At 71.4% G+C, this 55,547-nt stretch carries 57 protein-coding genes, 1 tRNA gene and 1 pseudogene (1 of these 59 running past the window's edge); 19 read left to right on the plus strand and 40 right to left on the minus strand.

All coding sequences use genetic code 11. The features are described 5' to 3' along the window. The 5 genes and pseudogenes from QQA02_RS08435 to QQA02_RS08455 form a co-directional block, all read right to left on the minus strand. The coding region (locus QQA02_RS08435) for a hypothetical protein (RefSeq protein WP_284864102.1) at positions 1 to 320 on the minus strand (320 nt) is incomplete at its 3' end. A gap of 731 nt (positions 321 to 1,051) precedes the next feature. Then, positions 1,052 to 2,080: pseudogene (locus tag QQA02_RS08440) on the minus strand (DNA glycosylase AlkZ-like family protein); the annotation flags it as partial. Positions 2,081 to 2,331: 251 nt separating this feature from the next. After that, positions 2,332 to 2,493, minus strand: a complete 162-nt coding sequence (locus tag QQA02_RS08445) for a hypothetical protein (RefSeq protein WP_284774595.1) — start codon at positions 2,491 to 2,493, stop codon at positions 2,332 to 2,334. Beyond that, on the minus strand, positions 2,493 to 3,185 hold the full coding sequence (locus tag QQA02_RS08450; protein ID WP_284864104.1) for a YceI family protein: 693 nt from the start codon (positions 3,183 to 3,185) through the stop codon (positions 2,493 to 2,495). The genes QQA02_RS08445 and QQA02_RS08450 overlap by 1 nt, the downstream gene beginning before the upstream one ends. Before the next feature lie 3 nt (positions 3,186 to 3,188). Then, positions 3,189 to 3,542 (minus strand): hypothetical protein, encoded by a 354-nt coding sequence (locus QQA02_RS08455; protein ID WP_075663840.1) that lies wholly within the window; start codon positions 3,540 to 3,542, stop codon positions 3,189 to 3,191. 95 nt (positions 3,543 to 3,637) lie between these two features. Between QQA02_RS08455 and QQA02_RS08460 the strand changes: the two genes are divergently transcribed. Continuing rightward, complete coding sequence (locus tag QQA02_RS08460) at positions 3,638 to 4,015, plus strand: RNA polymerase-binding protein RbpA (RefSeq protein WP_284774597.1); 378 nt, start codon at positions 3,638 to 3,640, stop codon at positions 4,013 to 4,015. 109 nt (positions 4,016 to 4,124) lie between these two features. Here QQA02_RS08460 and QQA02_RS08465 read toward each other — a convergent pair whose 3' ends face one another. The 16 genes from QQA02_RS08465 to QQA02_RS08540 form a co-directional block, all read right to left on the minus strand. Continuing rightward, positions 4,125 to 4,937, minus strand: a complete 813-nt coding sequence (locus QQA02_RS08465; protein ID WP_284774599.1) for a polyprenol monophosphomannose synthase — start codon at positions 4,935 to 4,937, stop codon at positions 4,125 to 4,127. Beyond that, positions 4,924 to 6,438 (minus strand): apolipoprotein N-acyltransferase, encoded by a 1,515-nt coding sequence (gene lnt, locus QQA02_RS08470; protein WP_284864107.1) that lies wholly within the window; start codon positions 6,436 to 6,438, stop codon positions 4,924 to 4,926. Before lnt ends, QQA02_RS08465 begins: the two co-directional genes overlap by 14 nt. Further along, positions 6,435 to 6,965, minus strand: a complete 531-nt coding sequence (locus QQA02_RS08475) for an FxsA family protein (RefSeq protein WP_284864109.1) — start codon at positions 6,963 to 6,965, stop codon at positions 6,435 to 6,437. The genes lnt and QQA02_RS08475 overlap by 4 nt, the downstream gene beginning before the upstream one ends. Positions 6,966 to 6,987: 22 nt before the next feature. Continuing rightward, positions 6,988 to 7,710 carry a precorrin-6A/cobalt-precorrin-6A reductase gene (locus tag QQA02_RS08480; protein WP_284864111.1) on the minus strand — a complete coding sequence of 241 codons (723 nt, stop codon included), beginning with the start codon at positions 7,708 to 7,710 and terminating at the stop codon, positions 6,988 to 6,990. Positions 7,711 to 7,718: 8 nt separating this feature from the next. Continuing rightward, positions 7,719 to 8,843 carry a M24 family metallopeptidase gene (locus QQA02_RS08485; protein WP_284864113.1) on the minus strand — a complete coding sequence of 375 codons (1,125 nt, stop codon included), beginning with the start codon at positions 8,841 to 8,843 and terminating at the stop codon, positions 7,719 to 7,721. 20 nt (positions 8,844 to 8,863) lie between these two features. After that, on the minus strand, positions 8,864 to 11,638 hold the full coding sequence (locus QQA02_RS08490) for a DEAD/DEAH box helicase (protein WP_284864115.1): 2,775 nt from the start codon (positions 11,636 to 11,638) through the stop codon (positions 8,864 to 8,866). 24 nt (positions 11,639 to 11,662) lie between these two features. Beyond that, positions 11,663 to 12,622: a twin-arginine translocase subunit TatC gene (gene tatC, locus QQA02_RS08495; protein WP_284774611.1), complete on the minus strand. Its 960-nt coding sequence runs from the start codon at positions 12,620 to 12,622 to the stop codon at positions 11,663 to 11,665. A 3-nt stretch (positions 12,623 to 12,625) separates the two neighbouring features. Continuing rightward, positions 12,626 to 12,913: a Sec-independent protein translocase subunit TatA gene (gene tatA / locus QQA02_RS08500; RefSeq protein ID WP_284774613.1), complete on the minus strand. Its 288-nt coding sequence runs from the start codon at positions 12,911 to 12,913 to the stop codon at positions 12,626 to 12,628. An 82-nt stretch (positions 12,914 to 12,995) separates the two neighbouring features. Beyond that, positions 12,996 to 13,946 (minus strand): helix-turn-helix transcriptional regulator, encoded by a 951-nt coding sequence (locus tag QQA02_RS08505; protein WP_284774615.1) that lies wholly within the window; start codon positions 13,944 to 13,946, stop codon positions 12,996 to 12,998. Continuing rightward, positions 13,943 to 14,941 (minus strand): helix-turn-helix transcriptional regulator, encoded by a 999-nt coding sequence (locus QQA02_RS08510; protein ID WP_284864118.1) that lies wholly within the window; start codon positions 14,939 to 14,941, stop codon positions 13,943 to 13,945. The genes QQA02_RS08505 and QQA02_RS08510 overlap by 4 nt, the downstream gene beginning before the upstream one ends. Then, on the minus strand, positions 14,938 to 16,344 hold the full coding sequence (gene pafA, locus QQA02_RS08515; protein ID WP_284864119.1) for a Pup--protein ligase: 1,407 nt from the start codon (positions 16,342 to 16,344) through the stop codon (positions 14,938 to 14,940). Before pafA ends, QQA02_RS08510 begins: the two co-directional genes overlap by 4 nt. A 4-nt stretch (positions 16,345 to 16,348) precedes the next feature. Then, positions 16,349 to 16,543, minus strand: a complete 195-nt coding sequence (locus tag QQA02_RS08520) for a ubiquitin-like protein Pup (RefSeq protein WP_075663831.1) — start codon at positions 16,541 to 16,543, stop codon at positions 16,349 to 16,351. Between the two features lie 73 nt (positions 16,544 to 16,616). After that, complete coding sequence (gene dop, locus QQA02_RS08525) at positions 16,617 to 18,143, minus strand: depupylase/deamidase Dop (protein WP_284864120.1); 1,527 nt, start codon at positions 18,141 to 18,143, stop codon at positions 16,617 to 16,619. Positions 18,144 to 18,158: 15 nt separating this feature from the next. Further along, on the minus strand, positions 18,159 to 19,784 hold the full coding sequence (gene arc / locus QQA02_RS08530; protein ID WP_284864121.1) for a proteasome ATPase: 1,626 nt from the start codon (positions 19,782 to 19,784) through the stop codon (positions 18,159 to 18,161). A 21-nt stretch (positions 19,785 to 19,805) separates the two neighbouring features. Beyond that, positions 19,806 to 20,642, minus strand: coding sequence for a tRNA (adenine-N1)-methyltransferase (locus QQA02_RS08535; protein WP_284774628.1), 837 nt, complete (start codon positions 20,640 to 20,642; stop codon positions 19,806 to 19,808). Positions 20,643 to 20,651: 9 nt separating this feature from the next. Next, a complete protein-coding gene (locus QQA02_RS08540; RefSeq protein WP_284864122.1) occupies positions 20,652 to 21,899 on the minus strand; it encodes a M18 family aminopeptidase in 1,248 nt (415 codons plus the stop codon). Positions 21,900 to 21,953: 54 nt separating this feature from the next. On the opposite strand from QQA02_RS08540, the gene QQA02_RS08545 reads away from it, so the two are divergent. From QQA02_RS08545 to QQA02_RS08555, 3 genes are all read left to right on the plus strand, one after another. Continuing rightward, positions 21,954 to 22,814, plus strand: coding sequence for a RecB family exonuclease (locus tag QQA02_RS08545; RefSeq protein WP_284774633.1), 861 nt, complete (start codon positions 21,954 to 21,956; stop codon positions 22,812 to 22,814). A gap of 136 nt (positions 22,815 to 22,950) precedes the next feature. Next, positions 22,951 to 24,021 (plus strand): DUF6114 domain-containing protein, encoded by a 1,071-nt coding sequence (locus QQA02_RS08550; RefSeq protein ID WP_284864123.1) that lies wholly within the window; start codon positions 22,951 to 22,953, stop codon positions 24,019 to 24,021. Positions 24,022 to 24,029: 8 nt separating this feature from the next. Next, the gene (locus tag QQA02_RS08555) at positions 24,030 to 24,215 is read left to right on the plus strand and encodes a hypothetical protein (RefSeq protein ID WP_284774639.1); all 186 of its coding nucleotides are present in this window, start codon (positions 24,030 to 24,032) and stop codon (positions 24,213 to 24,215) included. 3 nt (positions 24,216 to 24,218) lie between these two features. On the opposite strand, the gene QQA02_RS08560 is transcribed toward QQA02_RS08555, so the two are convergent. Continuing rightward, the gene (locus QQA02_RS08560; RefSeq protein ID WP_284774642.1) at positions 24,219 to 25,877 is read right to left on the minus strand and encodes a formate--tetrahydrofolate ligase; all 1,659 of its coding nucleotides are present in this window, start codon (positions 25,875 to 25,877) and stop codon (positions 24,219 to 24,221) included. Here QQA02_RS08560 and QQA02_RS08565 point away from each other — a divergent pair. After that, positions 25,876 to 26,313 (plus strand): YidH family protein, encoded by a 438-nt coding sequence (locus QQA02_RS08565; protein ID WP_502870987.1) that lies wholly within the window; start codon positions 25,876 to 25,878, stop codon positions 26,311 to 26,313. The genes QQA02_RS08560 and QQA02_RS08565 overlap by 2 nt on opposite strands. Next, the gene (locus QQA02_RS08570; protein ID WP_284774644.1) at positions 26,310 to 26,642 is read left to right on the plus strand and encodes a DUF202 domain-containing protein; all 333 of its coding nucleotides are present in this window, start codon (positions 26,310 to 26,312) and stop codon (positions 26,640 to 26,642) included. Before QQA02_RS08565 ends, QQA02_RS08570 begins: the two co-directional genes overlap by 4 nt. Positions 26,643 to 26,718: 76 nt before the next feature. On the opposite strand, the gene QQA02_RS08575 is transcribed toward QQA02_RS08570, so the two are convergent. The 8 genes from QQA02_RS08575 to QQA02_RS08610 form a co-directional block, all read right to left on the minus strand. Next, positions 26,719 to 28,026 carry an anaerobic C4-dicarboxylate transporter gene (locus QQA02_RS08575; RefSeq protein WP_284864124.1) on the minus strand — a complete coding sequence of 436 codons (1,308 nt, stop codon included), beginning with the start codon at positions 28,024 to 28,026 and terminating at the stop codon, positions 26,719 to 26,721. Between the two features lie 158 nt (positions 28,027 to 28,184). Further along, on the minus strand, positions 28,185 to 29,636 hold the full coding sequence (gene aspA, locus QQA02_RS08580; protein WP_284864125.1) for an aspartate ammonia-lyase: 1,452 nt from the start codon (positions 29,634 to 29,636) through the stop codon (positions 28,185 to 28,187). A 299-nt stretch (positions 29,637 to 29,935) separates the two neighbouring features. Then, positions 29,936 to 30,781, minus strand: a complete 846-nt coding sequence (gene hisG, locus QQA02_RS08585; RefSeq protein ID WP_284774651.1) for an ATP phosphoribosyltransferase — start codon at positions 30,779 to 30,781, stop codon at positions 29,936 to 29,938. 54 nt (positions 30,782 to 30,835) lie between these two features. After that, positions 30,836 to 31,099: a phosphoribosyl-ATP diphosphatase gene (locus tag QQA02_RS08590; RefSeq protein ID WP_284774653.1), complete on the minus strand. Its 264-nt coding sequence runs from the start codon at positions 31,097 to 31,099 to the stop codon at positions 30,836 to 30,838. A gap of 24 nt (positions 31,100 to 31,123) precedes the next feature. Continuing rightward, a complete protein-coding gene (locus tag QQA02_RS08595; protein ID WP_284864126.1) occupies positions 31,124 to 31,831 on the minus strand; it encodes an HAD family hydrolase in 708 nt (235 codons plus the stop codon). A gap of 60 nt (positions 31,832 to 31,891) precedes the next feature. Then, positions 31,892 to 32,272, minus strand: a complete 381-nt coding sequence (locus tag QQA02_RS08600; protein ID WP_284774655.1) for a hypothetical protein — start codon at positions 32,270 to 32,272, stop codon at positions 31,892 to 31,894. A 17-nt stretch (positions 32,273 to 32,289) separates the two neighbouring features. Next, a complete protein-coding gene (gene mshC / locus QQA02_RS08605; RefSeq protein ID WP_284864127.1) occupies positions 32,290 to 33,546 on the minus strand; it encodes a cysteine--1-D-myo-inosityl 2-amino-2-deoxy-alpha-D-glucopyranoside ligase in 1,257 nt (418 codons plus the stop codon). Positions 33,547 to 33,636: 90 nt separating this feature from the next. Beyond that, positions 33,637 to 34,464, minus strand: a complete 828-nt coding sequence (locus QQA02_RS08610; RefSeq protein WP_284774736.1) for an undecaprenyl-diphosphate phosphatase — start codon at positions 34,462 to 34,464, stop codon at positions 33,637 to 33,639. Between the two features lie 73 nt (positions 34,465 to 34,537). Between QQA02_RS08610 and QQA02_RS08615 the strand changes: the two genes are divergently transcribed. From QQA02_RS08615 to QQA02_RS08625, 3 genes are all read left to right on the plus strand, one after another. Continuing rightward, entirely contained in the window at positions 34,538 to 35,437 is a 900-nt protein-coding gene (locus QQA02_RS08615; RefSeq protein ID WP_284774658.1) for an aldo/keto reductase, read from the plus strand. 72 nt (positions 35,438 to 35,509) lie between these two features. Further along, entirely contained in the window at positions 35,510 to 36,544 is a 1,035-nt protein-coding gene (locus tag QQA02_RS08620; RefSeq protein ID WP_284864128.1) for a YncE family protein, read from the plus strand. A gap of 76 nt (positions 36,545 to 36,620) precedes the next feature. After that, on the plus strand, positions 36,621 to 37,727 hold the full coding sequence (locus tag QQA02_RS08625; RefSeq protein WP_284774661.1) for a quinone-dependent dihydroorotate dehydrogenase: 1,107 nt from the start codon (positions 36,621 to 36,623) through the stop codon (positions 37,725 to 37,727). Positions 37,728 to 37,749: 22 nt separating this feature from the next. Here the strand turns inward: QQA02_RS08625 and QQA02_RS08630 are convergent, their stop codons facing one another. Next, on the minus strand, positions 37,750 to 38,103 hold the full coding sequence (locus QQA02_RS08630) for a hypothetical protein (RefSeq protein WP_284774663.1): 354 nt from the start codon (positions 38,101 to 38,103) through the stop codon (positions 37,750 to 37,752). A gap of 59 nt (positions 38,104 to 38,162) precedes the next feature. Then, positions 38,163 to 38,708, minus strand: a complete 546-nt coding sequence (locus QQA02_RS08635; protein WP_284864129.1) for a YbhB/YbcL family Raf kinase inhibitor-like protein — start codon at positions 38,706 to 38,708, stop codon at positions 38,163 to 38,165. A gap of 160 nt (positions 38,709 to 38,868) precedes the next feature. Here QQA02_RS08635 and QQA02_RS08640 point away from each other — a divergent pair. The 4 genes from QQA02_RS08640 to QQA02_RS08655 all read left to right on the plus strand — a co-directional run bounded on the left by QQA02_RS08640 (position 38,869) and on the right by QQA02_RS08655 (position 41,072). Beyond that, a tRNA-Leu gene (locus tag QQA02_RS08640) sits at positions 38,869 to 38,954 on the plus strand. Positions 38,955 to 39,030: 76 nt separating this feature from the next. Continuing rightward, the gene (locus tag QQA02_RS08645) at positions 39,031 to 39,687 is read left to right on the plus strand and encodes a GNAT family N-acetyltransferase (protein ID WP_284864130.1); all 657 of its coding nucleotides are present in this window, start codon (positions 39,031 to 39,033) and stop codon (positions 39,685 to 39,687) included. Positions 39,688 to 39,691: 4 nt separating this feature from the next. Then, positions 39,692 to 40,432 carry a TVP38/TMEM64 family protein gene (locus QQA02_RS08650; RefSeq protein WP_284864131.1) on the plus strand — a complete coding sequence of 247 codons (741 nt, stop codon included), beginning with the start codon at positions 39,692 to 39,694 and terminating at the stop codon, positions 40,430 to 40,432. Positions 40,433 to 40,496: 64 nt separating this feature from the next. After that, positions 40,497 to 41,072 (plus strand): MarR family transcriptional regulator, encoded by a 576-nt coding sequence (locus QQA02_RS08655; RefSeq protein ID WP_284864132.1) that lies wholly within the window; start codon positions 40,497 to 40,499, stop codon positions 41,070 to 41,072. A gap of 78 nt (positions 41,073 to 41,150) precedes the next feature. Here the strand turns inward: QQA02_RS08655 and QQA02_RS08660 are convergent, their stop codons facing one another. From QQA02_RS08660 to QQA02_RS08670, 3 genes are read right to left on the minus strand one after another with little or no spacing between them, the layout of a single operon-like run. Beyond that, positions 41,151 to 42,485 carry an SPFH domain-containing protein gene (locus QQA02_RS08660; protein WP_284864133.1) on the minus strand — a complete coding sequence of 445 codons (1,335 nt, stop codon included), beginning with the start codon at positions 42,483 to 42,485 and terminating at the stop codon, positions 41,151 to 41,153. Positions 42,486 to 42,488: 3 nt separating this feature from the next. Beyond that, entirely contained in the window at positions 42,489 to 42,917 is a 429-nt protein-coding gene (locus QQA02_RS08665) for an NfeD family protein (RefSeq protein WP_284864134.1), read from the minus strand. Between the two features lie 54 nt (positions 42,918 to 42,971). Continuing rightward, complete coding sequence (locus QQA02_RS08670; protein WP_284864135.1) at positions 42,972 to 43,823, minus strand: DUF3097 domain-containing protein; 852 nt, start codon at positions 43,821 to 43,823, stop codon at positions 42,972 to 42,974. Between the two features lie 47 nt (positions 43,824 to 43,870). On the opposite strand from QQA02_RS08670, the gene QQA02_RS08675 reads away from it, so the two are divergent. After that, positions 43,871 to 44,635: an Rv1486c family protein gene (locus QQA02_RS08675; protein ID WP_284864136.1), complete on the plus strand. Its 765-nt coding sequence runs from the start codon at positions 43,871 to 43,873 to the stop codon at positions 44,633 to 44,635. Here QQA02_RS08675 and QQA02_RS08680 read toward each other — a convergent pair. From QQA02_RS08680 to QQA02_RS08690, 3 genes are all read right to left on the minus strand, one after another. Further along, a complete protein-coding gene (locus tag QQA02_RS08680) occupies positions 44,605 to 45,663 on the minus strand; it encodes a ferrochelatase (protein WP_284864137.1) in 1,059 nt (352 codons plus the stop codon). The genes QQA02_RS08675 and QQA02_RS08680 overlap by 31 nt on opposite strands. Positions 45,664 to 45,754: 91 nt before the next feature. After that, positions 45,755 to 47,572, minus strand: a complete 1,818-nt coding sequence (locus tag QQA02_RS08685; RefSeq protein ID WP_284864138.1) for a DIP1281 family NlpC/P60 protein — start codon at positions 47,570 to 47,572, stop codon at positions 45,755 to 45,757. A gap of 533 nt (positions 47,573 to 48,105) precedes the next feature. After that, on the minus strand, positions 48,106 to 48,621 hold the full coding sequence (locus QQA02_RS08690; RefSeq protein WP_284774675.1) for an Rv1476 family membrane protein: 516 nt from the start codon (positions 48,619 to 48,621) through the stop codon (positions 48,106 to 48,108). Between the two features lie 297 nt (positions 48,622 to 48,918). On the opposite strand from QQA02_RS08690, the gene can reads away from it, so the two are divergent. The 3 genes from can to QQA02_RS08705 all read left to right on the plus strand — a co-directional run bounded on the left by can (position 48,919) and on the right by QQA02_RS08705 (position 53,353). Further along, the gene (gene can / locus QQA02_RS08695) at positions 48,919 to 51,735 is read left to right on the plus strand and encodes an aconitate hydratase (protein ID WP_284774677.1); all 2,817 of its coding nucleotides are present in this window, start codon (positions 48,919 to 48,921) and stop codon (positions 51,733 to 51,735) included. Positions 51,736 to 51,924: 189 nt separating this feature from the next. Continuing rightward, positions 51,925 to 52,488, plus strand: a complete 564-nt coding sequence (locus QQA02_RS08700) for a TetR/AcrR family transcriptional regulator (RefSeq protein ID WP_284774678.1) — start codon at positions 51,925 to 51,927, stop codon at positions 52,486 to 52,488. Positions 52,489 to 52,579: 91 nt separating this feature from the next. Then, positions 52,580 to 53,353 carry a glutamine amidotransferase gene (locus QQA02_RS08705; protein WP_284774679.1) on the plus strand — a complete coding sequence of 258 codons (774 nt, stop codon included), beginning with the start codon at positions 52,580 to 52,582 and terminating at the stop codon, positions 53,351 to 53,353. A gap of 28 nt (positions 53,354 to 53,381) precedes the next feature. On the opposite strand, the gene QQA02_RS08710 is transcribed toward QQA02_RS08705, so the two are convergent. Further along, the gene (locus tag QQA02_RS08710; RefSeq protein WP_284774680.1) at positions 53,382 to 54,074 is read right to left on the minus strand and encodes an NAD(P)-dependent oxidoreductase; all 693 of its coding nucleotides are present in this window, start codon (positions 54,072 to 54,074) and stop codon (positions 53,382 to 53,384) included. A 160-nt stretch (positions 54,075 to 54,234) separates the two neighbouring features. Continuing rightward, entirely contained in the window at positions 54,235 to 54,882 is a 648-nt protein-coding gene (locus QQA02_RS08715; RefSeq protein WP_284774682.1) for a hypothetical protein, read from the minus strand. Between the two features lie 99 nt (positions 54,883 to 54,981). Here QQA02_RS08715 and QQA02_RS08720 point away from each other — a divergent pair, with 99 nt between their 5' ends. Further along, positions 54,982 to 55,251 carry an ACT domain-containing protein gene (locus QQA02_RS08720; RefSeq protein WP_284774683.1) on the plus strand — a complete coding sequence of 90 codons (270 nt, stop codon included), beginning with the start codon at positions 54,982 to 54,984 and terminating at the stop codon, positions 55,249 to 55,251. 13 nt (positions 55,252 to 55,264) lie between these two features. Next, on the plus strand, positions 55,265 to 55,547 hold the beginning of the coding sequence (locus tag QQA02_RS08725; RefSeq protein ID WP_284864139.1) for a PFL family protein. The gene runs 1,082 nt beyond the window's last position; the window shows 283 of its 1,365 coding nt (coding positions 1–283); its start codon is at positions 55,265 to 55,267; its stop codon lies off the right edge, out of view.

A 55,547-nucleotide genomic window follows, 5' to 3' on the forward strand; every position in this document is an offset into this window, starting at 1 on the left:
TTCACGGCCACGGGGTCGGTCTGGTCGGTGTTCGAGAAGTAGTTGGGTGGGTTGGTGCCGTCGGCAGGTGGGATGTGTCCGCCGGGGACCTGGTTGTTGCGCCAACGGTTTGCCCGCGTCAGGCGTAGGTCGGCTTCGCGTTGGTCGCGGGCTTCCTGGCGGACCCGTAGTGCGGTCTTGATCTTCTTGGCGGTGACACGTTGGCGCCTGGTGGTCGCCTGGCGGATGATCCTGCGGCGGGCCTGGCGCCGGCCGAGCTTCTTGGCGAAAGTGTTCGATGGTGTGTGGTGGCCTTTGGGTCGTCCCCGGTGGTGTCGCATGGTCCTTTCTACCCCCTGGTCATGTGGTGTGTGCTGGCACTTTGTGGTGCCTTGTGTGTTCGGGTTTCAGTGTAGCGCAGGGGTGGGACATGGGTCGCCTGTGTGTTCGAACGTGGGCGGTGAGTTTTGGGTAATCTGCTCGTGGGTGGGGCTGGCAGTGGATCACTGCGACCCGGGATCGGGTCGGCCGGCCCCTCGGGACTACCGGGGTTTGCAGTGAGTTACTGCATCGCCGTCTCAAGGTCGCCATCGGAGGGACCGGATGGGGGTCGCAGTAAGTCACTGCATCGCTTCATCACGCCCCTCTGAGACTGGCTTATCCGGCCCTGCAGTAGGTCACTGCACCGTCACCTAGCAGGCCACGACTGAGCGAGCTTGCAGTTGGTCACTGCATGTCCATATCCGAGACCGTCCGGAGAGCTGCATTAGGTTACTGCGACGCTGAGGGGGACCGGTCGCCGAGCGGCCGGCCTGGTTCCCCGCGGCTAGAAGGGCCGGCAGTAGATCACTGCACCCCTCCCTCTGACTCCCCCGCCACCGCATGACCGATGGGTCGCTCCCCTGCAAGCCAGGATCGACCACAAATGGAGGCCACCCACCGTGGTGCGTCGACCAGGAAGTAGCGCCAACCCTCGCCTGGGGCTCGTTGAGCGCCGTAGCCGACCAAGGCCACACCAGGCCAAAAGCCGAGCGCAGTAGATCACTGCGCCTCGAAGACGACCCCGGACAGATCAACACCCCCGCGCCCCGGCAATCAGATTTGCCTCGCGCTCACAGGCTTCCTCCAACACTTTAAGCGAGACCTGACCCGCGTCCTGCCCCACAGCCTTCCCCGCGGAGCTTCCAGGACTCCCAGGGCTCCCGGCACTCCCGGACCGCCCGCAACCATCCGAACCGAACCAGAACACCCTCACCATGAGCCGTCCCGACCTGGTCCGCGGCCGCCAGACACCGACCACCCGGCCGGCGACGACCACCGCGCCCGGGGCACCGACCGGACGCCAGATCGCCTTGTGGTGCTCCTCCCCCGCGATCGTCGCCCGGTCCCGTGCCTGCAGATAGGGGTCCGAGGGCGGCAGCAGGCGCAGCGTCGCCCCAAGCTCAGCAGCCTCGGCCTCCGCCGGATCCGGCGCCGACACGAGAGCGGAGAGATCCGACTCGAGCGCGTAGACCCGCCGGCCGCCGTAGCGCACTGAAACGAGCTCGTCGGTGAGTGCCGACCACCCCTCCGCGTCCTTCGAACCCACCCCGAGCCACGCCGCGAAGTCGCCGCGGTTGGCGGGCGCGTAGACGTGCAGGAAACGCCGCGCCAACTCGGCGCGGGCGGCCGCACCACCGGCGGCAGCGCCGCCGTCCCCGCCACCCGCACCATTGACGCCGAGGCCGACGAACGGGACGTCGTCAATCAACTCGTTGAGCAGCGCAAACGGTGCCTTATCCACCTCGCGGGGCGCGAAGGCGAGCTCGCCGCGCAGGCAGCACAGGCGCAGCAGGAAGTGGATGACGGCCTCGCCGACGGGCCAGCCGGCCGCGTGCGGGCCCTCCGCGCGCCACACGCGCAGCGCCTCAGAGCTGAGCGACGGTTCGACGGCGGTGGCGAGCTGACGGCCGAGCTCGTCGATGGCGAGGCGCCGCCCGGAGAGCACCCCCGGCAGCTGCGCGGAGACGAGCTCGCGGGCCTCGTCGACCGAGAGCCCGAGCGCGGAGAGATGCGGCCGACGCCGCGGATCAGGCGCAGCCGGCCCTCGGGCGTGGGCGGCAGCGCGCCGAGGGTGTAGACGGGCAGGTCAGCGGCGTCGAAGACGAACGGCGCGCCCCGCATCGCCCAGGAGCGCACGGGCCGGGCATTGACCACACCGCGCACCGCCGCCGCCTGCGCGGCGGACGAGGGTGGGCTGTCCTGGAACGCGCCGACGCCGCAATCAGCGGACCGAGGCAGCAGCCCCTGCGCACGCAGGCGATGGCCCAGCACCTGGGCCCGCTCCACGCGCACGGACACCTCGCCGAGCCCCTACCGTGCCCGGTACGCCGTGTAGAGCTGCCAGCCGGTCAGCGCGGCGAGGAGCACGCAGAGCAGAGAGAGCCAGGCGACCTCGGTGGTGGTCAGCCAGATGCCGAAGGCGATCACGATGGCCAGGCGAACCCACAGCCAGGGGATCATGCGCGGCAGCATCAGGGCTGCCTCAGGGTCAGGCGGATGTTGATCTCGCCCTGCTCGTCGATGGTGGCGGCGACGAAGTCGGGGGTCTCGACCTCGTAGTCGAGGCGGTTGACCGGGATCGTCGAGGAGACGACCACGCGGTCGCGGTCGCGCAGCACCTTGAACGGCGCGGTGACCTCGCGGGTCACCCCGTGGATGGTCAGCTCGCCGGTGAGCTCGACCTCGCCGGCGGTGCCGTCGTCGGGCACGCCCGAGAGGTCCACGGGCTCGGTGACCCGGAACTCGGAGGTCGGGAACTTGTCCGTCTCGAAGATCTTGTTGCGGACGTTGATGTCGCGGCGCTCGTTGTCGGACTCGATGGTGTTCATGTCGACGGTGACGGTGCCGTCGACGAGCTTCTGGTCCTCGACGCGCACCCCGCCGGTGATCTGCTGGGTGGACCCGGAGGTCACGCGGCGGTCGCCGGGCAGGAGCTCCGGGAAGGTGAAGCCGACGGAGGTGGCGTTGTCGCCGCGGTTGCGCACGACCTCCCAGTCGCCGTCGAGGCTGACCTCGGCGGGCTTGGCGTACTCGTCGGTCAGGCCCTCGGTCTTGACCCCGGGGCCGGTGAAGGCGGATATGACCGCGGGCGCCACGCCGGCGACGGCGATCAGCACGATCGCCACGACGAAGGCGGTGATCACGAACTTCCGGTTCTTCAGCATCGACTACCTCAGCTTCTCGACTCTCCTGGCCAGAGCCACCAGCTCCGAGCACAACCCCTCGAGCTCCGCGGCCCCGGCACCCTCGCCGGCGGCCGTGGCGACGTCCTCCGCGGCGCAGCGGACCTCGAACAGGCCGTCGCGCAGCTGCTCCGCCCGCTCCGGGGTGATCACCACGGCGTCGGCCGGGATGGGTCGTCCGGAGAGGTTGTGCCGCTGCTCGTAGGCGCGCTGGCGGCAGGTGGCGCTGCAGTACTTGCGGGGCCGCCCCCGGCCGCTGCTCTCGATCGCCTTACCGCACCACTGGCACGTCGTGGGACGACGGCGCCGGTTGTCCGGTGTGGCGGGGGTGTCTGGCACGCACACAGTCTAGCCCACCCGGGAACAAACCAGACCCGTGGGGCGTTATACTTGAGCGTCTGGAATAAGGGATCGAGTAAAGGACTGATGCGAATATGGCCGACCGCGTGCTCCGTGGCAGCCGCATGGGTGCCGTCTCCTACGAGACTGACCGCGACCACGACCTGGCTCCGCGCCAGATGGTGAAGTACCGCACCGACTCCGGTGAGATCTTCGAGGTCCCCTTCGCCGAAGACGCGGAGATCCCCGAGTCCTGGCTGTGCAAGAACGGCCAGATGGGCACCCTCGTCGAGGGCGAGGGCGTCGAGTCCAAGCCCGCCAAGCCGCCGCGCACCCACTGGGACATGCTGCGCGAGCGTCGTTCCATCGAGGAGCTCGACGAGCTGCTCGAGGAGCGCATCGAGCACCTGCGCAAGCGCCGCCGCTCCGCCGCGCGACTCAAGGCGCAGAAGGACAAGGAGGAGGGCAAGTAGCCCTCGATTACTCCTCAACCCGGAAAGACCCCGTGGAACTCCCACGGGGTCTTTCTTAATTGCCGACGCCGCGCTGCGCGGCGTCGGCAATTGACGGTGCGCGTGCGCGCTAGAAGTTGCGCAGGTTGCGCGCCTTGCGGCGGCGTTCGCTGATGGCGTGGCCGCCGAGCTTGGCCATCTCGGAGACCAGGTCGCGCAGCTGCTGGCCGCGGTGCTTGAGGCCCCACTTGGTCACGACGGCGAGGCTGTCGCCGACGAAGCTGCCCGAGAGCTTGGACTCGCCGATCTCGCGCTCGGTGAAGGTGATCGGCACCTCGCGGACGTCGAAGCCGGCCTCGACGGCCAGCCAGGCGAGGTGGACCTGGAAGATGTAGCCGGCCGCGGAGAGCTGGTCGAGGTCTAGCTGCTCGAGGACCTCGCGGCGGAAGGCGCGGTAGCCGGCGGTGGTGTCCGTCAGGCCGGTGCCCAGCGCCAGCGAGATGTACATGTTGCCGCCGCGGGAGAGGATCCAGCGCTTCTTGGGCCAGTTGACCACCTTGCCGCCCTCGACGTAGCGGGAGCCGATGACGAGGTCGGCGCCCTCGGCGATCTGCTCGAGGAGCAGGTGCAGCTGCTCCGGGGCGTGCGAGCCGTCGGCGTCCATCTCGCAGAGGACCTGGTAGTCGCGCTCCAGGCCCCACTCGAAGCCGGCGAGGTAGGCGCCGAGCAGGCCGCCCTTGCCCTCCCGGTGCAGGACGTGGATGTGGTCGTCGGCCGCGGCCAGCTCGTCGGCCTTCTCGCCGGTGCCGTCGGGGCTGTTGTCGTCGACGACGAGCACGTGCACCTCGGGCTCGGCGGTGCGCAGCCGCGAGGTGATGAGGGGCAGGTTGCCCAGCTCGTTGTAGGTCGGGATGATGACCAGGGTGCTGTCACTTGGTGCCACGACGGTGGGTTCTCCTTCTGACGGTGAACAGTGCGAGGGCCGCGAGGGCACCGCCCATCATAACCGCCGTCCACTCGAAGGCCCTCCCCCACCTGGCCGCCGGGGTCAGCCCGCGCTTGAGCGGCAGGTCGGCGACGAGGTGGTCGTGGTCGAAGATGGCGGTCTGCCCGGTGACGGTGCCGTCGGGGGTCACGATGGCAGAGACCCCCGAGGTCGCGGCCACGACGACGCCCCGGTCGAGCTCGATGGCGCGCATCCGCGACATGGCCAGCTGCTGGTAGGTCATGTCCGTGAAGCCGAAGGTGGCGTTGTTCGTCGGTGTGACGAGGATCTCGGCGCCGGCGTGCACGGCGTCGCGGTAGGCGGCGTCGACGATGACCTCGTAGCAGGTGGCCACGCCGACGTTGACGCCGCGCATGTGGACGGTTCCGTCGCCGTCGCCGGGCTTGAAGTCGCCGGCCTGGTCGACGTAGTCGGAGAAGAGCCGGAAGAAGTCGCGCATCGGCATCGTCTCACCGAAGGGCTGCAGGTACTTCTTGTCGTGGCGGTCGCCGACGCCGTGCGGGTCGAAGACGACCATCGTGTTGCGGGCGCCGACCTCGTCGCGGGTGAGCGTGCCCACCAGGACCGGGGCGTCGACGGCGGCGACGGCGGACTCGGTCATGGCCCGCGCGCCCGAGTCGAGGAAGGGGTTGACGTCGGAGGCGTTCTCGGGCCAGATGACGATGTCCGGGTCGACGTCCTCGGCGGCGAGGCGCTCGGTCTCGCGGACGTGGTTGGCCAGCACGGCGCGGCGCTGGGCGTTGAAGTCGAGCCCCATGCGCGGCACGTTGCCCTGGATCGCCGCCATGCGGGTCTGGCCGATGCGGGTGTCCTCCGGGTCGAGCCGGGTGCCGGCGCCCAGGCCGGCCGCGAGCACCACGACGACGCAGACCGCGCCGGCGAGGCTGAGGCGGCGCCGGAAGGCGGAGAGGACGAGGGCCGTCAGCGCGGCGCCGGCGGCGCAGACGGCGAGGGTGACCAGGGCGGGACCGCCGTAGCGGGCCAGGGCGGCCAGGGGCCCGGCGATCTGGCCCCAGGCCAGGCGCACCCAGGCGAAGCCGCCGAAGGGGAAGGTCGACTGGCAGAACTCGATGACCAAGTAGACCAGCGGCGCGGCGGCCAGGCCGAAGCGCCACCGGAGCACCGCGGTGAGCGCGACGGAGCCGAGCGCGATGTAGCAGGCCAGCACAATGGCGAGGGCGACGTACGGCAGTGCGCCGACGAACTCCCCGATCCACGGCAGAAGGCCGAGGTAGTTCCCGAGTCCGAAGGCCAGGCCGATGAGCGCGCCGAAGCCGAGGCCCGGGCGGTCCGCGCCCCACGGCGAGAGCGCGAGGAAGAAGAGGCCTACGCCGAGAATTGCCGCCCACCACCAGCCGGTGGGCTCATAGGAGGCGTAGACGGCGACGCCGCCGACGATCGCGATGAGCAGCCGCAGGCCGCGCAGGTACCGGTTCACCGGCCGTCCGTGCCCTTGTTGTCGTCCCCGTTGTCGCCGCCGTCGCTGCCGTCGAAGTCGTCGAGCTCCTGGCGGAACTGGGCGATCTCGTCCTCGTCGATGACCTCGTGGTCGTTGAAGGAGCCGTAGCTGGTGCGCGGGCCAAAGTGTGCGGTGGCCTCGAAGGTGCGCGCGCCCATGTCCTCGAGGAAGGTGCGCAGGCGCCGGGCCAGCCCGCGGCGGATGAGCTCGCGGGTGGGCCCGAAGATGAGCAGCAGGCCGAGGAAGGTGGTCACGAAGCCGGGGGCGGCGACGAGCACCGCCCCGGCGGCGGTCAGCCCGATCCCGCCGGCGGCCTTGCCGGGGCGTTCCTGGTTGCCGGCCGCACGGGTGGCGATGGTGCGCATCTCGAGGCCCGCCAGGCCGAGGCCCAGGAAGAAGAAGGCGAAGAGCAGCAGCAGCGCCCAGCCCCCGCCGAGCCAGGAGGCCACGGCCCAGAAGGCCAGGCCCTCGATCACGAGGTACGGGATGACGATCAGATAAGGCACGTCGCCCACCCTACCGGCGGGTTCACAGTGCCCGCACCACGTCCTCGGGTGAGTCGAAGACGGTCACGGCGGGCAGCACGTCGGGCCGGGCGACGGCGACGACGGGCACGCCGAGCGACTCCGCGGCGGCCAGGGTGACCTGGTGGGCGGCCTCGCCGGTGTCGGGCAGGACGACGGCATCGACCTGGTTGTCGCGCAGCACGGCGCGCTCTTCCCCCTTCTGGCCCTGGTCCCGGACGGAGCCTGCGACGTCCGGGACATCCGGGACGTCCCGGTGGCGCGGGGGCCAGGCCTCGGCCTGGGCGGGCGCGCGGCGCAGGACGTAGAGGTTGTCGGAGTCGTCGGCGAAGGCGGTCGGGTCGAGCACCCCGTCGGCGCAGTCGAGGAGCACGTGGTGCGCGTTGCGGGCGACCCAGGCCGCCGCGGCCTGGGCGTCGGGGAGATTGACCGCGCCGGCCAGTGCGGGCGGGGCGTAGGCGACCATCGGCACCCCGGTGGCGCGGGCCGCCTCCGCGGTGTCTGCGTGCAGCTCCGCGTCGAAGGGCGCGGCGGCGTCCACGACCACCTCGATGCGGCCCTCGGTGATGGTGCGTGCCAGCCCGGCGGCGCCGCCGTGGTAGCCGGTGAGCACCCGGCCGTAGGCGACGGTCACGGAGGCCGGCACCACGGTGGTCACCTCCCAGCCGCCGCGGAAGAGGCCGGCGGCCAGGCGGCCGACCCCCTCGGCGCCGCCGACGACGAGCACGCGGGTCCTCACCGCAGCTCCCGGGGACCCTCGTTCAGGCGCTCGCAGCCGTCCTCGGTGACGACCACGATGTCCTCGATGCGGGCGCCGAAGCGGCCGCGCAGGTAGATGCCGGGCTCGACGGAGAACGCCATGCCAGGCTCGAGGACGAGGTCGTTGCCGGCCATGATGAACGGCTCCTCGTGGGTGGACAGCCCGATGCCGTGGCCGGTGCGGTGGAAGTACGCCTCGCCGTAACCGGCCTCGGTGATGCGGGAGCGCGCGACGTCGTCAATCGACGCGGCGGTCACGCCGGGTCGCACGGCCGCGACGGCGGCCTCCTGCGCCTCGGCGAGCACGGCGTACATGGATCGGGCCTCCTCCGGCAGCGTGGCCGGGTCACCGCCGACGACGTAGGTGCGCGTGCAGTCCGAGTGGTAGCCGACACCGTAGGTGCCTCCGATGTCGACGACGACCATGTCCCCGTCCTCGAGGACGCGGTCGGAGAAGTCGTGGTGCGGGTTGGCGCCGTTGGGGCCGGAGCCGACGATGACGAAGTCGACGACGCCGTGGCGCTCGAGGATCAGCTTGTCGATGTCCGCGGCGACCTCGGCCTCGGTGCGGCCCGCGCGCAGCAGCTCCGGGACCTTCGCGTGCACGGCGTCGATGGCCCGGCCGGCGGCGCGCAGCTGCTCGATCTCGGCGGCGTCCTTGCGGGTGAACAGCTCGGCCAGCGCCAGGGCGGCGACCTTGGTCTCGCGCGGGGCGAAGAGCTCCTGCAGCGCCAGCACGTGGCGGGTGGTCAGGCTGTCGCCGAGTCCGACGGCGCCGTCGGCGTCGCCCTCGAGAACGGGCGCGGCGGCCAGGGCGTGGGCGTCCTCGCCGTCGGCCCAGCCGAGCACCTCGACGTCCAGCTCGGAGACCGCGGAGTCGGCCAGCGAGTGCAGGTCGGTCTCGGGGGCGATCAGTCGGCTCTTCGTCGGGGTGACCGTCAGCGCGGTCAGGCGCTCGTGCGAGGAGGTCCAGGAGCCGGTGAGGTAGGCCAGCTCCGGGCCGGGGCCGATGACGATGCCGGCCAGGCCGCGCTCGCGCAGGAGCCCCTGCGCGCACCCGAGCCGGTCGGCGTAGACGGAGGCGTCGAAAAGTTCAGACATGCTCCCTATGGTAGGTCCGCTCAGTTGCCGAGGGCGACCACGCCCCGCCGGATCGCGTCGACCGCACGGCGGGCGTTGCGGCGGACCTCGCCGGTGTAGCCGGTGGCCGCGACCTGCTCGAGCAGGTCGACCACGCGGCGGGCCCAGCGCACGAAGTCGCCCGGGGTCAGCTCGGCGCCGCACTCGGCGGCGGCCTGGATGGCGTAGCCGAGCGGCGCGCCTGCGGTCCACTGGTGCATGGCCAGGGCGAAGCCGGGCTCGGGCTCGCGGGTCACGGGCAGGCGGTGGCGGCGCTCGTCGGAGGCGAGCTCGGCGTAGATGCGCTCGGTGGCGTTCATCGCGTCGGCCATGTCGTCGGTGGGCGCGGCGGCCTCCCCGGAGGTCTCGCGGCGGTTCTCGAAGACACAGGTCGAGACCGTGCCGGCCAGCTCGGCGGGGTCGAGCCCGTCCCAGATGCCGCGACGCAGGCACTGGGCGACCAGCAGGTCGGCCTCGTTGTGGATGCGGGCCAGCCGCTCCCCCTCGTCGGTGACGTGCGGGGTGCCGGACTCGTCGAACTCGACGTAGGAGTACTCGGCGAGCAGGTCGAGGATGCGGGTGAAGGCCCGGGCCAGGGTGTCGGTCGCGCCGTCGACGGCGGCGGCCAGCGACCGGGCCTCGCGGCGGCGCCGGATGAGCTTCTCGCCGGTGCGCGCCAGGGACTCGCGGTCGGAGCCGGGCCAGTCGTGCACGGGGTGGTTGTGCACCGCCTCTCGCAGGGCGGTGACCTTCGCGGTGGGGCGCACGCGCGGGCGGGTGCGCATGTGCTTGGGCCGGCCGAAGCTGTGGCGGTGGAACTGGTCGCGCACGTACTTGGCGTGGCGGCGCGGGTTGTGCTGCACACCCTTGGGCAGCTTCATGCGGCCGAGGACGACGGGCGGGTTGGCGAAGGCGCCGGCCTCGATGCGGCCGGCCCAGCCCGTCTCGGAGATGACCTGCGGGCGCGGGTCGAGGGTCTGGTTGGCGGGGTTGACCACCACGGCGAGCACCGGGCGGCGCTTGGCGGGCATGGCGATGACCTCGCCGCGCTGCAGGCGGGCCAGCAGGGTCAGCGTCTCCTTCTCGCGCTCGGCGTAGGCGTTGCGGTGCGCGGCCTTCTCCTCGTCGCTCAGTTCGCGCCGCAGCTCGAGGTAGTCCAGGAGGTCCTCGAGCGGGTCGTCGCTCGGCGGGGCGAGGGCCGCGACCTCGGCGGCGAGCTGCTCCTCGAGCTCGGTGACCCGGGCGCGGGCCCGGTCGAGCTTGCGGGCGTCGCCGACGACGGCGCGGTCGGCCTGGAACTGGGCGAAGGAGCTCTCGAGCACGTCGAGCGAGGTGGCGTAGCCGAGGGTGCCCAGCAGGTTGACGGCCATGTTGAAACCGGGGGCGAAGGTGGAGACCAGCGGGTAGGTGCGCGTGGAGGCCAGGCCCGCCACCGCGTGCGGGTCGACGGCCGGGGCCCACTCGACGACGGCGTTGCCCACGGTGTCGATGCCGCGGCGGCCGGCGCGGCCGGTCAGCTGCGTGTACTCGGCCGGGGTGAGCTCGGCGTGGGTCTCGCCGTTGTACTTGACCAGCTTCTCGAGCACGACGGTGCGCGCGGGCATGTTGATGCCGAGCGCGAGGGTCTCGGTGGCGAAGACGGCGCGCACCAGGCCGCGCTGGAAGAGGTCCTCGACGATGAGCCGGAAGGCCGGCAGCATCCCTGCGTGGTGGGCGGCGAAGCCGCGGGTGAGCGCGGCGCGCCACTGGCGGAAGCCGAGGACCTTCAGGTCCTCCTCGGGGATGCCGGCCACCCCGGCGTCGACGATCTCGCCGATCCGGTCGGCCTCGTCCTGGTCGGTGAGCACGAGCCGGGAGCGCAGGCACTGGTGCAGGGCGCCGTCGCAGCCGGCGCGCGAGAAGATGAACGTGATCGCGGGCAGCATGCCCTGGTCGCGCAGCGCGGCGATGACGTCGGGGCGGGTCGGCGGGCGCCAGGAGCGCTCGCGGGTGGGCCGCTCGCGGCCGGGGCGGCGCCCCGTGGAACGGGAACGGAAACCGCCACGGCGTTCATGCGGGGCGTCGTCAGTCGAACGGCGCTCGGCGCGGTCGATGGCGCGCTGCAGGGCCCTGGAGACCCCTCCCCCGGTGCCCTCGGCGGCGACGGGGCCGGGCTCGAAGAGCGGCAGGACGGCGCGGCCGACGAGCATCCACTGGTCCAGCGGGACCGGGCGGTGGTCGGTGACCACGACCTCGGTGTCGCCGCGGACGGTGGCCAGCCACTCGCCGAACTCCTCGGAGTTGGAGACGGTGGCGGACAGCCCGATGATGTGGACGTCCTCGTCGAGGTTGAGGATGACCTCCTCCCACACGGCGCCGCGGGAGGCGTCGGCCAGGTAGTGGATCTCGTCCATGACCACGTGGCTGAGGCGGTCGAGCTGCGGGGAGTGCGCGTAGATCATGTTGCGCAGCACCTCGGTGGTCATCACGACCACGTCGGCGGTGCCGTTGATCGAGCGGTCGCCGGTCAAAAGCCCCACGCGGTCCTCGCCGTAGGTGGCGCACAGGTCGTTGAACTTCTGGTTGCTCAGCGCCTTGATCGGCGTGGTGTAGAAGCACTTGGTGCCCTGGGCGAGGGCGAGGTCGACGGCGAACTCACCGACGACGGTCTTGCCCGCGCCGGTGGGCGCGCAGACGAGGACGCCGTGGCCGGCCTCCACCGCGCGGCAGCCGCGCAGCTGGAAGTCGTCGAGGTCGAAGTCGAGGCCGGCGGTGAAACGGTCGAGATGGGAGCCCATGGTCCCCCAGGCTAGTGGGCGGGCCTAGAGGACGTCCGAGTAGTCCGTCCCGTCGAGGCGGCGGGAGGCGTGGACGGGGGCCGCGGGGGCGACCGGGGCGGGCGCGGCGACGGCCCCGGAGGACTCGTCGTCGTCGAGGTCCATCCACTCCGGGCGCTCACGGCCGCGGCGCTTGTCGTTGATGCGGCAGAACTGCAGCGAGAGCTCGACCAGGACGTTCAGCGCGATCGCCATGGCGACCATGGAGAACGGGTCCTGGCCCGGGGTCATGAAGGCCGCGAAGATGAACAGGCCGACGGCGATGTAGCGGCGCTTGTCCTTCAGCGCGTCGTAGGAGAGCAGGCCGACGATGTTCAGCGCGGCGATGAGCAGCGGGACCTCGAAGCTGACGCCGAAGACGATGAGCAGGGCCAGCAGGAAGTTGAAGTAGTCCTGGCCGGTCAGCGCGGCGAACTGCGCCTCGTCGCCCATGCCCATGAGGAACTCGAGCCCGTAGGAGAGCACGAAGTAGGCCAGCACGGCGCCGGCGCAGAAGAGCAGCACGGCGATGGTCACGAAGGTGAAGGTGGTGCGCTTCTCCGTCTTGTGCAGGCCCGGGGTGATGAAGGCCCAGACCTGGTAGAGCCAGACCGGGCTGGCGAGCACGAGGCCCACGATCGCGCCGACCTTCAGGCGCAGCAGGAACATCTCGAAGGGCCGGGTGGCCAGCAGGCGGCACTCCTCGTCGGGCCCGAAGGTGATGCGCATGTGCACGGGCAGCTCACAGTAGGGCCCGCGCATGAGCTCGCCCAGGGTGGGCAGCCCGAAGGCGGAGTTCTGGTACCAGACGAAGCCGACGACCGTGGTCGCGGCGACGGCCAGCAGGCAGATGATCAGGCGGCGGCGCAGCTCCTTGAGGTGCTCGATGATCGTCATCGTGCCGTCGGGGTTGGCCCGACGCTTCGCCCCCGGCAGGTGCAGCCGGCGCTTGCGCTCCGCGGTCATGGACTAGGCGCGCTCCTCGCCCTGGGTGCGGCGCTCGGCGGCACCGGGGGCGTAGTCGTTCGCGTCGACCTCGGCGCGCCCGGAGCCCGAGGTGATCTCGCCCTGGGCGGGTTTGGCGTCCTTGCCCTTGGCGGCGGGGTCGTCGTCGTTGCCCATCTCCTTCATCTCGGACTTGAAGATGCGCATGGAACGGCCGACCGACCGTGCGGCGTCGGGCAGCTTCTTCGCCCCGAAGAGGATCACGATGACCAGCAGGATGATCAGGATTTCCGGCCAACCCAGGTTCGGCATCAGGGACTACTCCTTGCTTCGCGCTGCCGGCGCCCTCTTTCGGGCGCCTCGGGATACTCGCCCCAGGCTATCAGTCGGGGCGTCACTGACGGTCATCATACGCCGCGAGCGCGGCGGCCCGGCGTGCCACGAGGAAGTCGACGAGCTCCGGCGGGCCGGTCACGCGCAGGCGGTCGCCGTGCGAGAGCACGAAGCGTGCGAGCCACTCCCGCGAGCCAGCGTTGAGGCGCCCGGGGATCCACCCGTCGGCCGGTTCGCCGAGCTCGAGGGGAACGGTATCGGCGAGCCAGGCCATCGACTCGCGTAGCTCGAGCTCGGCGGTGCAGCCGGGCCCGAAGTCGAAGGGCGCGTCGGCGTCGAGGGCGGCGGCGCCCGATTCGGCGGCCTCGTCGGTGACCTCGAGGTCGTCCATGCGGTCCAGCCGGAAGGTGCGCTCCTCTCCCCCGTCGAGCGCACGCAGGTAGGTGTGGCCCTCGTGGCTGAAGAGGTGGGCGGGGCTGACGGTGCGCCGCCGGGAGGTGTCCGAGGACAGCGAGGCGTAGGTGAAGGCGACCTTGCGGCGGGCGGCGACGGCCTCGCGCAGGTCGCGCAGCAGCCCGTCGGCGTCGGCGCCGGTGCCCTGCGGGGTGGCGTCGGCGACCCCGCGCGCGCTGCGGCCGGTGTGGGCACGTAGCTTCGCGGCCGCCGAGCGCACGGCCTTTGAGTCGGCGATGCCGGGCACGTTCTCGAGGGACTCCAGCGACATCAGCAGCGCCACGGCCTCCGAGGGGGTCAGGCGCAGGGCCTTGTCCAGGCCCTGGTCGTTGAGGATCTCGACGCGCCGGTAGTCCTTGCGCATGTCCACCAGGTCGTCCGGGAACATGCCGGGGCGCCCGCAGCAGAAGAGCCGGTCGAGGTCGGCCATGAGCTCCTTGGGCTCGCGGCCGAGGTCGCGCGCGGCCTCGAAGATGCTGCGGCCGGGGTGCGCGGAGAAGTACGGCAGCAGGTTCAGCGCGCGCACCAGGTCGGTGCGGCGGTCTCCGGTGGTGCTCATCGGTGCTCCTCTCCCCCGTTACGCAAGAGATTGACGACGTCGCGCCGGGCGTCCGTGGGCGCGAGCAGCACGGCGTCGGCGCCGAAGCCGGCGACGGTGCGCACGAGCCAGTCGCGGTCCACGCCGGCGAAGTGGGCGGTGCCGTCGGCGTCGACCTGCGCCGCGGTGCGGCGCAGCTCCTGGCAGCGGCCCTCGGCCAGGCGCACGGTGGCGTCGACGGTGGTGCGCCCGCGGGCGAGCGCCTCGGCGACGAGCTGCTGCAGGTCGCGGCCCTCGTCGGGGTGGGCGATCGGCGCGCCGGTCAGCTCGACCGCGCTGACGCGCAGCAGGCGGAAGGTGCGCGGTTCGTCGCGGTCGAGGTCGTGGCCGGCGAGGTAGATCCGGTCGGCGTGGTTGACCAGGCCCCAGGGGTCCATACGGCGCCGCTGGGCGGCGGTGGCGCGGTCGCGCCGGTAGTCGAACGTGACCGAGGTGCCCGTGCCGACGGCCTTGAGCACGGCGGCCACGGTGCTGTTGGGCACCCGGGCCAGGTCGCTGGCGGCGGTGAAGACGGTGCCGGCGGCGTCGGAGAGGTCGCGGTCGAGCCCGGCGGCGGCGAGCTTGGTCCACCCGGAGCGGGCGAAGACACCGAGCTCGGAGGTGCCGCCGAGGTCGCCGGCCAGGCCGAGGACGGCGGCCTCGTCGGGGGTGAAGCTGATGGGCGGCAGCTCGTAGCGCTCGCGCACGAGCCGGTAGCCCTCGCCGTCGCCGTCGCGGCTGACCTCGACGGGCACGCCGACGCGGCGCAGCTCGTCGATGTCGCGGGCCAGGCGCTTGCGCCCGGTGTTGGCCTCGCGGGGCGACTCGTTAGCGGGGTCGCCGTAGCCGGCGACGTGGGCGCGCAGCCACCCGGAGTCCAGATAGGCGCCGCCGTGGTTGTCGGCGTCGATCAGCGCGAAGACGAGGTTGAGGCGGCGCTCTAGGCCGACGTCGCGCTTCGGTGCCCGGGTGCTCACCGCGGGCCCCCGGCCAGCTCCACCATGTGATCCAGTCCCTCCGGGTGGGGCTCGAAGGGGTCGGAGAGCTCCAGGGTCTCCGGCTCGGGGCGGGTGACCTTGAGGCGCTGCCAGTCGCAGGTGACCTGGGTGCCGGCCGCACGGGCGGCGGCGAGGAACTCCCCGCGCGCCCGCGCCCGGGTGGTCTGAGGGGCGGTGTCGACGCCCGCCGCGATGGCGGCCTCGTCGACCCAGTGCTCGACGAGGCCGCGCGCGGAAAGCAGGCCGTAGAGCCCGCGGCCGGGGCGGATGTCGTGGTAGGCGAGGTCGACCTGGGCGAGCTTGGGGTGTGCCCAGTCGCCGCCGAGGCGGTCGCGGTATCGCTCGAGGAGGTTGCGCTTGATCACCCAGTCGACCTCGCGGCCGACCCGGTCGAGCTCGCCGGAGTCGACGGCGTCCAGGGCGCGCTCCCACAGCTCGACCACGCGGGTCATCTCGGCCGTCGAGGTGCCCGAGCCGGTCTCCGGGCGCTCGGCGAGCCAGGCGCGGGCGGCGGTGCAGCAGGCGCGCTGGATCTCGAGGGCGCAGGTGGTCGAGCCGTCGGCGCACTCGAGCTCGGCGCGGCCGGTGACGTCGCGGGCGACGACGCGGCCCTGGGCCACGGGATGCTTAAGCTCGACGGTGGGCAGGCCGGCGCCGGCCTCGGCGAGCTCGAGCATGAGCAGCATGGAGCCGACCTTGAGCGCGGTGGTCGGCTCGGCCATGTTCGAGTCGCCGACGATGACGTGCATGCGGCGGAAGCGGTGCGAGTCGGCGTGCGGCTCGTCGCGGGTGTTGATCACCGGGCGCGAGCGGGTGGTCGCCGAGGACACGCTCTCCCAGACCTGGTCGGCGCGCTGCGAGAGCAGGAACTCGGCTGGGCGGTCGCCGCGCGGGCGGGTGACCAGGCCGGCGCCGCAGACGAGCTGGCGGGTGACCAGGAAGGGCATCAGGTCGCGGCCGAGCGTCTTGAGCACGGCGGAGCGGCCGACGAGGTAGTTCTCGTGGCAGCCGTAGGAGTTGCCCAGCGAGTCGACGTTGTTCTTGAACAGGTAGACCTGCGCGTCGATGCCGTCGGCGGCCACGGCTCGCTCGGCGCGCACCGCGAGCTCGTCGACGACGCGGTCGCCGGCGACGTGGTGGGCCACCAGCTGGCTCAGCCCGTCGCACTCGGCGGTGGCGTACTCCGGGTGCGCCCCGACGTCGAGGTAGAGGCGCGCGCCGTTGGGGATGAAGACGTTGGAGCTCGAGTACTCGGCGACCACCGGGCGGAACAGGTAGCGCGAGATCTCGTCGGGACCGAGGGCGCGGTGCCCGTCGGCCACGGCGGTGATGCCGTACTCGGTCTCCAGGCCCATGATGCGGCGGGTGAAGACCTCCCCCATCGGCCTACTGCCCGCCCTTCTGGACGTAGGCGTTGACGAACTCCTCGGCGTTGGTCTCGAGCAGGCCGTCGATCTCGTCGAGGAGATCGTCGGTGCCCTGGGTGTTGACCTGCACCTGGCCCGCGGCGGAATCGAGGCCGGACTCCTCGGAGTCGTCCCGGCCGCCGCCCGGCTGGATCTGGGTGTTCTTCTGTGTCACGTGTGACCTCCAGACTCTGGTTCTGATTGCCGTCCACTGTAGCGACGGCGGGTTGAGGGTGCCCTCACTGTCCTCACTGATCGGCGACGCGCTCGACGGGCAGGCCCGCGGCCTCGAGTGCGGCCACGAGGGCCTCCGCGTCGGCGGCCGATTCGACCGCCGCGCCGAGCTCGGCCTCCGTGGCCCCGTCGGTGGCGGGGATGCCCACGCGGGCCAGGCCGGCGGGCACGCGCAGGGTCAGCGACTGCCAGCTGGCGGCGGCGACGTCCTCGGCGAAGCGGGAGACGACGGTGCCGCGCAGCCAGGCGCGCGAGTCGGCCGGCGGGGTGTCCGCGGCGCGCTCGATCTCCTCGGGCGTGACGAGCGTGCGCATCCGGCCGGCGCGCACGAGCGCGTGGTAGAGGCCCTTGGCCGGGTCGATGTCGGTGTACTGCAGGTCGATCAACTTCAGCTTCGCGTCGTCGACCGGCACGGCGCGCTCCATGTAGGAGGAGATCAGCTGCCACTTCGTCGGCCAGTCGAGGATGCCGGCCGCCGCGAGCGGCCCCTGGGCGAGCAGCCCGCAGACCTCGTCCCACGCGGCGAGCACGCGCTCGTCCTCGGCGTCGGTGGCCTGGACGCGCTCGCGGTAGATCGCGAGGATCTCGAGGGCGGTCAGCTCGCGGCCGTCGGCGAGGGTCAGCCGGTGGCTCAGCGTCAGGTCGCGGGAGACGGCCTTGAGCTCGGCGACGGGGTCGGCGAGCTTGAGGTCGGAGAAGTCGACCCCGGCCTCCACGGCGTCGATGACCAGGGCGGTCATGCCGAGCTTGAGCAGGTTGGCGGTCTGCGACATGTTCGCGTCGCCGATGATGACGTGCAGGCGCCCGTAGGAGTCCGGGTCCGCGTGTGGCTCGTCGCGGGTGTTGATGATGCCGCGGTTGAGGGTCGTCTCCAGCGAGATCGGCTGGCAGAAGTAGTCGGCGCGCTGGGAGATCTGGAAGCCGTCCTCCTCGCCCTTCTCGCCGCGGCCCATGCGCCCGGCGCCGACGACGACCTGGCGGGTGACGAAGAACGGGATGAGGCACGCGGCCAGCACGCCGAAGTCGGTCTCGCGGGAGTACTGGTAGTTCTCGTGGGAGCCGTAGGACGCGCCCTTGCCGTCGACGTTGTTCTTGTAGATCTTCACCGGCGGGCACGGCTCGTGGTCCTTGAGCACGGAGACGTCCTGGCGGGCCAGCTCCGCGATGTCCGCGGCGGCCCGGTTGAGGATGACGTCGCCGGCGGCGTCGTAGACCATCGCCTCGAACGCCGAGCAGCACTCCGGGGCGGAGTACTCGGGGTGGGCGTGGTCGACGTAGTAGCGCGCGCCGTTGTCGAGGACGACGTTGGCCACGCCGAGCGCGTCGGAGTTGACGACCGGCACCGTGCGGTAGCGGCGCAGGTCGAAGCCGCGCGCGTCGCGCAGCGGCGACTCGTCCTGGAAGTCCCAGCGGAAGCGCGCGCCGGTCTCCACCGCCGCGTAGGCGACGACGACGTGGGTGGAGGTGACGATCGGCGAGAGCTCCGGCCGGCTCGGGGTGGCGATGCCGTACTCGGTCTCGGTGCCCAGGAAACGTGACATGGGCCCGATCCTAGTTCAGCCGAGCGTGCGCACCTCGACGACGCGGCGGCCCTTCTCGCCGGTGATCCGGCTCCACTCGTCCGGGTTCGAGGTGTTGGGCAGGTCCTCGCTCTCGTGCTCCTCGGCGGCGACCGACAACCGCAGGTGCTGCGCACTCACGCCCGCCGACGCGGCGTCGCCAAGCGCCCCGCCGGCGGCGATGAGGTCCTTGATCGCCAGCTTCTTCGCACGGTCGACGATGTTGGCGATCATCGCGCCGGAGACGAAGTCGTGGTAGCACAGCTGGCGCGTCGAGCCGTCGGAGTACTCGAGCTCGACGTAGGGCCGCGGGGTGAACAGGGCCTCGACGGCGGCGTCGATGAGCTCTTCGGCGGGCGCGGCCATCGGCACGTTACCGCCGAGGTAGCGGGCGAAGATGTCGCGGGCCTGGTCGGGGCCGGGGCGCTCGACGCGGATCTTGACGTCGAGGCGGCCCGGGCGCAGCAGCGCGGGGTCGATGAGCTCCTCGCGGTTGGTCGCGCCGATGACGATGACGTTGCTCAGGCCCTCCACACCGTCGAGCTCGGCGAGCAGCTGCGGCACGACGGTGGTCTCCACGTCCGAGCTGCGGCCCGAGCCGCGGGTGCGGAAGAGCGACTCCATCTCGTCGAAGAAGATGATCACCGGGCGGCCGGCGCCGGCGAGCTCGCGGGCGCGCTCGAAGATCACGCGGATCTGGCGCTCGGTCTCGCCGACGTACTTGTTGAGCAGCTCCGGGCCCTTGACGTTGAGGAAGTAGGACTGCGTGTCCTCGCCGGCACGGCGGGCCAGCGAGTTGGCCACGGCCTTGGCGATGAGCGTCTTGCCGCAGCCGGGCGGGCCGTAGAGCAGCACGCCCTTCGGCGGGCGCAGGTCGTAGGCGCGGTAGAGCTCCGGGTGGGCGAAGGGCAGCTCGACGGCGTCGTGGATCTGCTCGATCTGCTCGTCGAGGCCGCCGATGTCGGCGTAGGTGACGTCCGGGACCTCCTCGAGGGAGAGGCGGGCGACGTCGGCCTTCGGGATGACCTCGAAGGCCCATCCCGAACGGCGGTCGAAGAGCACCGAGTCGCCGGCGCGCGGGGTGCGCGTGCCGGTCTCGATCAGCCGCCCGGCCAGCGCGACGACGCGCTGCTCGCCGGTGCTGTCGGCGACGATGGCGCGCTCGCGGCCGAGCAGCTCGACCAGGGTGCCCAGCTCGCCGGTCTCCGAGAAGCCCGCGGCCTCGATGAGCTGGTGGTTCTGGCCGAGGCGCACACGGATGCCCGGGCGCAGGTCCGCCTGGCAGACCATCGGCGACATGGGCACGCGCAGCCGGCGGCCCGAGGTGACGATCTCGGCGGACTGGCCGTCGTCCGAGCGCTCGAGGAAGATGCCGTAGGTCGACGGCGGCTCGGCCATCGCCTCGATCTGCTGGTAGAGGTTGGCCAGCTTGTCGCGCGAGCTCTTGAGCATCTCGGCGAGCTTGGCGTTGCGCGCGCCGAGGTAGCGGTTGGTGCGGTTGAGCTCCGCGGTCTCGTCGCGCAGCTTCTGCAGCTCGTTGGCGCCCGCGCGCTCGCGCTCCTTTGCGGCGGCGGTGGCGGCCTCACGGCGGCGGTGCTGGTCGAAGGACTCCGGCGAATTCATGGGACCCAGACTAGCTCCGCGTCACCGCCGGGCGCGGCGCTGCGGGTGCGGCGGGGTGACCCCGTCGGCCAGGCGGCGCGCCCAGACCAGGAAGGCGGTGTGGGCGTTCATGCGGTGCTCCGGACGGGTGGCCTTGCCCTCGACGCGCCACTCGCGCAGCAGGGTCTCCCAGGCGCGCGGCTCGGCGAAGCTGCCCGTCTCGCGGATGCCCTCCATCGTGTTCATCAGCTGCGGCACGGTGGTCACGTAGGTCATCAGCACCCCGCCGGGGATGAGCAGGTCGCGCACGGTGCCCAGGAAGTGCCAGGGCTCGACCATGTCGAGCACCACGCGGTCGACCTGCCCGCCGGTGTCCTCGACGGTGACCTCGCCGAGGTCGCCGAGGTGCGGGTGCCAGTTGGCGGGCTCGCCGCCGAAGTAGGCGGCGACGTTCTCGCGGGCGAAGCCGAGGTGGTCCTCGCGGATCTCCCAGGAGTGCACCTCGCCGGACTCCCCCACCGCGCGCAGCAGCGCGATGGTCAGCGCCCCGGAGCCGGCTCCGGCCTCGAGGACGCGCGCCCCCGGGAAGATATCGCCCTCGACGAGGATCTGGGCGGTGTCCTTCGGGTAGACCACGGCCGCGCCGCGCGGCATGGACAGCACGTGGTCGACGTAGAGGTGGCGGAAGCAGAGGTACTCGCTGCCCAGCTGGGAGCGCACCACCGAGCCCTCGTCGAGGCCGATGATGTCGTCGTGGTGGATCTCGCCCTTGTGGGTGAAGAACACCCCGCCCTTTTCGAGGACGATGGTGTGGTGCCGACGCTTCGGGTCGGTCAGCTGGACGCGGTCGCCCGGCTGGAAGGGGCCGGAGTAGGCCATGGGTTCTCCTTAGAGGCGGTAGTAGGCGGTCAGCGCGGTGGCGAGCCCGGCCACGTCGGCCGGGTCGCACAGCTCGCGCGCCGAGTGCATGGACAGCAGCGGCACACCGACGTCGACGGTGGGCACGCCCGTGCGCGTCGCCGAGATCGGCCCGATGGTCGAGCCGCAGGGCACGGCATTGTTGCCGACGAAGTCCTGACCGCGCACCCCGGCGGCGGCCAGCGCGGCGCGCCAGCGGGCCACGGTCACGGCTGTCGAGGAGTAGCGCTGGTTGGCGTTGATCTTGGTCACCGGGCCGCGCCCGAGGATCGGCTGGTGGCCGGGATCGTGCTTCTCCGGGTAGTTCGGGTGCACCGAGTGTGCGGCGTCGGCCGAGACGCAGAAGGAGCGCTCGAGCATCGCGGCACGGGCGTCCTCGTCGGCGCCCAGCGCCCGGGCGGTGCGCCCGAGGACGCGGGTGAGCAAGGGACCTCCGGCGCCCGTCGGCGAGGCGGAGCCGACCTCCTCGTGGTCGAAGGCGGTGAAGACGAGGACGTCGCGGCCCTCGGGCACCTCACGGGAGGCGGCCGTGATGGCCTCCAGTCCGGCCCACACGCTGGTCAGGTTGTCCAGGCGCCCGGCGGCGAGCACCCCGCCGAGCTCGGCGGGTCCCTGGGCGTCCACGGTGATCAGGTCGGCGGCGACGATGTCGCCGACGCCGACCCCCGCGGCGTCGGCAAGCACGTCCTTGAACGGCCGGCCCGTGCCCTCGGGACCGAGCACCGGCTGGACGTGGCGCTGGCGGTCCGGCTCGAAGTCGTTGGAGCGGTGGAGGTGGATGGCCAGGTGCGGGATGCGCGCGACCGCGCCGGTGCGCACGAGCGCCGTCGAACCGTCGCGCAGCGCCAGGCGGCCGGCGAGCTCGAGGTCGCGGTCGAACCAGGACGGGATGATCGGCCCGCCGTAGACCTCGACGGCCAGCTGGCGCCAGCCGGCGGCGGTGAACTCGGCGTTCGGCTTGAGCACGAAGCCCGGCGAGTCGTTGTGCGCGCCGACGACACGGAAGGCCGACGCCTGCGAGGCGGAGGCCGGCACCCACCAGGCCACGGCGGCCCCGCCGGAGACGAGCACGTGGCCGCCCGGCGTGGCGTCCCAGGCCGCGCCGGGGTCCTGGCGGGTAAAGCCCGCTGCCTCGAGGCGGGAGGCGACCTCGGCGGCGGCGTGGAAGGAGCTCGGCGTGGCGCGGAGGAAGTCGATGAAGTCAGCTGCTTCGGGCATGCCCCAAGTCAACCACGCCGGCGTCGCGGCGCGCCGATAGGCTTGGGGGTGATCATGACTGCCACCGATGAACCCCTGCCCGGAATACCCGCCCACCACTCGACCGGGAAGGCGCGCCCGCTGGCGCTGTCGCCCTCGCGCGCCGGGGACTACCGGCAGTGCCCGCTGCTCTACCGCTTCCGCAGCATCGACAAGCTCTACGAGCCCTCCACCGTCGCCCAGGTCAAGGGCACCCTGGTGCACGCGGTGCTCGAGCAGATGCACTCCTGGCCGCGCGAGGATCGCACCCTGCCGCCGGCGGTCAAGCGGCTCAAGCCGACGTGGGCGGAGATGTGCGAGAAGGACCCGCAGCTCGACGAGCTCGTGCCCGAGCAGGACATGCTCGGCTTCCTGGTCGAGTGCCGCGAGTTGCTCAAGGGGTACTTCCGGATGGAGAACCCGCAGGGCTTCGACGCGGACTCCACCGAGCGCTACGTACACATGGTGCTGCCCAACGGGGTGCCCGTGCGCGGGTTCATCGACCGCGTCGACGTCGCGCCGACCGGCGAGGTGCGCGTGGTCGACTACAAGACGGGCAAGAAGCCCTCGCGGCGCTTCTCCGAGCAGGCGTTCTTCCAGATGCGCTTCTACGCGCTGGTCTACTGGCGCCTCTTCGGGCGCATCCCCGACCAGCTGCGGCTGATGTACCTCAAGGTCGTCGACTCGCTGTACCTTACGCCCTCGCCGCAGGAGCTGGAGTACTTCGAACGCGACCTGGGTCGGCTGTGGGCCAGTGTGGTGGCCGACGGCGAGGCCGGGACGTTCCGGCCGCAGACCTCGAAGCTGTGCGGGTGGTGCTCCTTCCAGGACATCTGCCCCGCCTTTGGCGGCACCCCGCCGGAGTACCCGGGGTGGCCGGGCGCGGCGGAGAGCTGAGGCCGCGGCCCGGCCGGATCCGGCGGCATCGCCGCCGAGAAGCTGCTGGCCAAGGACCAGACCATCCACGCCTCGTCCATCGCCGCCGACCAGCTGACCGCCGCCGGCGCGAAGATCATCATCGAGGAGGCGAACGGTGGCCGATGCTAGGCGGACCCGCACCGGGCGGCTGATCCGGGAGGAGAAGCCGGCGGCTCGGGCTGAAGAGGCTGAGCCGGAGTCGGGCCTCGAGGAGGCCAACCGCGGCTTCGGCGCATGGCGCCGGCAGCGCCCGTTCACCGCGGGGCTGCTGATGATCCTCGCCGGGGTGGTCATCATGGTCCCGGCCTACCTCTCCTTCGAGGTCTCCAACATCCAGGTGCAGATCTCCTCGATGTCGGGGGTGTCCACCCTGGTCATCGGCGCGCTGCTGATCATCTGCGGGCTGATGACCTGGTTCCGCGGTGACGGTCGCATCCTGACCGGCGTCACCGCGCTGATCCTCGGCGTGGTCGCTTTGCCGGCCTCGAACTTCGGCGGGTTCATCCTGGGCACCCTGCTGGCGATCGTCGGCGGCGCGATGACGCTGTCCTGGAGCCCCGGCGAGCGCCCCTCGAAGCGCGGCGCGGGTGCCGGGACCGGGGCGGGCGCCGCGGCGGTCGCGGCCGTCGGACTCGTCGCGGGCTCACCCTCCCCCGCCGCACGGGCGCAGCTGCCGGCGATTCCAGAGGTGCCGGAGGTGCCGGAGGTTTTGGAGATCCCCGCGCCGCAAATCCCGGCCGTCCCCGCGCCCGAGCTGCCCGCTCCGCCGGAGGTGCCCTCCGACATCCGGGAGCTCGTGCCCGAGGTCCCCGAGATCCCCGGTGTGCCGGCCCCGCACGCGCCCGCCCCCGAGATCCCGGGTCTGGACACCGCCCCGCCGGAGCCGATCGCCGGCATGCCCCCGCTGCCGGGCACCACCTACACGGTGCGCTCGGACTCGACGCGGCTCTTAGGCGACGTCAAGCTCTCCTACGTCACCGTGGACACCGTGCAGGGCCCGCGCCCGGCGATCCGCATCGACGCCGACCGCGTCGTGCTGGACAACCTCAACGTCCGCTTCCCCGCCCAGACGGCCGGCACCACCGCCGTGTGGCAGCGCACCGGCCCCGGCCAGATCACCACGCTCAACGGCGACTTCCACATCATCGTCGCCAGCCTCGAGGTCACCCCGCAGCTGGCGGGGTGACCTCTCCGGTGCCGATCCACATCGACGCCTCCTGGGCGCCGGAGGACGTCGGCCGCGAGCTGAAGAAGATCGGCGCGGGCCTGCCGGACGCCGTCAGTGAGCAGCAGGTCATGCTCAACAACACGATGGAGACCTGCTACATCACCTCCGGCGACCTGCGCGGAGCGCCGGGCACGACGATCAGGCCCGAGTAGGCCCTAGAACAGGCCGGTGATGCGGCCGTCGGCGTCGATGTCGATGTTCTCGGCGGCCGGCTTCTTCGGCAGGCCCGGCATCGTCATCACGTCGCCGGTCAGGGCGACGACGAACCCGGCGCCGGTGCGCGGCACGAGCTCGCGCACGTGCAGGACGTGGTTGTCCGGCGCGCCGAGGGCGTGCGGGTCGTCCGAGAAGGAGTACTGCGTCTTCGAGATGCACACCGGCAGCTTGTCCCAGCCGTTGGCCTTGAGCGTGGCCAGGTCCTTCTCCGCCTTGCGGGAGTACTCGACGCGCCCGGCGTGGTAGATCAGGAAGGCCACGCGCTCGATGGCGTTCTCGACGCCGTCGGCCGGGTCGTAGATCGGGTGCGAGCCCTCGCCCAGGCTGGCGAGCACCTTCTCGGCGAGCGCCTCGCCGCCGGCGCCGCCCTTGCCCCAGACCTCGGCCTCGGCCATCTCGACGCCGAACTCGCGGGCCCAGTCGAACATCCAGGCCCGCTCGGCCTCGGTGTCCGAGGGGAAGAGGTTGAGCGCGACAACGGGCTCGACGCCGAAGTGACGGATGTTCTCCACGTGGCGCTCGAGATTGACGACGCCGCGCGCCAGCGCGTCGATGTCCTCTGCGTCCAGGTCGGCGCGCTCGACGCCGCCGTTGTACTTGAGCGAACGGATGGTGGCCACGACGACGGTGCCCGCGACGTCGAGGTCGCCGGCGCGGGACTTGATGTCGAAGAACTTCTCGGCGCCCAGGTCCGAGCCGAAGCCGGCCTCGGTGCACACGATGTCGGCGCAGTCGAGGGCGGCGCGGGTGGCGGCCAGGGTGTTGCAGCCGTGGGCGATGTTGGCGAAGGGACCGCCGTGCACGAAGGCCGGGGTGCCGCCGAGGGTCTGCACCAGGTTGGGCAGCACGGCGTCCTTGAGCAGCACGGTCAGCGCGCCGGCCGCACCGAGGTCGCCGGCGGTGACCGGCGCGCCGTCGTAGGTGTAGCCGACGGTGATCGCGGCGAGGCGCTCCTTGAGGTCCGCCAGGCCGTCGGCCAGGCCGATCACGGCCATGATCTCGCTGGCCGCGGTGATGGTGAAGCTGGTCTCGGCGGGCACGCCGTGGGCGCGGCCGCCCAGGCCGGTGACCACGCCGCGCAGGGTGCGGTCGTTGACGTCGATGCAGCGCTGCCAGGTGACCTGGCGCGGGTCGATGTTGAGGCGGTTGCCCTGGTGGATGTGGTTGTCCACCAGCGCGGCCAGGGTGTTGGTGGCCGCGGAGATGGCGTGGAAGTCGCCGGTGAAGTGCAGGTTGATGTCCGCCATCGGAACGATCTGCGAGTAGCCGCCGCCGCAGGCGCCGCCCTTGATGCCCATCACGGGGCCCTGGGAAGGCTCGCGCAGGGCCGCCGCCGCGCGGTGGCCGAGGCGGGCCAGGGCGTCGGTCAGGCCGATCAGCACGGTCGACTTACCCTCGCCGGCCGGGGTCGGCGAGATGCCGGTGACCAGCACGAGCTTGCCCTTCTTGCCGCGGTCCGGGAGCTTGGTGGGGTCCACCTTCGCCTTGTCGGTGCCGTAGGGGTGCAGGGCCTCGGCCGGGATGGCCAGCTTCGCGGCGATGTCCTGGATCGGCTCGAGGGTGTGGTCTTGGGCGATGTCAACGTCGGTGAGTGCCATGTGTGCCAGGTTACTCAACGCACCCGGGGCTACCATTGTCGGTGTGACCGATCAGGACTCCAGTAACGGAACTCACACCCGCTCGTGGCTGGCTCGCGTGGCGCTCCCCCACGGCGACGAGCCGGACCCCCGCTTCACGCTGGCCAACGAGCGCACCTTCCTGGCGTGGACGCGCACCTCGCTGGCCTTCCTGGCCGGCGGCGTGGCCCTGGGCGCCTTCGAGCTCGAGGGCCTGCCGCGCGAGGTGCGCGTGGCCCTGGCCGTCTTCGTCATCGCCGTGGGACTCGTCATCTCGCTGGGCGCGGCCGTGCGCTGGCTGCGCGTGGAGCGCGCCATGCGCGAGCACCGTCCCCTGCCGGTGCCGGCGATCGTGCCCGTGCTCTCGGCGGCGGCGGTGATCGCCTGCGCCGTGGCCGCCGGGGTGTTCCTCGCGTGAGCGGCGCCCCCGCGGTCCACGGCGACCCCGGCCTGCAGCCGGAGCGCACGAGCCTGTCCTGGTCGCGCACCGTGCTCGCGATGCTGACGGCCTCCGCGGTGCTCCTGCGCTGGATACCGCTCTACGGCCCGGCGGTCTTCGCGCTCTACGCCGTGCTGCTGACGGTGGCCGGCACGATCCTGGCCCGGCAGCGCTCCCGCTACCGGCGCGAGGCGACGGGGCTCGCCGCCGGGCGGGTCTCGGCCAACGTCGGCGGTGTGGCGCTGATGGCGCTGGCGATGGGCGTGCTCGGCGTCGGCGGCATCGTGCTCGTGCTCGTCGACGCGTGAGGCGCGCGGTCCGGGACACGGCAACGGGCCCCGACCGGGAAAGGTCGGGGCCCGTTGAGCCTGAGGCGGTGGAGTCCTAGATGAGGACCGAGCCGAAGGCGTAGCAGAGCAGCACCGAGACGATGATCTGCAGGGTGCCCGGCACCAGGAACGGGTGGTTGAAGACCCACTTGCCGATCTGGGTGGAGCCGGTGTCGTCCATCTCGACCGCGGCGAGCAGCGTCGGGTAGGTCGGGAGGATGAACAGGGCGGAGACGGCCGGGAACGCGGCGACGGCGGTCAGCGGGCTGACGCCGATGGCCAGGGCGGCCGGCATGAGGGCCTTCGCCGTGGCGGCCTGCGAGTACAGCAGGGCGGCGGCGAAGAACATGACCACGGCCAGCAGCCACGGAGCAGTCTCGAGCACGTCACCGGCGAAGGCCTCGATCGACTCGATGTTGTCGTTGATGATCGTGGTGCCCAGCCAGGCGACGCCGAGGACACAGACACAGGCCGACATGCCGGAGCGGAAGACCTGGGTGCCCAGGATCTCGCCGGCCGGGATCTTGGTGACCACGACGATTACGGTGGCGGCCAGTAGCATGATGGACATGATCGCCTCGTTGCGCGGCAGCGTCGGGTCCGAGATCAGGCCGACGTTGTCCGAGGTGATGGTGGCCCAGATGACCACGAGCAGGATGGCGATCAGGAAGGTCGCCACGGAGATCTTGCCCGAGCGGGTCGGCTTGTAGTCGGAGGTGACGGCAGGCGGGGAGACCAGGCCGCGCTCGAGGCGGTCCAGGTAGACCGGGTCCTGCTCCAGCGGCTTGCCCAGCTTGTTGGCCAGGATGGCCGTCGGGAAGATCGCCAGGAAGGTCGCCGGGATCAGCACGGCCAGCAGGGACAGGTAGCCCACGCCGAGCGGCTCCAGGATGGAGGCCATGAAGACCACGGCCGCGGAGATCGGCGAGGCGACGATGGCCATCTGCGAGGCCGGGACGGCCACGGACAGCGGACGCGAGGGGCGGATCTTGCCCTCCTTGGCCACCTCGACGATGACCGGGAGGGTGGAGAACGCGGTGTGCCCGGTGCCGGCGCACAGCGTCATCAGGTAGGTGACGATCGGCGCCCAGACGGTGATCTGCTTGGGGTTACGGCGCAGGAACTTCTCGGCCCAGTGGACCAGCAGGTCCAGGCCGCCGGCGCGCTGCATCGCGGAGATGGCCGCGATGACACACATGATGATGCCGATGACGTCGAACGGGATGGCGTCGAACTCCACCGGAACGCCGGTCAGGCCGAGCAGCAGCACACCTGCGCCGCCGGCGAAGCCGATCGCGATGGATCCGAGCCGGGCGCCGAGCACGATGGCGCCGAGGACAATGAGGATCTGAAGGATGATCACTTGCGGTTACTTTCTTGCGGCCCCGGGCGCTTATCGCCCGGGACGGGAGACGGGGACCGCTTCGCCTCGGCGCCGGAGAAACTCATTGCGCAGGCGACAAGCCGCCACCCGGCCAGAGCCGGGGGCGGTGCAGCGGTCACTGGGGATGGTACTTGGACCTAGTCCTCGTCGTAGACCTTGCCCTGGTACTTCGGGTTCATCAGGTTCTCCTTCGAGAGGACCTTGTTCATGGTCTCCTCGTCGATGAGCCCCTTCTCCAGGACCAGTTCACGCACGGAGCGACCGGTCTCGGCGGCCTCCTTGCCCACGACATCGCCGTTGTGGTGGCCGATGAAGGGGTTCAGGTAGGTGATGATGCCGATGGAGTTGTCCACGTAGGCCTGGCAGACGTCCTCGTTGGCGGTGATGCCGGTGACGCACTTCTCACGCAGGGTGTCTGCGGCGTTGGTCAGCGTCAGCAGCGACTCGAACATGGCCTGGCCGATGGCCGGCTCCATGACGTTGAGCTGCAGCTGGCCGGCCTCGGCGGCCCAGGTGACGGTGATGTCGTTGCCGAAGACGCGGAAGCAGACCTGGTTGACGACCTCGGGGATGACCGGGTTGACCTTGGCCGGCATGATCGACGAGCCGGCGGCACGCTCGGGCAGGTTGATCTCGTTGAGGCCGGCGCGCGGGCCCGAGGAGAGCAGACGCAGGTCGTTGCAGATCTTGGAGAGCTTCATGGCGGCGCGCTTGATGGCGCTGTGGGCCAGCACGTAGGCGCCGTTGTCGCTGGTGGCCTCGATGAGGTCCTCGGCGGAGACGACGTTCAGGCCGGTGTTCTCGGCCAGCGCCTTGGTGACCTCCTCGCGGAAGCCCTCCGGGGTGTTCAAGCCGGTGCCGATGGCGGTCGCGCCGAGGTTGACCTCGAGCAGCTTCTCCGCGGCGGTCTCCAGGATGGCGCGCTCCTCGGACAGGTTGATCGCGAACCCGTGGAACTCGGCGCCCAGGGTCATCGGGACGGCGTCCTGCAGCTGGGTGCGGCCCATCTTGAGCACGTGGGCGAACTCCTCGCCCTTGGCGCGGAAGGCGTCGCACAGCTTGTCGTAGGCCTCGATGAGGTTCTGCATCTCGGCGTAGACGCCGAGGCGGAAGCCGGTCGGGTAGGCGTCGTTGGTGGACTGCGCCATATTGACGTCGTCGTTCGGGTTCAGGGCCTCGTAGTCACCCTTCTCCTTGCCCAGGTGCTCGAGGGCCAGGTTGGCGACGACCTCGTTGGTGTTCATGTTCAGCGAGGTGCCGGCGCCGCCCTGGAAGACGTCGATCGGGAACTGATCCATGCAGCGACCCTCGTTGAGGATCTGGTCACAGGCCCAGACGATGGCGTCGGCCTTCTCCTTCGGCAGCACGTGCAGGCGGTGGTTGGCCATGGCGGTGGCCTTCTTCACCTCGACCATGCCGCGGATGAAGGAGGGCACGTCGTTGATGGTCTTGCCGGAGATCTTGTAGTTGTCGATCGCGCGCATCGTGTGGATGCCGTAGTACGCGTCGTTGGGGACCTCCATGGTGCCGAGGAGGTCCTCCTCGACGCGGACGCTGGTGTCCTTGGTTGTGCCGTCAGAAGAAGTCATGTGGAATTCCTTTCTGTATCGCCGCGATTCAGTGCCATCCCGGGCACGTCACCCCCTCGTGTGGGGGGCGCGGCGCTGGCCGGGATGTTGCCTCCCACCATACAGAACTGAAAATTACCTGTTATCCTGCAGTTTTAAGTGCTGATAGGTGTTGCGTATAGGTCGGAATCCAATGAGACGTATGGCGAGCCTAAGAAGTCCAGTTCAACGAACGATTACCCCCGAATGAGGCAGGAGAAAGGTGCGCATGCAGTTGTGAAAAGAATTAACTGCACGCGCCCCGGTGACGCGGGTTGCACTCAGATCCGGGCGATCCGTAGGTCGCTGGCGAGGATCGCCTCGGCGCCGACGGCCTGCAGGCGGTCCATGACGTTGTTGGCCTCCTGGCGCGGGATCATCGCGCGCACGGCCACCCAGTTCTCGCGGGTCAGCGGCGATATCGTCGGGCCGGTCAGCCCCGGGGTGATCTCCGAGGAGGCCTCGAGGTTCTCGCGGGCGATGTTGTAGTCGAGCATGACGTAGTTGTGCGCGTTGAGGATGCCCTGGAAGCGACGCAGGATGACCTGGTGTTCCTCGGTCAGCTCGGCGTCGGCGCGGGCGACCACGACGGCCTCGGAGTCGCAGAGCACCTCGCCGAAGGGCTCGAGGCCCTGCTTGCGCAGCGTGCGCCCGGTCGAGACGACGTCGGCGATGGCGTCGGCCACGCCGAGGCGGATGGCGATCTCCACCGCGCCGTCGAGCCGGATGACCTCGGCGGTGAGCCCGCGCTCGGCCAGGTCGGCGCGCACGAGGTTCGGGTACGAGGTCGCGATGCGCTTGCCGTCGAGTTTCTCGGGGGTCCAGTCCTCCCCCGCCGGGGCGGCGTAGCGGAAGGTGGAGTTGCCGAAGCCGAGCGACATGACCTCACGGACGTCGGCGCGCGAGTCGCGGGCCAGGTCTCGGCCGGTGATGCCCAGGTCGAGGTGACCGGCGGCGACGTAGATGGCGATGTCCTTGGGGCGCAGGAAGAAAAACTCCACCCCGTTGTCCTTGTCGACGACGTTGAGGGCCTTGGTGTCGCCGCGGCCGGAGTAGCCGGCCTCCTTGAGGATGCTGCTGGCAACCTCGGAGAGCGAGCCCTTGTTGGGGATGGCGATCTTGAGCATGACGGTTTCAGTGACTCCTGGGGGTTGGTGCGTGGGGCGGGGTCGGCGTGCGGCTCAGAGGTAGCGGTAGATGTCCTCGGGCTTGAGCCCGCGGGCCACCATGATCACCTGCGACCAGTAGACGAGCTGGGAGATCTCTTCCGCCAGCTCCTCGTCGGACTGGTACTCGGCGGCCAGCCAGACCTCGCCGGCTTCCTCGTTGACCTTCTTGCCCAGGAAATGCATCCCCTTGTCGAGGGCCTCCACGGTCCCCGAGCCCTCCGGGCGGTTCTTGGCACGGTCAGCGAGTTCAGCAAACAGAGAGTCGAAGTTCTTCACGGCTTCATTATGGCACGCGCCGCGCTACACCCCCGACAGTCGGTCGAACCACACCCCCACCCGGTGGGCGTCGACCCCCACAAAACTGCGCTCGCCGTTGAGCTCGCCGAGGTCCGCCGCCCCCGGCTGCGGGGCCTGCCCCGGGACCTCCGGCAGCCCGATGACCACGCAGCCGGCCTCGAGCGCGCCGGACATCCCGGCGAGCGAATCCTCGAAGACGACGCAGTCCGCGGGGCTGACACCCGTGCGCCGGGCGGCCTCGAGGAACATGTCGGGGGCCGGCTTGTAGCGGGCGACCTGGTCGCCGGTGACGGCGTCGGCGAAGAAGTCCCGGCCCACCGCGTCGATGGCGATGTCGGCGAGCGGACGCACGGTGTTCGTGGTGACCACGGCGGGCACCCCCGCAGACCCCAGATCACCGAGCAGGTCGCGCACGCCGGGCTTCGGCTCGAGTCGCTCGCGGAAGAGGTCGGCCACGCGGGCGAACATCTCCTCGCGCAGCCGGTCGGCGGTCGCCTCGTCGACGGTGACCCCGGCGTGCTCGGCGCAGATGCGCAGCGTGTTCGGGAAGGACCCGCCGATGGTCGCCTGCCGCAGCTCGGGGGTGAGCCGGCGGCCCAGCTTCTCGCTGAGCTCGAAGGTGGCTATCCCCCACAGCGGCTCCGAGTCCACCATGGTGCCGTCCATGTCGAAGAAGACCGCCGCGGGCGTACGCCCCGAAGAAGCCGCCATGAGTCTAAGTGCCACCTTTCCGCAGGATGTGTCCGGAAGGGGCAGCCTACCAGGCGGGACTCACTCGAGGACGGGCAGCGCCGCGAGCGTCTCGTCGGTCGCGCCGGTGGTGGCGGCGGCGTCGGTGATCAGCTCGTTGAGCTCGTCGAACTCCTCGGGCTCGAGCACGGCGTCGGCGTGCTTGGAGTTGAACTGGGTCAGCTCCTCGAGGGTGCGGGCGACCACGGGTTCGAGCAGGTCGGCCTCGGGGTCGTCGGGCACCCGGTCCAGGCGGTCGAGGAAGTCCTCGAGGATCCCGCGCAGCTCGCCGAGCGCGGAGGCGTCGTAGGGCGCCTCCCAGCTGTCCGTCTCACCCTCGCGCAGGTAGGCGCCGGTGGCGAAGGTCTCCAGGTCACTGATGTACTCGTCGATGCGGGGCTGGAAGTCAGCGCGGATGCTCATGGCGCCATTGTCACCGATTACGCCCAGACGTGCACGCCGAGCAGGGCGTGCACGGCCTCGGCGACCGTCTCCCCCGCCGCGCCGCGCGGGGCACCGTCGTGCTTGACGACGTCGCGTGCCCACCCGTCCAGCGCCGCGAGCGCGCCCGGGGTGTCCAGGTCGTCGGAGAGGCGCTCGCGCAGCTCCGCGACGACTGCCTCGGCGGCCTCCGGGTCCTGGGCGGCGTCCGCGGCGGCGCGCCAGGCGGCCAGGCGCTCCTCGGCCTCGGCCAGCACGGCGTCGGACCAGTCGCGGTCCTGGCGGTAGTGGCCGGCGAAGACGCCGAGGCGGATGGCCGAGGGCTCGTGGCCGGCGGCGACGAGGTCGGCGACGAAGACGAGGTTGCCCAGGGACTTCGACATCTTGGTGCCGTCGAGGGCGATCATGCCGCAGTGCACGTAGTGGCCGGCCATGCGCGCGACGTCGAGACCCGCCTCCGCGTGGGCGGCGGAGTACTCGTGGTGCGGGAAGGCCAGGTCGCTGCCGCCGCCCTGGATGGCGAAGCTGGAGCCGAGCCGGTCGGTGGCGATCGCCGAGCACTCGACGTGCCAGCCGGGTCGGCCCGGGCCGAAGGGCGAGTCCCAGGCGGGCTCGCCCTCGCGGTGGGCGCGCCAGATCAGGGCGTCGAGCGGGTCGCGCTTGCCCGGGCGGTCCGGGTCGCCGCCGCGCTCGGCGAAGGCGGCGGTCATCTCCTCGTGGGTGTAGTTGGACTCGTAGCCGAAGTTCTCGGTGGCGTCGACGCGTGCGTAGACGTCCGGGTGCTCCGGGTCGTCGACGACGTAGGCCGCCCCCTTGTCCAGCAGCTTCTGCACGAGCACGACGATCTCGTCGACGGCCTCCATCGCGCCGATGAAGTCCTGCGGCGGGAAGACCTCGAGGGCGGTCATGTCGCCGCGGAACTTGTCGATCTGCCCGTCGCCGAGCTCGCGCCAGTCCACGCCGTCGCGCAAGGCGCGCTCGAAGAGCGGGTCGTCAACGTCGGTGACGTTCTGGACGTAGCGGACCTCGTGGCCGTTGTCGAGCAGCACCCGGTGGGCCAGGTCGAAGGCGAGGTAGGTCGCCGCGTGGCCGAGGTGGGTCGAGTCGTAGGGGGTGATGCCGCAGACGTAGAGGCCGACCGGGCCGGACGCCGGGATCTCGACGGGCTTGACCGCCTGGTCGGCGGTGTCGAAGAGCTTCAGCGGCACGGCGGTGCCGGCGGCGCGGGTGAGTTCGGGGCGGGGCCAGGATTGCATGGTCCACACTCTAACCGTCCGCCGCGACGCGGCGGCGGACAGGCGGGCCCACCCGGGCCGGGGCCCGCCCGAAACGGCCTGGACCGGTTTCTAGACCGGCTGGAGGACGCCGGTGGCCAGCAGCAGCATGACGATCAGGCCGGCGGGGATGCGGTAGGCGGCGAACCAGGCGAAGGAGTGGTTGGAGACGAACTTCAGCAGCCACGCGATGCAGACGTAGCCGAGCGCGAAGCAGATGACGGTGCCGACGGCCAGCTGCGTGCCGGTGGCGGCCTGGCCGGCCTGCGGATCGAAGGCGTCCGGCAGCGAGAACAGTCCGGAGGCGAGGACAGCGGGGACGGCCAGCAGGAAGGAGAACCGGGTGGCCACCTCGCGGTCGAGGCCCAGGAAGAGGCCGCCGGAGATGGTGCCGCCGGAGCGCGAGACGCCCGGGATCAGCGAAAGGCACTGCCACAGACCCATCACGACCGCGTCCTTCATGGTCAGCTCGTCGAAGCCGCGGGTCTTCCTGCCCTGGCGCTCGGCGAGGATGAACACGAAGGAGAAGAGCACGAGCACGGTGGCGGTGATCCACAGGTTGCGCAGGTTCTCGCGGATGATGTCCTTGCCCAGGAAGCCGATGAGGCCGACCGGGATGGTGCCGGCGACGACCATCCAGCCCATGCGGTAGTCCAGGCCGCGGGCCCCACGGTCGCGCAGGCCGCGGAACCAGCCGGTGAGGATGCGCCAGATGTCGCGGGCGAAGAAGACCAGCACGGCGGCCTCGGTGCCCAGCTGCACCACGGCGGTGAAGGAGGCGCCGGCGTCCTGGCCCCAGAACAGCTCGGAGACGATGCGCAGGTGGCCGGATGAGCTCACCGGCAGGAACTCCGTGAGTCCCTGCACGATGGAGAGCACGATCACCTGGGCCCAGCTCATGGCCTCCGGGGCGCCGGAGGCGAGCGTCGTCACGTCATTCACGGGCAACACCCTACCCACTAGGGTGGGGCGGGTGGAATCTCGCACCGTGGGCCGCTCCGGGCTGCGCGTCGGGGCCCTCGGACTGGGCACCGAGGCCTGGGGCACGGCCACCCACTCCGATGACGCCCGGGCCATCGCCCGGGTCTTCCTCGACGCCGGCGGCAGCCTCGTCGACACCTCGCCGGCCTACGGCGTCGGCCGCGCCGAGGAGGTGCTCGCCCGCGTCCTGGCCGACCTGCCGCGCGAGGAGCTCGTCCTCTCCTCGGCCGCTGGTGTCGACCCGACCGCCCCGGTGGGCCGCCGCGTGGACTGTTCGCGGCGCAGCCTGCTCGCCCAGCTGGACCGCACCCTGACCCGCCTGGGCACCGACCACCTGGACCTGTGGTCGGTGGGCTACTTCGACCGCCAGACCCCGATGAGCGAGGTCACCGACACCCTCGCCGCGGCCGTCGCCTCCGGCAAGGTCCGCTACGCCGGGGTGCGCGACCACACCGGCTGGCAGCTCGCCTGCACGGCCGGCGTCGCGGGACCGGGCGGCGTCGTCGCCGCGCAGGCCGAGTACTCACTGCTGGTGCGCCAGCCCGAGGAGGACCTGGCCCCGGCGGCCGGCTACCTCGGCGTGGGGCTCCTGGCCCGCGCGCCGCTGGGCCACGGGGTGCTCGCGGGGCTCTCCCGCGGCGAGCTGCCCGCCGAGGCGCACCCGCTGCTGGGTGCACGGGCCCGGACCATCGTCGACGCGCTGCGCACCGCCGCCGAGGGCCTGGGCGTCGACCCGGCCGTGGCCGCGCTGGCCTGGGTGCGCGACCGGCCGGGGGTGGCCGCCGCGGTGACGGGCCCCTCCGACCCCGCCCAGGCCCGCGTCGCCTTCGCCGCCGACGGGGTGCGACTGCCCGCGGCGATCACCCGCGCGCTCGACGACGTCTCCGCGTGAGCGACGTCTCGGCCTGACCAGCGGCGACCGGCGGGGCGGGACCGCCCGGTCGCACTGCTAGGCTGGCTGTCTGTGAGAAAGCGCGCCATCGGCCTCCCCCTCCTCACCGCCGCACTGCTGACGCTGACCGCATGCGGCGGGACGGACGGTCAGGACGGCACCGAAGAGAACATGGGCAACGCCCGCCCGGCGGTCTCCGACTCCGCCGGAGACGCACCCGACGGTGAGACGTTCGAGGCTCCGGCGGGCCTCGGCGAGATCTCCCAGGCGGTCACCGACGGCGAGGTCGTCGGTCTGCGCGGGAGGGACGCGGTCGCATTCGGCACCGTCGCCCAGCTGCGCGACGGAAAGGCCGAGGTCGTCGAGACCGACCCCGCCTGCGGCACCCTGACCCAGGGCGCGGGCACATTCGTCCTCGCCTGTGGCTCCGAGGTCCTCCTCTTCGACCCCGCGGATCCGGCCGAGCCCGAGCGCCGCGACGTGGAAGGCGACGCCACCCGCGCCGCGCTCGTGGCCTCCGGGGAGCTGTTCACCGCCAACGCGGACGAGCCCGAGATCGTCATGACCCGCCCGGACCGCTCGACCGAGCGCATCGAGGTCGAGGACCCGGCCACCGAGCTGGTCTCCGTGCCCGGCCGCGACGGCGAGCGCGACGCCGTGGTGCGCACCTTCAACCCGGACACGACGATCCAGGACGTGGACTGGACCAACGACCCGCCGCGCCAGGGCGGCCGGCTGCGCGTCGGCCTCGGCGTGGGCACCGTCGCCCCCGGCGAGGACGACTTCCTGCTCGCCGCCGACGCCACCGGCGGCCAGCTGGCGGTCTACACCACCGACGACGTCATCCGCCTGCACCAGACCGTCCCGGTCGACGGCGAGCCCTGGGCCGTCGCCTGGGACCCGCACGCGAAGCGCGCCTGGGTCTCCTCGCCCGGCGACCGCGGCCTGCGCGCCTTCGACCTCTCCTCCGGCAGCCCCGAGCAGACCACGCAGCTGCGCGCGGTGCCCGACGCGCAGAGCATCGTCGTGCTTGACGACGGCACGCTGGTCGCCGTCTCCGCCACTGGTTCCGGTGTGCAGGTCGTCGCCGACGCCGCCGGCGCCTGAGCCCGGGCGCCCCGGCAGCCGGGGCGCCCCCTCCGTCCTTTCCATTCCTTCCCTACCGAACCCGGGAGAATCCACCGTGACCCTCGATCTCCGTCACCGCGCCTACGCCGCCGCCCTGAAGGTGATGTTCCAGATCCCACCGGAGCGCATCCACGGCATCATCATGTCCGCCCTGCGCGTCATGCAGAAGGCCGGCCCGGTGCGCACGGCCGTCTCGAAGATCTTCCCGGTGCGCGAGCCGATCCTCTCCCAGGACCTCTTCGGCGTGCACTTCGAGCGCCCGCTGGGCCTGGCCGCCGGTTTCGACAAGGCCGCCGAGGTCGCCGACGTCTGGGAGGCCTGCGGCTTCGGCTACGCCGAGCTGGGCACCGTGACCGCCAAGGGGCAGCCGGGCAACCCGGCCCCGCGCCTCTACCGCCTGCCGGCGGACAAGGCCCTGCTCAACCGCATGGGCTTCAACAACCCGGGCGCGGCCGCGGCGGCGGCCAACCTCAAGGCCCGCCGCGGGGCCGGCGTCATCGCCATCAACATCGGCAAGACGAAGGTCACCCCGGCAGAGGAGGCCGTCGAGGACTACCGCACCAGCGCCCACCTGCTCGGCCACCTGGCCGACTACGTGGTGGTCAACGTCTCCTCCCCCAACACTCCGGGCCTGCGCGACCTGCAGGCCGTCGAGGCGCTGCGCCCGATCCTCGCCGCCGTGCAGGAGGAGACGGACACCCCGGTGATGGTCAAGATCGCCCCGGACCTCTCCGACGAGGACGTCGACGCCGTGGCGGACCTGGCCGTGGAGCTCGGCCTGGCCGGCGTGGTGGCCACCAACACGACCATCTCGCGGGAGAACCTGAAGACCGACTCAGACGAGGTCGCGGCCATGGGCGCCGGCGGCATCTCCGGGCCGCCGCTGGCCGCCCGCGCCCTCGAGGTGCTCGAGCGCCTGCACGCCCGGCTGGCCGACAGTGACGTGGTGCTGGTGGCCTCCGGCGGCATCTTCACCGCCGAGGAGGCCTGGGCCCGCATCGCGGCGGGCGCGAGCCTGCTGCAGGGCTACACCGGCATGATCTACGGCGGCCCGGACTGGATCCGCGACATCCACCGCGGCCTGGCCGAGCAGCTGCGCCGCCAGGGCATGAACAACATCGCCGAGGCCGTCGGCTGCCGGAAGGCCTGGCTGGCCGCCTAGACACGGCCCACCTGAAGCTGCCTCAGGCGGCGAAGCTGCGCCGGATGAGCCAGGCGCACACGCCCGCCACGACCACGAGACCCAGCACCCAGTGCTGGGCGGTGGCGTAGGCGGGCTCCGGGGGCATGAAGCGGCTCGCCACGACGAGCAGCACCGCGACGATCAGGGCGATGACCTTTCCGCGGCTGCCGGGCTCGTCACGGCGGGTCGTGGCGAAGGCACCGAGCAGCGCGCCCGCCAGCAGGATCGTGAGCACGCGCGGGGTGAACTCGAAGGGGGCGCCCACGCCCCTGCCGAAGACGTCAAGGACGAGCAGCAGCAGGGCCACCAGGGCCACGCCGAGGAAGGCGCCGCCGACGCGCAGGCCGGCCGGCACGCCGCCACGATCCGGGCCGCGGCCGCCTCCTGCGGCAGCGACACCCTGTTCCCGCGCGCTCACTCGTTCTCGTGCCAGCCCCAGAGGATGGCGCGTCCGATGGCGTGGAAGTACAGGTTGAAGCCGAGCACCGTCGGGGTGGCGTCCGCGTCGACGTCCAGGTGCTCGACGTCCACGGCGTGCACGGCGAACAGGTAGCGGTGCGGGCCGTGGCCGGCCGGCGGGGCGGCACCGGCGAAGGCGCGCGAGCCGCCGTCGTTGCGCAGGGCGGTCACCCCGTCGATGCCGAGGTCGTTTTTCGCACCCGCGCCGGCGGGCAGGCTCTCCGTGGTCACCGGGATGTTGAAGGCGGCCCAGTGCCAGAAGCCGGCCGCCGTCGGGGCGTCCGGGTCGTAGCAGGTCACGGCCAGCGACCTGGTGCCCTCGGGCAGGCCGGACCAGGACAGCTGCGGCGAGACGTTCTCGGCGGCCGTCTGCGCGGCCGGCAGCTTGGCGCCGTTCTCGAAGTCCTCGGAGGTCAGCTCGAAGCCCGGAAGGTCCTTCAGGGGCGCGTACGGGTCCGGGCCGGGGAAACGGGGGTCTGTGGCGTAGTCGTGGTTGCTCATGTACCCGTTTGTACCTAAACATGCGCCGCCGCGGGGCGTTTTCGCCCACGTGGGGGCGACGGGACGTCGAAAAGCGGTGTGAGCTGGCAATTTGTTCCGCGAACCGGGTTCGGGTTAAGGTGTTCCTCGTTGCACGCCGCGATGCGGCGACGACCACCCTGCCCGGGTGGCGGAATGGCAGACGCGCTAGCTTGAGGTGCTAGTGTCCTATTAACGGACGTGGGGGTTCAAGTCCCCCTCCGGGCACGATCTGATCCCGGGTCCCCGTCACACGGTGGCCCGGGATCACGCGTATGTGCGGCGGGATCTAGACTTGACGGTCGTGACTGTATCCGTGAGAAGCTACCGAGCAACCGACCACGACGAAGCGATCAAGATCCTCGTCGACGCCTTCGAGGACGACCCGTCCTTCCGCCGCGTGACTCCCCTGGCCCGCGGGCTGGGCCACCGCGAGACGCTCGAGCGGATGCTCTCCGCCCAGATCAGGCGCCACTACATCCCGCACGGCCGCATCGACGTCGCCGTCGACGGCGAGACCGACGACGCCACCCCGCTCGGCGTGGCCCTGTGGAGCACCCCCGACGACGGGCCGGGGCCGGTGGAGAAGATCTCCGCGCTCAAGGACTGGATTTCCCTCTTCGGCCGCCACGCCGCCACCGCCGTGCTGCGCGACCGCCAGGAGTCCTCCTTCGAGCCGCGGTTCGCGCACTGGTACCTCTACACCCTGGCCGTCTCCCCGGCCGCGCAGCGCCGCGGCGTGGGCACCGCGCTGCTCGACCACGGCCTCGAGCGCGCCGGCAACGAGGCGGTCTACCTCGAGGCGAGCACCCCGGACGCCGCCAACCTCTACGAGCGTCTCGGCTTCGTGCCCATGGGGCGCCTGCCCAAGCACGGCGAGGGTGTCCACGAGATGGGCATGTGGCGCCCGCCGGTGATCAAGGCCCCGAAGCCGGGCCGTGGCCCGGCCGCGGAGGGGTGATGTGATGGCCGGACTCGGCCGCTGGGTGCGCAGCTTCCTCGGCTTCGTGCTCGGGCTCCTCGCCGACGCCTGGCGCACGGTGCTGGGCTGGCCGGTGCACCGCAGGGTGCTCGTGGCCGCCACGCTCGGCGCGTTCATCGTGCTGACGCTGACCGTGGACCTGCCCAGCCTGGCCACCCTGCGGGCGTGGTCGGACTCGGCCGGCGACTGGTTCGTCGGCGCCTTCTGGCTGCTCTACGTGGCGGTCACGCAGCTGCCCGTGCCGCGCACCTTCCTGACTCTGGCCTCGGGCATCCTCTTCGGACCCTGGACCGGGGCGCTGGTGGCCGTGACCGCGACGACGGTCTCCGCGGTCGTCTCGCTCGGCGTGGTGCGCGGGCTGACCGGCGACTGGATCCGCCCGCGCCTGGATCACCCTGCGGTGGCGGGCATCAACGCCCGATTGCGGCAGCGCGGCTGGCTGGCCGTCGGCTCGCTGCGCATGATCCCCGGCGTGCCGTTCTTCGTGCTCAACTGCGCCTGCGCGCTCTCGCCGGTGCGCGTGCTGCCCTACGCGGTGGCGACCTGCGTCGGCTCCGCGCCCGGCACCGTGGCGCTGGTCTTCTTCGGCGACACCCTGACCGGGCACGCCGACCCGGTGGTCATCGCCTTCACGGTGGCGCTCGCCCTGGTCGGGCTCGTCGGTCTCGCCGTCGACCACGGGATGCCGGTACAGTCGGGTGGCAGATCAAGGGTGGAGGCCTGACCGGCCGGTGCCGGTCCCCCGCCCTCTCCCCGCTTTCCCCGTCTGATTTTCCGGAGGTGTCCCCGTGCTCGCCCTGCACGCCCGCTACCGCGGCCGCAGCACCCGCCGCGCCGAACTGGTGCGCCGCAGCGCCGAGGCGCTGGCCACGCTGCCCGGCGTCGGCGAGTTCGAGCGGCTGGGCGTCGAGGACATCCGGGCGCGCGTGGAGACGCCCGAGAGCCTCTGCGACACGGTCATGGCGTTGCTTTCCGACGGTGAGTGGGCACTCGGCGTCGGCGTGACCGACGCCGCCCACGACGCGACCGAGGCGGCCACCGCGGCGTTGGGCAGGGCGGCGCGCCCGGGGCTGGTGCGCGCCCGGGTGCTCCCGGACGCCACCGGCACCGTCGGCGAGGACATCGCCGCGGTCTTCCTGCTGCTCGGCCAGGTGCTGGCCAAGCGCTCGCTGGAGGGCCGGGAGGCGACCTCGCTGATGCGCACGGGTATGAACCAGATCGAGGCCGCGGAGCGCCTGGGCATCACCAAGCAGGCGATCTCGCAGCGGCTGCGGGCCGCGGGCTGGCAGGCGGAGAACGCCGGCTGGCAGCTGGCGGTCAACCTGATCACGGCGGCCCAGAAGGCTGCGCCGGAAAACGACTGATAGAGAAGAGAGAACTGACCGGCGCCACGGGGCGCCGGTCAGTCGCTGTCTGGTGCGGTTCAGCGCTGCGCGGCAGCGCTAACGGTGCTCGTCGGGGCGGCCATACCGCGGTGCGGGCTGCCCCTGGGGCGTCTCCGGGCCGGTGCCCCACACGTCGTCGCTGAACTGGACTCCCTCGGCCGGCTGCTGCGTCGGGGCGGCGATGCCGCGTTCCGGGTGGGCGGCCGGCGTGGCGGTGCCCCGGTCACCGGCGCTCTCGTCGCGGCGGCGGGCCGGGGTGGACTTGGGGGCCTTCTCCTCGCCGGCGAGCGGTATCTCCGGGTCGACGGGCTTGTTGGCCACGGCGTTGGCGGCGGCCACGGCGGCGGCGATCTCCGGGTCGGACTCGGTGGAGAACCACTCCCGGGTGTCGCCCTCCTCGGCCATCTCGCGGGTCTCCGCGTCGACGTCGGCCGGCTCGTAGCGGAAGACGCCGTCGTCGTCCTTGTTGCTGAAGGCCTTGGCGAACTGCTCGAGGGTGTCGCCGAACTGGGCCGGGATCATCCACATCGTGGAGGCCTGGCCCTCGGCCATCTTCGGCAGCTTCTCCAGGTACTGGTAGGCCAGCACCTCGGGCGTCGGCTTCGAGGCGCGGATGGCCGCGTTGACCTTCTGGATCGCGCGGGCCTCACCCTGGGCCTCGAGGTAGCGGGCGGCGCGGCGGCCCTCGGCGAGCAGGATCTCGGACTGGCGCTCGGCCTCGGCGGCCAGGATCGCGGCGTGCTTCTCGCCCTCCGCGGCGAGGATGCGGGCCTGCTTCTCGCCCTCGGCGGTCTTGATGTCGGCCTCGCGCTGACCCTCGGCGGTGAGGATCGTCGCGCGCTTCTCGCGGTCGGCCTTCATCTGCTTCTCCATCGACTGCTGGATGGAGGGCGGCGGGTCGATGGCCTTCAGCTCGACGCGGGAGATGCGCAGGCCCCACTTGGTGGTGGCCGCGTCCAGCTCGCCGCGCAGGCGGCGGTTGATGACCTCGCGGGAGGTCAGGGTCTCCTCCAGGGTCATGCCGCCGACGACGTCGCGCAGCGTGGCCACGGAGATCTGCTCGACGCCGACGATGTAGTTGTCCACGCCGTAGATGGCGCGGGCCGGCTCGTTGATCTGGAACGTGACCACGATGTCGATGGCCACGGTCAGGTTGTCCTCGGTGATGACGGCCTGCGGCGGGAAGGACACCACGCGCTCACGCGTGTCCACCCGGGCGCGGACCCGGTCGATGAAGGGGACGAGCAGCGTGATGCCGCCCGAGACGGTGCGGGTGTACCGGCCGAGCCGCTCGATGACCGCAGCCTCGCCCTGGGGGATCAGGGCGATGGACTTGAAGACGACGAGAGCGACGAAGACCAGGATCACCAGCAGGACGATCAGGCCTGCCATGGGTCAGGGCTCCTTCCAGACGACGGCGGTGGTGCCGTCGATGCGAACGACGGTGACGGAGTCCCCCGCGCCGAAGGTCACGGACGGGTCCATCGAGCGCGCCGACCAGATCGAGCCGTCGAGGCGGACCTGTCCGGTGTGGGCGTCGGTGGGCTCGAGGACCTCGGCCGACTGCCCGACGAGGGCGCGCGGCGAGGTGTCCAGGGCGAGGGGCTTCTGCATCTTCCGGCGCAGCCAGGGGCGAAGGAAGACGATGAGACCGATCGAGACGACGGCGAACACCAGCACGTTTGCCCACTCGGGCACGCCGGCCAGCGACGTCCCGGTCGCGGCCAGGGCGCCCGCGGCGAGCATGAGGAAGGTGAACTCCCCGGCGGCGAGTTCGAGGCCCGCGAGCACGAGGGCGCCGATGAACCAGACGATCGTTCCCATGGGAACCAAGGTACCGCAGGCCCGCGGCCTCCGGGAGCCCTGACGCACGGGTTTTCAGCCGGCGGCGTCCGCCTTGCTCAGCGAGGGGTCGGTGACGAAGTCGACGAGGCGCTCGACGGCCCCGATCAGCGAGGAGTCGAGGTCGCGGAAGTTGTGCACGGCCGCGTACACCCGGCTCCAGCCCTCCTTGGGGTCGGACCAGCCGAGGCGCTGGCACACGCCGGTCTTCCAGTCCTCGCCGTAGGGCACCTGGGGCCACGCGTGGATGCCGACGCTGGCGGGCTTGACGGCGGCCCAGATGTCGATGAAGGGGTGGCCGGTGACCAGCACGTGCTCGCCCACGCCCTCGACCAGGCGGGACTCCTTGGAGCCCTTGACCAGGTGGTCGGCGAGCACGCCGACGCGGCGGCCGGGGCCGGGGCGGAACTCGGCGAGGCGCTCGGGCAGGTTGTCCAGGCCCTCGATGTACTCGACGACCACACCCTCGACGCGCAGGTCGTGACCCCAGACCTTCTCGACGATCGCGGCGTCGTGGATGCCCTCGACCCAGATGCGCGAGGGCGCGGCGACCTTGGCCTGGACGTCGCGCACCCGCCGCGAGCCCGAGTTGGAGTGCGTGGGCGGGGCCGGCGCGGCGGCGACGTCGCGCACGAGGGTGACCCGGCGGCCCTGGTTCAGGAAGCCGCCCGGGCGCAGTCGGAAGACGCGGGTGGTGCCGTAGCGGTCCTCGAGGCGGACCAGCTCGCCCTCGACGGCGCGCTCGGTGCCGATGACGGCGCCGACGAAGTTCTGCCCGAAGACCTCGACGACGGTGCCCTGCTCGGCGGGCAGTTCCGGGTAGGTCGCGGGGCGGTTGTGCGCGTGGCCGGAGAGGATGTCCCCGGCGTAGGGGTCGTGGAAGCTCATGGCCCCACAGCCTATCCCCCGCACCCGTCGGCCTAGAGTGGCTGGCCGTGAGCATCCGCGAGACCGTCTACTCCCCGCTGCAGAACGCCGTCGTCTGGCTGGCGGCCGGACTGCACGGCCATGAGCCCGCCGACTCGGTGCTCGGCGCGCTGACCGAGCTCTTCGGCCCCGGACAGACGCTTGACGACGCCGCGCCCCTCACCGACGTGCTGGCCTTCCTCCGTCGCTGCGGCGCCCACGAGACGGACGCGGGGCTGCGCCTGGTGCTCTCCGGCCCGGGCGACGCCCCGCGGCTCCCGGCCGGCTCCCCGGCAGCTGCCGCCGCCGCGGCCGGCCCCGGTGCCGTGGTGGTCGAGGGCACGGACCCGACCGTCTACCACGCGCTGGTGCCGAGGGTGCCCGCCGAGGGCTCCCCGGTGGTCTGGGAGCGCTTCAGCGGGCCGGCTCCCCTGCCGGCGCCGGACTACCTCTCCCCGGGTGAGGCCGACCGGCTGCTCACCCGGGCCACGGACCGGGCCACCGACCTCATCGACGCCGTGGGCTACCGCCCGGAGCCCAAAGTAAAGTCCCCACGGTTGACCGTGGGGACTCTGGGCGACTTCTACGACACCCCGGGGCTTCCCGGTTCGGTGCCGCCGCGGGCGGCGAAGCTCTTCGCCCGCGCCGACCGGGTCGCCGCGATCGTCGAGACGCTCACCGAGCGCATCGGCGACCACAGCCTGGACCCGCAGCTGCTGGCCCTCGGCGGGCCGGTGCGCCGGGCCCGGGTGGCCGGCGTGGACTACGCGGTGCGCGAGCTGGCGCGCGGGTAGGTGTCCACCGGCTCGCCGTTGACGCTGACGCCCCAGGCGGGCATGTCGCCGCGGACCTCGATGTCGCGCCGGCCGGCGGCCTCCTCCATGAGGTCGACGACGACGCGGGCGAAGGGCTCCGTGGTGCCGGCGGTGCGCGAGCGCTCCAGGTGCACGCCCATCTCGTCGCAGGCCTGCTTCAGCTCGGTGTCGAGGTCCCAGACGACCTCCATGTGGTCGGAGACGAAGCCGACCGGGCAGTTGAGCACCGCGCCGAGGCCCTCGGTCTCGTGCAGCTCGGTGACGAAGTCGACGACGTCGGGCTCGAGCCACGGCTGGTGCGGCGGGCCGGAGCGAGACTGCCAGACCAGGTCGTGGTCGGACTCGCCGGCGGCGGCCGCGACCAGGCGGGCGGCCTCGCGCACCTGGGACTCGTAGACTTCGGACTCTGCCGGGCCCTTGCCGTGGCCGCGGTCGGTCACCGGCACCGAGTGGGCGGTGAAGACGAGGCGGGCGTCCTCGTCGGCGCCGAACTTCGCGCGGGTGTCGCGGACGCCGGCGGCCATCTCGTCGACGAAGCCGGGGTGGTTGAAGAACTGGCGCAGCTTGGTGAACTCGAGCTCGGGCGCGCCGCGCTCGGCCAGGTGGGCCCGGGCGCGTCGGATGTCCTCGTCGTACTGGCGGGCGCCGGAGTAGCCGCCCCACGCCGAGGTGGCGAAGACGAGGGGGTGGCGCACGCCGTCGGCGGCCATGCGCTCGGCGATGTTCTCGATGAAGGGGTGCCAGTTGCGGTTGCCGAAGTAGACGGGCACGTCGATGCCGCGTCGCTCCAGCTCGGCCTCGATGTTGGCGATCATCTCCTTGTTCAGCCGGTTGATCGGGCTGACACCGCCGAAGTGGTAGTAGTGCTCGCCGACGACCTTGAGCCGTTCGACGGGGATGCCGCGGCCCCGCGTGACGTTCTGGAGGAAGGGGATGACCTCCTCGTCGGCCTCCGGGCCACCGAAGGAGAGCACGAGCAGCGCGTCGTGGGGGAAACCTTGGTTCATGCGCTCGATGCTACGTCAACCTTTTGATCACGCAAAAACGGGGCCCGCGCCGTGCGCGGACCCCGTAGCCTGCGGGTTTTTTAATTCCGGATCAGATCAGGCGGACGGCGCTGGCCGACATGCCCGACCAGCGGACCGGCGAGATCTGGACGGTCGAGCCGGACTGCGGTGCCTCGATCATCTGGCCGTCGCCCAGGTAGATGGCCACGTGGTGGTTGCCGGCGGGGCCGTAGAAGATCAGGTCGCCGCGCTCCATGTTCGAGGGGTCGACCTTGGTGCCGCGCTGGTACTGGTAACCGGTGTAGTGCGGCAGCGAGATGCCGACGCCGGCGAAGGCGTAGAGGACCAGGCCGGAGCAGTCGAAGCCGATCTTGTTGTAGTCGCCGTAGGAGTCGGCGACACCGCCGTCGCGGATGCCCTTGGTCGGGCCGTTGGCGTCGCCGCCGCCCCAGGCGTACGGCATGCCGATCTGCGACTTGGCGCGGGCGATGACGGTCTCGATGCGCTGCTCGCGCGAGCCGTCGACGCTGCCCGAGACCTCCTCGGAGACCTCGTCGGCGGTCTCCAGGGTCGGCCCGCCGATGGACTGGCCGGTCGAGTCGGTGGACTCGGTGGTGGTCGCGGTCTCCTCGGCCGCCTCGGTGGTCGCCGTGGCGGTGGGCTCGGCCGGGGCGGTGGCCGTCGACTGCGTCGACTCGCCGGCCTGGGTGCTGGTGGCGGTTTCGCTGGTGGCCGTGGCCTGCGCGGTCGCGGAGGTCTCGGTGGCCTCGGTCGAGGTGGACTCGCCGGTGGCGGCGGTGCCGGAGGGATTCTGGACGGCGGCGATCTCGGCGGCGTCCGCGTCCTCACCGGTCGGGTACGGGTTGTCGAGCGTGTTGTGCTCGGGCTGGGTCGCGGCGACGGCCTCGGCGGCCTTCTCCGCGGCGGCGGTGGCCTCGCGCTCGCGCTGGGCGGCGTCCTCGGCCTCCTTGCGGGCGCGCTCCTGCTCCTCGGCGGCGGCCTCCTCGCGCTCGGCCTTGGCCTTGGCGGCGGCGGCCTCGCGGGCCTTCTCCTCGGCCTCCTTGCGCTCCTGCTCGCGCTGCTCGTACTCGCGGTACTCCTCGCGCTCGCGGTCCAGGCTGTCGTGGTGGCCGCGGGCGGCGTCGAGCTGGCCCTGGGCCTCGTCGCGCTGGGCGACGAGCTGCTCGCGCTCGGCGTTCTTCTCCTCGAGCTCGCGGGAGCGCTCGTCGATCTGGGCGCGGGCGTCGTTCTGCGCCTTCTCGGCGGCGGCCTCGCGGTCCTCGGCGACGTCACGGGCCTCGCGCAGGCGGGACTCGCGGTTGGCGGTCTCGGTGCGCAGGCGGTCGAGCTCGTCGACGGCGGCGCGCTGCTTCTCGGCGTTGGTGCGCAGGTAGGTGCGGCGGTCCAGGCCGTCCTCACTGGTGGCGTTGCCGGAGACACCGGAGACCGGCGCGGAGGCGCCGCGGCGGTAGGCGGTGCGGGAGATCTCGTCGAGCTTGTCCTGGGCCGAGCTCATCTCGTCCTGGACCTGGTCGAGCTCCGCGCGGGCCTCCTTGACGGCCTGGCGGGCCTGCTCGGCCGAGCCCTGGGCATCGTGGAGGTCCACGAGGGTCTTGTTGATCTGCTCGCGCACCCCGCCCATGTCCAGCTCGAGGTTGGCGATCTCCTCCTCCTTGGAGGACAGCGCGCCGGCCGCGTCGGCCACGCCACCGGCGCCAGCATCGACGGCCTGCTGCGCCTGGGAGAACTCGGAGGGCTCCGGGTTGCGCGGGACCGCGCCCGCGACGGCGGAGGTGGCGACCATCACCGCGGAGACGGTGGTCGCCACGGCGACACGCGCGCAGGCGCCGACCCGACGACCGGCGCGAGTCGGCGTCTGCGTCTGATCGGCGTTCAGAGAGTAAGCCACGAAAATCTCCTGTCAGTCCCCCGGCGGACTTTCAAGTCAACGGCCTTGACCCGGGGATGGGGCGCGCGGTGTGCGTCCCATCTAGCACCGCCCCGCGCGGCCGCCCCGGACACAGGAGTGCTCCCCCGGCGTGACTTTCCCGATCCGTGAACGCGACATGCTTCCCCACAGGTCCGTACCACGACATCGATGTGTCACAGCCGATTCGGAAGTGAATTCCTGCGACCGCGGGCGACCCGCGAGTCGATGACCAAACCATAGACCACGCGAGCCCCGAAAACCTCAGTCAGTCACACACGCCACAGAAGTAAAGTTCCCAGCCATGACCCGGTCGGCCCGCTGGCCTGCAGAAAAGGCGTTACACCCCGGTCGAGTGATCTTTATCACAAATAAGGTCACAGGCGTGTCACTCTCCGCTCTCGACCAGGTCAAGATGTAGGCGGGCCCACCGCCCTCTCACGCCCCCTCAGGCGTCGCAGGGCGCCGCAACGGCGACCACCGGGACGTCGTCAAGTAAAGCTTTAAGACTTGACCTACTTCCTCGTGCGGGCGGCACGGTAGGCGGCGAGCGCCGCGACGGCCAGAACGGCGAGCGTGACCAGGAGGATGACGCCCGCGCCCGCGACGCCGACGCCGGGATCGGCGAGCTCGCCGGAGAAGGCGCCCACGGAGGCCGGGTAGTCGGGCTCGCCGACCATCGCCAGGGTCGCCTGGTCGAGCTCGGCGCGGGCCAGACCCGTCTCCGGTGCGCTGACCGCGCCCGCACCCCCGGGCGCGCGCACGACGACGGTGCCCGGGCCGCCGGCGGCGCCCGCCCCCCCCGCCTCGATCGCGTTGAGCGTGTCCTGTGCGAGATCGCGCAGGGCGGGCACCTGCGCCGGCGTCTCGTCGAGGACGACGACGCCCAGTCCCCCTTTAATGTCGGAGCCGGCGACCGCGTCGCGCAGCGATCCGACGAAGGCCGGGTCGTCGGCGCCCGTGCCCACGACGGCGACACCGTCGTCGGCGAGATCCGCGGCGAGCTCGGCGGCGGGCGGGGCCTGGGTCATGGCGGGACCTCTTCACTAGGGAGGAACGGATATATAAGGAACGGCGCCTGCGTTCCGCGCTGACGACCCACAGCATATCGGGCACCGCCCCCGCACGAACGGGGTTGGCCGAAAAGGTGGTTGTCCGCGTCACGTTCGCAAATAGGACGGTTGTACTGTTAGCCTGAGACTCGACGGCCAATCGCGCCGCCGGTGCTAGTAGAATCATTTCCAGCGGACCTCGTGAACTGCCGGACTCCGGCTCCGGCCACGAGACAGTCCTCACATTTCGATATCCCGCGAGAAACGGAGCTCACTGTGACCGCAAGCAAGAACTCCTTCGACGCCCAGCGCACCCTCAAGGTGGGCGACAAGGAGTACCAGTACTTCGCTCTCGATGCCGTGCCCGGCATGGAGAAGCTGCCGTACTCCCTCAAGGTTCTCGGCGAGAACCTGCTGCGCACGGAGGACGGCAAGAACGTCACCGCCGACCACATCAAGGCCCTGGCGAACTGGGACCCGACCGCCGAGCCGGACACGGAGATCCAGTTCACCCCGGCCCGCGTGCTCATGCAGGACTTCACCGGCGTGCCCTGCGTGGTCGACCTCGCCACCATGCGTGAGGCCGTGTCCACGCTCGGCGGCGACCCGGAGCAGGTCAACCCGCTGAACCCGGCCGAGATGGTCATCGACCACTCCGTCATCGTCGAGGCCTTCGGCAGCGACGACGCCCTGCAGAAGAACGTCGAGATCGAGTACCAGCGCAACGAGGAGCGCTACCAGTTCCTGCGCTGGGGCTCGGAGAACTTCTCCAACTTCCGCGTCGTGCCCCCGGGAACCGGCATCGTCCACCAGGTCAACATCGAGTACCTGGCCCGCGTCGTCTTCGACAACGAGGGCGTGGCCTACCCCGACACCTGCATCGGCACCGACTCCCACACCACCATGGAGAACGGCCTGGGCATCCTGGGCTGGGGCGTCGGCGGCATCGAGGCCGAGGCGGCCATGCTGGGCCAGCCGGTCTCCATGCTCATCCCGAAGGTCGTCGGCTTCAAGCTCACCGGTGAGATCCCGGTCGGCGTGACCGCCACCGACGTCGTGCTGACGATCACCGAGATGCTGCGCCAGCACGGCGTGGTCCAGAAGTTCGTCGAGTTCTACGGCAACGGCGTCAAGTCCGTGCCGCTGGCCAACCGCGCCACCATCGGCAACATGTCCCCGGAGTTCGGCTCCACCTGCGCGATCTTCCCGATCGACGAGGAGACCACCAAGTACCTGCGCCTGACCGGCCGCCCGGAGGAGCAGATCGAGCGCGTCGAGGCCTACGCCAAGGCCCAGGGCATGTGGCTGGACGAGGACGCCCCGGAGGCCGAGTACTCCGAGTACCTCGAGCTGGACCTGTCCACCGTCGTGCCGTCCATCGCCGGCCCGAAGCGCCCGCAGGACCGCATCCTGCTCAACAAGGCCAAGGACACCTTCCGCGAGCAGCTGTCCACCTTCACCGACGACCCGATCTGCGAGGACGACTCCGCCGAGGCCATCAAGATGGCCGCCGAGGGCAACGCCCCCGAGGAGCAGAACGAGGACGCCCTGCCGGAGACCTACAACTCCTCCGCCGAGGGCCACGGCGAGTCCGCCGCGGTCGGCTCCAAGGGCCGCCACTCGCACCCGGTGACCGTCAAGTCCCCGCGCGGCGGCGAGTACACCCTGGACCACGGCATGGTCGCCATCGCGTCGATCACCTCGTGCACCAACACCTCCAACCCGTCCGTGATGATCGGCGCCGGCCTGATCGCCCGCAAGGCCGCCGCCAAGGGCCTGCGCGCCAAGCCGTGGGTCAAGACCATCTGTGCGCCGGGCTCCCAGGTCGTCGACGGCTACTACAAGCGCGCCGACCTCTGGAAGGACCTCGAGGCCCTGGGCTTCTACCTCTCGGGCTTCGGCTGCACCACCTGCATCGGCAACTCCGGCCCGCTGCCGGACGAGGTCTCCCAGGCGATCAACGACAACGACCTGACCGCCACCGCGGTGCTCTCCGGTAACCGCAACTTCGAGGGCCGCATCTCGCCGGACGTGAAGATGAACTACCTCGCGTCCCCGATCCTGGTCATCGCCTACGCGATCGCCGGCACCATGGACTTCGACTTCGAGACGCAGCCGCTGGGCCAGGACCAGGACGGCAACGACGTCTACCTGAAGGACATCTGGCCCTCCCCCGCCGAGATCGAGGAGACCATCCAGCAGGCGATCTCCCGCGAGCTGTACGTCCAGGACTACGCGGACGTGTTCAAGGGCGACAAGCAGTGGCAGGAGCTCGACGTCCCCGAGGGCGAGACCTTCGACTGGGACCCGGACTCCACCTACATCCGCAAGGCGCCCTACTTCGACGACATGCCCGTCGAGCCGGAGCCCGTCAAGGACATCCACGGCGCCCGCGTCCTGGCCAAGCTGGGCGACTCGGTCACCACCGACCACATCTCCCCGGCCTCCTCGATCAAGCCCGGCACCCCGGCCGCCCAGTACCTGGACGCCAACGGGGTCGAGCGCAAGGACTACAACTCCCTGGGCTCCCGCCGCGGCAACCACGAGGTCATGATGCGCGGCACCTTCGCCAACATCCGCCTGCAGAACCAGCTGGTGGACGTCCAGGGCGGCTACACCCGCGACTTCACCCAGGAGGGCGGCCCGCAGGCCTTCATCTTCGACGCCTGCCAGAACTACAAGGCCGCCGGCACCCCGCTGGTCGTCATCGCCGGCAAGGAGTACGGCACCGGCTCCTCGCGTGACTGGGCCGCCAAGGGCACCAACCTGCTGGGTGTCAAGGCCGTGATCACCGAGTCCTTCGAGCGCATCCACCGCTCGAACCTGATCGGCATGGGCGTCATCCCGCTGCAGTTCCCCGAGAGCGAGTCCCACGAGTCCCTGGGCCTGGACGGCACGGAGACCTTCGACATCACCGGCATCGAGGCGCTCAACGACTCGATCCCGTCGACGGTCCACGTCACCGCCACCAAGGAGAGCGGCGAGACCGTCGAGTTCGACGCCACCGTGCGCATCGACACCCCCGGTGAGGCGGAGTACTACCGCCACGGCGGCATCCTGCAGTACGTGCTGCGTCAGATGGCCGCCAAGTAGGCCGACCCCGGCCGTGGCCTGACGGGCCCCGCACCGCGGGCCCGTCGCGCAGGGCGGGGAGGCGAGGTGACCGCCTCGCCTCCCCGCCCTTTTCCCTTTCTTGCCCACAGTCCCCTTCACCTCTCCCCCTTCTTCCGCTTAACTTCCCTTCACCAGATTCACCCGAGACCGGAAAGGTCGTGCCGTCTTATGCCCGTGGTCAGCGAAGAGGAGCTCGCGCGGCGTCGCCGCGAGATTTTGGAGGGCGCCCGCGTGTGCTTCGCGCGCCACGGCTACGAGGGCGCGACCGTGCGCCGCCTCGAGGAGGCCACCGGCAAGTCCCGCGGCGCGATCTTCCACCACTTCGGCGACAAGGAGTCGCTCTTCCTGGAGATCGCGCACCAGGACGCCGTACGCCAGGCCGAGGTCGTCGCCCGCGACGGCCTGGTCGCCGTCATGCGCGACCTGATCCACCACCCCGAGCACCACGACTGGCTGGTCACCCGCGTGGAGATCTCGCGGCTGCTGCGCACCGACGCCGGCTTCCGCGCCCGCTGGGAGAAGCACCAGGAGGTCCTCGACCGGGCCATGCGCCAGCGCTTCGAGCAGCGCGACGTCGCCGAGCGCATGCGCACCGACGTGCCCGTCGGGGTGCTGACGACCTACCTGGAGACCGTGCTCGACGGGCTGATCGCCCGGCTGGCCTCCGGCGGCTCGGCCGAGGGCTTCGACACCGTGCTCGACCTGGTCGAGGAGTCCGTGCGCCACCGCTGAGCGCGGACAGCGGCGACCGCCGGGCGCGACACGCGCATCTAATAGACCGCTTGGTTCGGAAAATGCCGGCCGTCTGTGTAGACTGCTTGGTATGCTTCCGTTCCTGCTGCTCTCCCCGCGCCGCAGCCCCGCAGTGGCCGGCGCCGAATACCGCGATTTCCTCCGTGCCGCGGGCCTGGAGGAGGAGCAGCTGGTCCACCGAATGCTCGACTCGGAGAACTCCCGGCTGGGTGATCTCCGCGGCTTCTCCGGCGTCTTCGTCGGCGGCTCGGACCTGAACGTGACCGACGCCCGGCACAGCCGCTGGCAGCAGAACGTCAACGTCCAGCTCGCCGGGCTGCTCGCCGCGCCGGTGCCCGTCCTCTCCGTCTGCTACGGCGGCTCCGCGATCGCACGCTCCACCGGCGGCGAGATCGGGCGCACCCACCCGGAGAACGCCGGGGCCACCACCGTCGAGCTGACGGCCGCAGGCAAGGCCGACCCCGTCTTCGGCGCCCTGCCGGCGAGCTTCACCGCGCTGACCGGGCACACCGAGAACATCACCGCGCTCGGGCCTAACGCCACGCTGCTGGCCACCGGCCCCTCCTGCCCCGTGCAGGCCGTGCGCTACGGCGAGCGGCTGTGGACCTGCCAGTTCCACAGCGAGATGGACGCCGACGCGATGCGCGTGCGCATGGGCTTCTTCCACGGCCACGGCTACTACGACGACGCCGAGTTCGACGCGATCGTCTCCGGCCTGCCGCTGGTGGACACCTCCGCCCCACGCACGCTGCTGCGCTCCTTCGTCGCCCACGCCGCCGCCGACGCCGCGCGCCGCCGGGCGCGCGCGGTCGCCGACGCGCACGTGCCCGCCCTCGTGGGCTAGGCGCGGGCGTCGGAAATCGGGGTCTTGGTCAGGCGCCGAAGTCCGCCGCGGTGACCGGCCCGTCGCCGTCGACGAAGGCGAAGCGCGCCGCGTGCGGGAACTCCGCGCGCCCGGCGGCCTCGACGATGACGTCGGCGACCAGCTCACGCGACGTCTCGGCGGCCGCGCCGGCCTCGTCCGGGATCGCCCTGATGCCGCGGTCCGGCTCCAGGGTGAGCACGCCCGGGGCGAGCACCAGGTGATCGAAGGCGACGCGGGCGGCCAGGCGCTCGTCGACGGCCTGCTTGGCCTCGCCGTAGGCGTGCATGCCGTGGCCCTCGCCCCAGGGGTTGTGCAGCGAACCGGCGTAGGAGACCAGGATCAGCCGCGGGGCGTCCGCGCCCAGCTCCTCGAGCGCGCCCACCAGCGACAGCGCGGCGTCACGGTCGACGGCATAGGTCGCCTCCGCGCCGCCCTTGCCGCCGGCGCCGGCGGACCAGACGATGACGTCGTGGCCCGAGACGAGCTCGCGCCATTGCGCGGCGGATAGCGCGGTGATGTCGGCGACGTGCGCGGTCGCGCCGAGCTTCTCGACGTCGCCGGCCTGCTCCTCAGCGCGGATGACCGAGGTGACCCGGTCGCCGCGGGCGACGAGCTTCGGGGTGGCCAGGAGGGCGACCCTTCCGTGGCCGCCGATGATCAGGACTTTGCGGGGGCTGTGCGTCTGCGTCGTCTGTGACATGGCCCCAGGCTAGTCACCGGGACCGAGCAGCTCCACCTTCTCGAGCGCGGCGCGCGCCCGGCGGGCGTCGATCAGCGGGTCGAGGGCGAGGGTGTTTCCTCCTGGCCGTCCGGGTAACGCACGATGGTCCAGCCGTTGTCAACGTCCTCGACGTCGTCTTTCACTTTGCCGTAGGGCCCTTCGCGAAGGGCCGGCCGTCGTGCAGGATCCCGGCCACGGGGACATCGGCTATGATCCCGGAGTACTCGTCGGACTCGTCGCCCCCGAAGAGGCTGCGCATGGTCGTCGTGTGGAAGCCGCGGCACGTCACCGCGCCGGTGCGGAAGGTCGCGTAGCGCAGCCGCCCGTCCGCCCACGCCGTGTCCAGGGCGCGGCGCAGGCGCGTGATCTCGCTCAGCCTGCCGACGTTCTCGCGCAGCCCGAACGCCGAGCAGATCGAGAACGCGGGCACGAAAACCAGGAAGCAGAGCACGCGCATCCACACGGCCTCGTCGAGGAAGATGAGGAAGACCGTGATCGCGACCGCGACGATCGCGATCAGGGCCCACATGCCGATCCGCCACAGCGCCGAGCGGCGCCGCCGGGCGGTCGAGGACGGCGCGCCGGAGCGCCCCTCGGCCAGCGCGAGCTCAAGGTCCGTGCGGGGCAGGGCCGCGGGCGCCGCACCGACGTCGCCGGCGGTGCCGTCCTCGACCGCCGCGGTCAGTTTCCCGTCGGCCCAGGTCTCCTGCGCGCCCCAGAGCCAGCGGTGGAAGAACCGCTCGCCCCGGCGCGTGAAGCGACCCCGCCTGCCTGTGTCCCGCGTCATTTCCATGGCCTCATCTTGGCACGCGCGCCCCGCGCCCGTCCCCCGCTCGACCATCCTGCGTGGGGATGTGCGTCGAGACCCCGGGTAGAGTCCTGGATCATGTACGCGATCATGACCGTCACCGGTGCGGACCACACCGGAATCATCTCGGGCGTCACCGCCGCGCTCGCCGAGCAGAAGATCAACATCCTCGACGTCTCCCAGACCATCATGGAGCGCTGGTTCACCATGATCCTGCGCGTCGAGTTCGACGACGCCGCCACGGGCATCGAGGCGATCCAGGAGCGCATGGGCGCGGTGGAGAAGGAGCAGAACCTGGTCATCCGCATCCAGTCCGAGGCCCTGTTCTCCGCGGTCAACGAGATTTAGGAGGCCGCGACCCATGGCTCTGACACTGAACGCGGCCAACATCCTCGACACCATCGAGATGATCGAGAAGTACCGCCTCGACATCCGCACGGTCACGATGGGCATCTCGCTGCTCGACTGCGCGCGCCCCACGATGGTCGAGACCGCCCGAGCCGTCCACGACAAGGTCGTCGGCCAGGCCAAGGACCTGGTGTCCACCTGCGAGGCGATCAGCTCCGAGCTGGGCGTGCCGATCGTCAACAAGCGCATCTCGGTCACCCCGATCTCGCTGGTGACCGCCGCGGCCGAGGGCGACC

The organism is Corynebacterium sp. MSK006 (assembly GCF_030232385.1).
In the GTDB taxonomy this organism is placed as follows: Bacteria; Actinomycetota; Actinomycetes; order Mycobacteriales; family Mycobacteriaceae; genus Corynebacterium; species Corynebacterium frankenforstense_A.

Coding starts and splice junctions, on each gene's coding strand:
- QQA02_RS08660 (WP_284864133.1), bottom strand. CDS start 42,485: ATGGCAGGCCTGATCGTCCTGCTGGTGATCCTGGTCTTCGTCGCTCTC.
- QQA02_RS08460 (WP_284774597.1), top strand. CDS start 3,638: ATGGCCGACCGCGTGCTCCGTGGCAGCCGCATGGGTGCCGTCTCCTAC.
- QQA02_RS08600 (WP_284774655.1), bottom strand. CDS start 32,272: ATGAGCATCCGCGCTGACTTCCAGCCCCGCATCGACGAGTACATCAGT.
- QQA02_RS08715 (WP_284774682.1), bottom strand. CDS start 54,882: ATGACGCGGGACACAGGCAGGCGGGGTCGCTTCACGCGCCGGGGCGAG.
- QQA02_RS08565 (WP_502870987.1), top strand. CDS start 25,876: ATGTGTGCCAGGTTACTCAACGCACCCGGGGCTACCATTGTCGGTGTG.
- pafA (WP_284864119.1), bottom strand. CDS start 16,344: ATGGGGGAGGTCTTCACCCGCCGCATCATGGGCCTGGAGACCGAGTAC.
- QQA02_RS08450 (WP_284864104.1), bottom strand. CDS start 3,185: ATGCTGAAGAACCGGAAGTTCGTGATCACCGCCTTCGTCGTGGCGATC.
- tatC (WP_284774611.1), bottom strand. CDS start 12,622: ATGACCGCGGAGCGCAAGCGCCGGCTGCACCTGCCGGGGGCGAAGCGT.
- QQA02_RS08635 (WP_284864129.1), bottom strand. CDS start 38,708: ATGAGCAACCACGACTACGCCACAGACCCCCGTTTCCCCGGCCCGGAC.
- QQA02_RS08610 (WP_284774736.1), bottom strand. CDS start 34,464: ATGAGCTGGGCCCAGGTGATCGTGCTCTCCATCGTGCAGGGACTCACG.
- QQA02_RS08705 (WP_284774679.1), top strand. CDS start 52,580: ATGCTTCCGTTCCTGCTGCTCTCCCCGCGCCGCAGCCCCGCAGTGGCC.
- QQA02_RS08485 (WP_284864113.1), bottom strand. CDS start 8,843: ATGTCTGAACTTTTCGACGCCTCCGTCTACGCCGACCGGCTCGGGTGC.
- QQA02_RS08490 (WP_284864115.1), bottom strand. CDS start 11,638: ATGGGCTCCCATCTCGACCGTTTCACCGCCGGCCTCGACTTCGACCTC.
- QQA02_RS08665 (WP_284864134.1), bottom strand. CDS start 42,917: ATGGGAACGATCGTCTGGTTCATCGGCGCCCTCGTGCTCGCGGGCCTC.
- QQA02_RS08650 (WP_284864131.1), top strand. CDS start 39,692: ATGGCCGGACTCGGCCGCTGGGTGCGCAGCTTCCTCGGCTTCGTGCTC.
- QQA02_RS08505 (WP_284774615.1), bottom strand. CDS start 13,946: ATGAGCACCACCGGAGACCGCCGCACCGACCTGGTGCGCGCGCTGAAC.
- QQA02_RS08545 (WP_284774633.1), top strand. CDS start 21,954: ATGACTGCCACCGATGAACCCCTGCCCGGAATACCCGCCCACCACTCG.
- arc (WP_284864121.1), bottom strand. CDS start 19,784: ATGAATTCGCCGGAGTCCTTCGACCAGCACCGCCGCCGTGAGGCCGCC.
- QQA02_RS08710 (WP_284774680.1), bottom strand. CDS start 54,074: ATGTCACAGACGACGCAGACGCACAGCCCCCGCAAAGTCCTGATCATC.
- QQA02_RS08445 (WP_284774595.1), bottom strand. CDS start 2,493: ATGCTGCCGCGCATGATCCCCTGGCTGTGGGTTCGCCTGGCCATCGTG.
- tatA (WP_284774613.1), bottom strand. CDS start 12,913: ATGCCGAACCTGGGTTGGCCGGAAATCCTGATCATCCTGCTGGTCATC.
- QQA02_RS08595 (WP_284864126.1), bottom strand. CDS start 31,831: ATGGCGGCTTCTTCGGGGCGTACGCCCGCGGCGGTCTTCTTCGACATG.
- QQA02_RS08680 (WP_284864137.1), bottom strand. CDS start 45,663: ATGAACCAAGGTTTCCCCCACGACGCGCTGCTCGTGCTCTCCTTCGGT.
- hisG (WP_284774651.1), bottom strand. CDS start 30,781: ATGCTCAAGATCGCCATCCCCAACAAGGGCTCGCTCTCCGAGGTTGCC.
- QQA02_RS08700 (WP_284774678.1), top strand. CDS start 51,925: ATGCCCGTGGTCAGCGAAGAGGAGCTCGCGCGGCGTCGCCGCGAGATT.
- QQA02_RS08540 (WP_284864122.1), bottom strand. CDS start 21,899: ATGCCCGAAGCAGCTGACTTCATCGACTTCCTCCGCGCCACGCCGAGC.
- dop (WP_284864120.1), bottom strand. CDS start 18,143: ATGTCACGTTTCCTGGGCACCGAGACCGAGTACGGCATCGCCACCCCG.
- QQA02_RS08690 (WP_284774675.1), bottom strand. CDS start 48,621: ATGACCCAGGCCCCGCCCGCCGCCGAGCTCGCCGCGGATCTCGCCGAC.
- aspA (WP_284864125.1), bottom strand. CDS start 29,636: ATGACTTCTTCTGACGGCACAACCAAGGACACCAGCGTCCGCGTCGAG.
- mshC (WP_284864127.1), bottom strand. CDS start 33,546: ATGCAATCCTGGCCCCGCCCCGAACTCACCCGCGCCGCCGGCACCGCC.
- QQA02_RS08720 (WP_284774683.1), top strand. CDS start 54,982: ATGTACGCGATCATGACCGTCACCGGTGCGGACCACACCGGAATCATC.
- QQA02_RS08670 (WP_284864135.1), bottom strand. CDS start 43,823: ATGAGCTTCCACGACCCCTACGCCGGGGACATCCTCTCCGGCCACGCG.
- QQA02_RS08560 (WP_284774642.1), bottom strand. CDS start 25,877: ATGGCACTCACCGACGTTGACATCGCCCAAGACCACACCCTCGAGCCG.
- QQA02_RS08535 (WP_284774628.1), bottom strand. CDS start 20,642: ATGGCCTACTCCGGCCCCTTCCAGCCGGGCGACCGCGTCCAGCTGACC.